This is a genomic window from Dactylosporangium siamense, from assembly GCF_016862795.1.
GTDB classification, from domain to species: domain Bacteria; phylum Actinomycetota; class Actinomycetes; order Mycobacteriales; family Micromonosporaceae; genus Dactylosporangium; species Dactylosporangium siamense.
Genome location: NZ_BONQ01000110.1, coordinates 111,640 through 165,497, shown reverse-complemented (window position 1 = coordinate 165,497; position 53,858 = coordinate 111,640). Strand labels below are relative to the sequence as shown.

Below are 53,858 nucleotides of genomic sequence, written 5' to 3'. Positions count from 1 at the left end.
CTCGACCATCCGCGTCAGGGCGTTGTAGGCACCGAGCAACACGAAACCGGAGGCCTGCGGCGCCTCGACGGCCTTCGCCGCGGTCATCGCGTCGACCGCGAACACACGCAGGTCAGGGCGGAAACCGGACGGGTCGACGAGCGGGGTGTTGGCCACGACGATGCCGCCGGGGCGCAGCCGGTCCTGGACGCCCTCGGCGAAGCGGTGGTGGGCGAAGATCGCCGACCAGGCCGACGGCAGGATCGGCAGGGCCTGCAGCGGGGCGTCGCCGACGACGACGGCCGCCTTGGACGGCCCGCCGCGCATCTCGCCGCCGTAGTCCGCGGCCAGCATCGCGTAGCGCCCCTCCCTGGTGGCGGCGAGGGCGAGGGTCTTGGCCAGCAGCTGGATGCCCTGCCCGCCCACCCCGCTGACAACGAGCTCCCGCTCCATCCGACCTCCCCTTGACGTGATTTGAATATTGAATACAAAATCTAACCGCACCGTCAAGCACGGCCGAGGAGAGCACGACATGCGGGCTTTGGTACTGCACGGCTTCGGCAAGACCACCGTGGAGGAGGTCCCGGACCCCGTCCCCGGGCCGGACGAGGTCGTCATCGACGTCGCCTGCGTCCAGCCGAGCGTCACCGAGTGCATGCTCATCGCCGGGGACCCGGTCGCCATGCACGAGGTGCTCGCCGCCCGGCTGGCGGCCGGGCCGACCCGCTTCGGCGGCCACGAGTTCGCCGGGGTGATCAGCACGCCCGGCCCCGGGTTCCCGGCCGGGACCCGGGTGACCGCCGTGGAGACGGCCGCCTGCGGCACCTGCGCCGCGTGCCGCCGGGACCGCCCGGACGCCTGCCCCTCTCCCGGGGTGCTCGGGTTCACCAGGCCCGGGGCGTTCGCCGAGCGGGTCGCGGTGCCGGCGAAGTCGGTCGTCGCCGTGCCCGACGGGATCACCGCGTCGCAGGCGGCTGGCGTCCAGCCGCTCGCCGGCGCGTTGCACGGGCACGCGATCGCCGAGGTGCGGCCCGGCGACAGCGTGCTGATCCTCGGCGCCGGGGTGATGGGGGTGCTGCACACGCAGGTCGCCCGGCACGGCGGCGCCGGTCAGATCATCGTCACCGGCCGCAGCCCCGCCAAGCGCCGGCTCGCCCGGCAGGCCGGCGCCGACCTCGTCGTCGACGCGGCGCAGGACGTCCAGGCCGCGGTCCTGGCGGCGACCGGCGGCATCGGCGCCGACGTGGTGTTCGAGACCGCGGGCGGGATGCCGGGCGCCGGGCTCGCCGGGACGTCCACATTGGACCTCGCGGCCCGCTGCGTGCGCCGCGGCGGGCGGATCGTCATGGTGGCGGTGCTGCCACGGGAGGCGCCGGCGCCGCTGGGCCTGCTGCGGGAGCGGTCCGTGGCACTGCTGCACCCACGGTCCGGCGCGGGCGGCTACTCCCCCGGCGGCGGCGCGTTCGAGCAGGCGCTGCGCCTGGTGCGCCGCGGCGACGTCGACGTGGACTGCCTGGTGAGCCACCGCCTCGAGGGGATGGACGCGCTGCCGAAGGCCCTCGACATCACCGGAAACAAGGCCGCCCACGGCGCTCTCGGCCCGGCCCAGGTCACCATCGGCGCCTGGGACCAGGCATGAGCCTGCTCATCGGCGACATCGTCACGCTTGCCGCGCTGACCGTCCCGCACCAGACGGCCGCGACCCTGGGCCCGGACGCCGTGACGTTCGCGGAGCTGGACGTCGCCGGGAACCGGACCGCGAACGCCCTGGCCGGGCTCGGGGTCGGCGCGGGTGACGTCGTGCTGTGGTGCGCCGCGCCGACGCTGCGGGTCCTGGACGTGTTCGTCGCCTGCGCGCGGCTCGGTGCGGTGTTCGCGCCGGTCAATCCCGCGCTGCCCGAGCACGAGCTCGCCGCCGTCCAGCGGTACCTGGCGCCCAGGCTCGTGCTGTCGGATCGTGCGTTCGGCGAGGCGGAAGTCGTCGCCCACCCGCTGCTGGAAAACGGATCCAGCCGGTTCGAGCGGCGGACCGTGGACGACGCCGCGCCGCACATCGTCTACCTGACCAGCGGCAGCACCGGCACCCCGAAGGGTGCGCTGGTCAGCCATCGGGCGAGCTGGTTGCGGGCGGCGCCCGGCGGGGGCACGTTCACCAGCGGGCTGCGCGGGCCCGGCGGGGTGGTGTGCACGTTTCCGCTGTACCACTACGGCGGCTGGCACTACGTGATGGAGGCCTGGCAGCACCGCACCGCCGTGCACCTGGTGCGCCGGGCCGACGCCGTCGAGATGATCGACGTGGTGCAGCGGCGGCGGCCGTCGGCGCTGTACTGCATCCCGGCGGTGTGGGAACGCCTCCTGGACCGCGAGCACCGCGCCGCCGACCTGCGCTCGTTGCTGCACGCGGACACCGGCACCTCCAGCGTCGCCCTCGACCTGGTCGAACGGATCAAGGAGCGACTGCCCGGCACGACCACGACGATCCTGTACGGCTCCACCGAGGCCGGCCGGATGGCGGCGCTGCACGACTGGGATCTCGCCCGCAAGCCCGGCAGCGTCGGGCGGGCCGCGACGCCGAACGCCCTGTGGCTGGCGCCGGACGGCGAGGTCTGCGTCGCGGGCCCGGCGCTCATGAACGGCTACCTCGGCGCCGCGCCGCTGGCCGGGGAGTACCGCTCCGGCGACCTCGGCCGCGTCGACGAGGACGGGTACCTGTTCCTGACCGGCCGCACCCGCGAGGTGATCCGCACCGGCGGCGAGTCCGTCGGGCCGGCCGAGGTGGAGCACGCGCTGCGCGACCTGCCGGGCGTCCTCGACGTCGCGGTCGTCGGCCTGCCCGACGACCGCTGGGGCGAGGTGGTCTGCGCGGTGTTCGTGGTCCCGGACGGCTGCCCGCCGCCGTCGGTGGCGCAGGTCCGGTCCCATGTGGACGGCCGGCTGGCCGGATTCAAGGTGCCGCGCCGGGTTGCCGTCGCCGCGTCGATCCCGCGGACCCCCGCGACCGGCCAGATCCAGCGCGGCCGCCTGCGCGAGCTGCTCACGAACGATTGACCATGCGGTCGCCGCGCCTTGTGCACCACTGGCCGGCGGGCCACACGGGGCGTCCGGCTCTGGCAGGATCGGCCGGATGAGAAGGCCGTGGTTGGTGCTGGTGGTCGTCGCGCTCGCCGGCGCTGCCGGGTGCGGGGACGCGCCCTCGAACGCGTCGTCGGACCCGACCGAGCAGTTCACGCAGGGTGGCGTCAGCATGGAGCCGGCGGTGAAGGCCGGGCAGGTCATCACCGTGCGGAAGCTCGCAGCGGCGTACCAGCCGAAACGCGGCGACGTCGTGCTCTTCCACGGCGACCAGGCGCACTGGGTCGGCACCTCGTCGCCGCTGTTGAAGCGGGTGGTGGCCATCGGCGGCGAGACCGTCGCGTGCTGCACCGTGGCCGGGAAGGTGACCGTCAACGGTGAACCGCTCGACGAGGCCTACGTGGCGCAGGACGCGGCGCTGGAGGTGCCGCCGAACCCGGCCTCCTGCGAGTCGCGCCGGTTCGGGCCGGTCATGGTGCCGAAGGACGCCGTGTTCCTCATGGGCGACAACCGGGGCAGGTCGAACGACTCACGGTGCGCCGGGCCGGTGCCGGTCGCGGCCGTGTTCGGGGTGATGTCCGGCAACTGAGGCCGGCGCTCGCCGCTTCTCGGCGGTTGCGGCGTTCAGCTTTTATCGGCGCCTGCGACGGCGACATCACCGCTTCTCGGCGCTCGCGATGGCGGCGTCCACGACCGACCAGGCCTGCTCCGGGGTGATCGCGCCGACGATCAGCGGGCCCTGCAGGCCACTGATCACCGCGTACAGCCCGATCGCCGACGCCTCGGTGAAGGCGCGCCGGAAGAAGGTGTGCGCGCCCGTGTACGCGGCCCGCATCACCTCGGCCGCCTGCGGCTCGGTCGCGCTGTAGGCGAGCAGCGCGAGGGTGGCCGCGGACGTCAGGCGGCGCTCGTCGTCCACTGGCAGCATCTCGTCGATGACCACCCGCAGCCCGACGGCCTCGTCAGCGGGGTCCGGCTGCCGCGCCATCCGGGCCGCCACCCGGGCGGTGAAGCGGACGTTGATGTGCTGCAGCACGAAGCGCAGCAGCTCGGCCCGGCTCGCGAAACACCGCTGCACCGCACCGGCCGACACGCCGGCCTCCGCGGCGACGACGCGGACAGTGGCGGCTTCGATCCCGCGCGTGCCGATGATCCGCACCACCGTGTCCGCGATGTGACGACGGCGGGCGTCCTGGTCTACAAGCTTCGGCACGTTTTTATGATACAGTCGTATCGGAAACGGGGAGGTGCGACATGACGGTCAAGATAGCCCGCAACGGCGACGTGGAGCTCGCCTACGAGACCTTCGGCGAGGAGGGCGGCGAGCCACTACTGCTGATCATGGGACTGGGGCACCAGATGCTGCTCTGGCCCGACCCGTTCTGCGAAGCGCTCGCCGCGGCCGGCTTCCAGGTGGCCCGATTCGACAACCGGGACTCCGGCCTGTCGACGCACTTCGGCGGCCCGCAGGACCGCGCCGGTCAGCAGAAGTGGTGGCAGGCGCTGCTCGGGCAGGGCAAGCCGCCGTACTCCTCGGTGGCGTATGTCGAGGACGCCCTCGCCGTGATGGACGCGCTCGGCTGGGGCTCCGCGCACATCGCGGGCGCCTCGATGGGCAGCGCGATCTGCCAGATGCTGGCCGTCCTGCACCCGCAGCGGGTGCGCAGCGTGACCGCCATGATGACCATGCCCGCATCGAGCAGCCTCGCCGCCCTGCGGCACATCAGGTTCGCGCCGTTGTTCAAGCTGGGCGGCCGCCGGTACACCGCCGATCGCGAGGGACAGGTCCAACGCCTCGTGGACGTCTTCCGCCTCGTCGCCTCACCCGACGGCAGCTTCGACGAGCCGTGGGCGCGGGAGGTGGCCGAGCGCTGCTACGACCGGCGGCCCTTCGACCCGGCAGCGGAGCGCCGCCAGCTGGCCGCCGGCCGCGCGACCAAGGGGACGCTCGACGTCGGCCGGATCACCGTGCCCACCCTGATCGTCTACGGGGAGAACGACCCGATCGTGCGGCCCAGCGGCCCCAAGGCACTGCTGGACAAGGTCCCGGGGTCGCGCCTGGTCACGTATCCGCGCATGGGCCACAACCTGCCGCCGCACGTCTGGGCGCCGCTGGTGGAGCAGATGTCCACCCAGGTGCGGCTCAGCACCTGACCCCTCGCGATCCATGCTCCGTCGGTGCGGTGCGGGTCAGCACCGGGCGTTGCGCGACCTCGTCTGACGCCCTTTGACGCTGCACCGATTCCTTTCGACCACGGCGGCGGTCTTCATCCCGTACCCAATGATGGACGGGAGAAATGATGAACGTGGACGACGACCCGGTTCGCCGGCACTGGACCCGCATGGATGAGCTGTTCCGGGGTGTGGTCGAGGAGACCGAACCGTGGGAGGCGCTGACCGCGGAACCGGCAGGCGTCACCCACCGGGAGGTTTCGGTGGCCGGCCGGCCGGCGCTGTGGGTGGAGCCCCCGACCAGCGACGCGGTCATGCTGTACATCCATGGCGGCGGGTTCATCAGCGGCAGCGTCTGGACCCATCGCAAGCTGGCCGGCCACCTGGCCGCCGCGAGCGGGACGAAGGCGCTGCTGGTGAGCTACCCGTACGCCCCCGAACAGGTGTACCCCGCGCAACTGGATCAGGTGACCAGCGCCTACACCTGGCTGCTCGACCAGGGCGGCGGCCCGCTGGTGCTGGCCGGCGACTCGTGCGGGGGCTGGCTCGCGCTGGCCCTGGCGGTGCGGGCCCGCGACCGTGGCCTGCCGCTGCCGGCCGCGATGCTGCTCATCTCGCCCTGGGTGGACCTGGCCCAGCGCGGCGCGAGCTACCGGTCCAACGCCGACGCCGACCCGTTCTTCCACAAGGACCTCGTGGACGGCCTCGCCGCCGGCTTCCTCGGCCCGGCGAGCGCCACCGACCCCGGCATCGACCTGCTGCGGGCCGACCTGACCGGGCTGCCGCCGATGCTCATCCAGGCGGGCGGCGACGAGGCGCTGGTCGACGACAGCCGCGCCCTGCACGCCCGGGCCGGGGCGGCGTCGCAGCTGTCGCGCCTGGAGGTGTTTCCAGGGCAGCAGCACACGTTCCAGATGGCCGCGGGTACGACCAGCGTCGCCGACCAGGCCGTCCAGAACTTCGCCACCTGGGTGCGGCCCCACCTCGCGTCCCGCCCGGCGTCGGTCCTCGCGTCTCCCCCGTTTTCCTCAGACTGACGCGCCGTGTGCCGATCGGCCGGTGTGACCTCTCCCCAGGCATCACGCAGGCCCGCCCGCTCCATCATGTTCGTCGGATTGAGCGGGCAGATCGGCTCCACGCTGGTCGTCGGAGCGCTCGGGTTCGCCATCCTGTCGTGGACCGACGCGGCGGAGATCAAGTTCTCCACCGCCGTGCTGTTCATCGCGGTGCTCACCGTGATGAACGCCGTCGCCGCGTATCTCGGGATCAAACCCCTGCTCATCTCGGCGCGGACCATCCTCGCGCACCTCGACGCCATGGTGACCGGGGACCTGACCCGGCGCCTCGGGCTTCGACGCAAGGACGAGTTCGGGCTCATCGCCGACGCGCTCGACCAGGCCACCGCGTCGATCCACGGCGTCGTGCGCACGCTGGACCACTCGGCGACGGCCCTGGCCAGCACGTCCGGCGAGCTCAACACGGTCAGCAAGGGCTTCGGCCGCAGCGCCAACGACTCCAGCAACCGGGCCCAGGGAATCGTCGCCGCCGCCGAACGGGTCTCCAGCAACATCGACACCGTCGCGACCAGCTCCAGCGAGATGGGCGCCTCGATCCGGGAGATCGCGCAGAACGCGGCCCAGGCGGTCCGGGTCGGCACCGACGCGGTCGACGCCGCGAACGCCACCGATCAGACGGTGGCGCGGCTCGGTGCCTCCTCGACCGAGATCGGCAACGTGGTCAAGGTGATCACCTCGATCGCGGAGCAGACCAACCTGCTCGCCCTCAACGCCACCATCGAGGCGGCCCGGGCCGGCGACGCGGGCAAGGGGTTCGCCGTGGTCGCCGGCGAGGTGAAGGACCTCGCCCAGGAGACGGCGAAGGCCACGGAGGACATCTCCCGCCGGGTCGAGGCGATCCAGCAGGACACCGGCAACGCGGTGGAGGCCATCGCCCGGATCAGCGACATCATCGCGAAGATCAACGAGTATCAGCAGACGATCGCCGCCGCGGTCGAGGAGCAGGCGGCGGTCACCGCCGAGATGGACCGCAGCGTCAACGCCGCGGCCGGTGGCTCGGCGGAGATCGCGCACGGCATCGCCGGGGTCGCCGACGCGGCCAGCGCCGCCCAGGGCGGCGTGACCGACGCGCTCCGGCTCAACGATGACCTCGACCGCATGTCCGCCGAGCTCCGCGCGGTCGTCGCCACCTTCCGCATCTGACACCGCCCCGTCCCGGCACCCCACCGCCCGGTCCCGGAGTGGAGCGCGTCGGGAGGCGGACGGTCGGTGTCAGTGGCTGATCAGGGTCTGGGCGACCTGGCCGTCGCCGATCGGGCGGCCGTCGAGGGTGGCGTGCACGTCGAAGAGGTAGCGGCGGCCGCGGACGTCGGCGATCACGGCGGTCACCAGGAACTGCTGTCCGGTGTGCGCCGGGCCGGTGTGCCGCACGCCGATCCAGGTGCCCAGCGACGCGGTCGCCGGGGCGAAGTGCGGGCGCAGCACGTCGGCGGCGGTGTCCTCCATCGCCGCGACGAGCGCCGGGGTGCTCAGCACCGGTTCGGCGTCCGGGACGTGGTCGGTGGTCAGGTCGGCGGTCACCGTGAACGTGCGGGTGCATGCGGCACCCGGGCCGAGGGCGGTTCGCAGCAGCCGGTGCGGTGCCGAGGAACGGGGGGCGCCGTGGCGAACCCGCAGGTCGGCGACGATGCCCGCACCGTGCAGCAACCGTAGCGTCACGACCCGCCCGCTCGCGGAACGGTCCGCCTCGATCAACCGCAGCGGGCCCGGGGCGCCGGCCGGGACGCCGTGCCAGATCAGTTGCTCGACGTGGGCGTCGGGCGGGATCGGCAGCAGGGGCAGGACCCGGAGGTCGACAGGGGTACCCGCGGGGGCTGTCCAGAGATCCGGCACGCGGCGCTCCCTAACCTTGACACGCTCGAAGGGCTGGGAACAGAATTGCACAACCAAGCGCTTGTTTGGTAGACCTCTGGGGGTACTTCGTGCACGACCTGTTCCCCGCCGGCGCCGCGCCGGCGCCCGGCAGCGTCCACGAGCGCTACGTCGCCGACCGGCTCGCGGGGGTCGGCGACGGTGAGACGCTGCCCGACACCGTCCGACGGCACGCCGCGGCGCGGCCCGACGGCATCGCGTTCGTCGCCGGCGACGACCGGCTCACCTGGGCGCAGTTCGACGCCCGCTCGACCGCCTTCGCACGGCAGCTCAAAGACGCCGGGCTCCCCCGCGGCGCCCGCGTCGGCGTCCTGCTGCCCGACGGTGTGGAGGTGCACGTCGTGTACCTCGCCGCGATGAAGGCCGGCATGATCGTCGTGGCGATCGGCCCGCGGGCGGCCCGCCTCGAGGTGCGCCACCTGCTGACCGTCGGCGGCGCCACCGCCCTCGTCAGCCACGCCGAGCACCGTGGCGAGCCGGTCAGCGCGCTGGTTGACGGCCTTGACATCGCCGTACACCTCGAAATCGGGAAAATCGAGGACGGCGTCGTCGCGGCGAAAGGCCCCGACGAGCTGGGCCGAGGTGAGATCCACCTGCTGAACTCCACGTCGGGGACGACCGGCATGCCGAAGTGCGTGGTGCACAACCAGGACCGGTGGTTCTACTACCACGAGCTCGCCGTCGAGTGCGGCGACCTGCGCGCCGACGACGTGTTCCTGACGCTGATCCCGGCGCCCTACGGCTTCGCCCAGTGGACGGCGAACTTCACCCCGACGCTGCTCGGCGCGCCGACCGTGGTCATGCCCCGCTTCAACGCCGACGAGGCGTTGCGGCTCATCGAGCGGGAGCGGGTCACCGTGGTGTGCTGCGTCAGCACCCAGTTCATCATGATGCTCAACTCGCCGGTGGCGGCCGAGGTGGACCTGTCGTCGCTGCGGGTCATGTTCACCGGTGGTGAGGCGGTGCCGTTCGAGCGGGCCGCCGAGTTCGAGCGCCGCACCGGCGCCAAGGTGCTGCAGTTCTTCGGCTCCAACGAGACCGGCGCCCTGTCCCGGACCTCGGTCACCGACACCGTCGACCAGCGGCTGCGCACCGCCGGGAAGGTCATCGACGCGATGCGGGTCCGGCTGTTCGCCGAGGACGGCACCGACGTCACCGCCGCCGGCGGGCCCGGCCAGGCCGCCTGCGCGGGCCCCGCCACCTGCCTGGGCTACTTCGCCGACCCGGCCGCCAACGAGAAGCTGTTCACCGGCGACGGCTGGATGCTCACCGGCGACATCTGCACCGTCGACGCCGACGGCTACCTGCGGGTCGTGGACCGCAAGTCCGACTTCATCATCCGCGGCGGCAAGAACATCAGCGCCGCCGCGGTCGAGGACCACGTCGGCTCGCACCCCGCGGTGGCGATGGTGGCCGCGGTGGCGGTGCCGGACCCGACGTTCGGCGAGCGGGTCTGCGCGTTCGTGGTCCTGCGCGACGCGGCGACCCTCGACCTCGACGGGCTCCGCAGGCACCTCGACGCGCGCGGGGTGTCCCGCGACAACTGGCCGGAGCGGCTGGAGCTGGTGCCCGACCTCCCTCGCGGCTCCGGCGGCAAGATCGCCAAGGCGGAGCTCCGGCAGCGCCTGCGGAGGTAGGCCGGCGATTCCTTTCGGGGGCGGCCGCGGTCTACACGGTCATGAACCAGACTGCAGTGATGACGGCGCTGACCGAGGTGTTCGAGCGCGAGCGGCGTGGGCTGCTCGCACACAGTTACCGCATGCTCGGCACGTGGGACGAGGCCGAGGACGCGGTCCAGGAGGCATACCTGCGGGCGTTCAAGGGCTGGTCGGCGTTCGAGCAGCGGTCGTCGGTGCGGGTATGGCTCTACCGCATCGTCACCAACGTCTGCCTCACCGCCCTGACGGGCCGCAGCCGGCGGGCGTTGCCGTCGGACAGCGTGACCGAACCCGGAGACTGGATCCAGCCGATCCCGTCCGCGCTCGTCGGCGCCGATCCGGAGGCCGAGGTGGTGGCCCGGGAAGGGGTGCGGCTGGCGTTCGTCGCCGGGCTGCAGCTGCTGCCGGGCCGGCAGCGCGCCGTGCTGCTGCTGCGCGAGGTCCTGGCGTTCCCCGCCGCCGAGGTCGCCACGATGCTGGACATCAGCGTGGCGGCGGTCAAGAGCGCGTTGCAGCGGGCCCGGGCCACCATCGCCGAGGCGGCGCCGGCGCCGGACCGGATCACCGAACCGGCCGATCCGCGCACGCGCGAGCTGCTGCGGTCCTACATGGCCGCCTGGGAGCACGCGGACCCGGCCGCCTTCGCCCGCGTGCTGCGCGCCGACGCGGTCCTCAGCATGGTGCCGTCCGGGGTGCGCGCCGACGGGAACACCGCGTGCCTGGCCCTGGCGACGCCGGCGATGGACGGCGGGTGGCGGATGGAGGCGACCGGCGCCAACGGTCAGCCGGCCGCCCTCGCCTGGTGGCACGGCGAGCCCTACGGCGTGGCGGTGCTCACCGTCGCCGCCGACGGGATCGCCGCCGTCACCGTCTTCGCCGACGCCGCTCTCGTGGACCGGTTCACGGCAGCAACCGGCGGGCCGGGCCCCGGGCGTCCCTGAGCACAGCGGCCCGAAACGGCCAGGAGCCCGGGCGCCTGCGTGCAGCAGCCCGGGCCACCCGGAGTTTCGGGGGGTTCACCAGGAACGGGTCAGCGCAGCGGCCGCGCGTGGGTGCCGTGCGCCAACTGCCACTGCCGGACCTCGGCGGCGGTGGACGGCAGCAGGCGGAGCCGGGAGCGGGCCGGACGCGGCGCGGAGGCCTCGTCCACGCGGGCAGATGCGTGGCGCGGCCGGCGCGTCGACGAGGGCGGTGGCGCGGAGGCGGAGAGGAAGCGCTGGGCTGCGGTGACCCTGACGTTCGGGCGGACCAGGACCGGAGGCATGCATCGACAGTAATGGCCATCCGCGGTCGCCGATCCGGTCCGGACCGGGTGAACCGGGAAATCACCCTTCTCACCCGGCGTGTCAAGGACGCCGGGCACGGACGTCCGGCGGCACGGCCCACCACTGGTCCGGCCGGTCGACGACAGGGGCGGTGAGCCCCTGCTCCTCGACCCGGGCCAGGCGCAGCAGGAACGCGGCGATACCGGCGGAGCCCTGCATCCAGCTGGTGCCCGGCGGCAGCAGCGGCGGGTCCTGCCGGTGCTCGACGAACCGCCAGAACGCCCCGGCCTCGTCGCGGAGCGCCCGCTCGACCAGGGCCTCGGCCATCACCCGGGCGCCGGCGAGCAGCGCCTCCTCCGACGGGTCGTCCTGCGCCGCGTCCTGCGCCGCGTCGAGGAGGACGTCGCCGACGCCCGCGGTGCCGCAGCAGCGCCCGTCGTTGTCCCAGAAGCCGGGGCGCAGGCGGGCGGGCAGCCCGCAGGTGAGCAGCGAGTGCAGGCAGCGGCGGCGCAGCTCGCCGACGGCGAACCCGCCGACGTGTGAGACGCCGGCGAGGGCGAGGGCCGCAAACAGCTGGGAGGTCCCCGCCGGACCGTGGCACCAGGTGTAGGTGACCGGCTCGACCTCCCGCTGCGACGGCGGCGACGTGTGCGGCACGACGAACCCGCCGCCGGCCAGGTCCGCCACGGTGACCAGGTGCTCGCCGCCGCGCCGCGCGGCGTCGACGAAGTCGGCCCGGCCCAGCGCGCGACCGGCGACGGCGAGCGCGGCGGCCACCCCGGCCGTGCCGTGCGAGAAGTTCGGTGTGCTGGAGCGGTACCCCGGCCACATCCGCCAGTCCAGGCCACCCGCGGTCGGCTCGGCGACCTTCAGCAACGCTTCGCCGCCGGTGGTCAGGATCTCGGCCGCGTGCGGACCACCGGCCCACGCGGCGAGCAGCACGATCCCGGCGGTGCCCATGACCACGTCCGACGCCGGCTCGCGTGAATCCTCCCGCAGGGTGGTCTCCCAGCCGGCGGGCGTGCGCAGCCGGGCCAGGCGCTCCAGCACGGCGACCTCGCGGCCGGGCGCGAGCAGCCGCAGCGCGGTGGCGTCACCGGCCAGGCCGTCGTACAGCGAGGGCTCGTCGCGGTCCGCGGTCGACAGCCGCTCGACGATCGCGTCGGCGAGGGCCGTCTCGCCCGGCGTCCACGGCCGGTGCCGGCGGATCTCGGCGAGGACCGGCGCCAGTCCCGCGATGCCGTCGTAGAAGGAGTCGCGGAACTTGCCGGGTCGCTGGTCGTCACCGGTGACCGTCGCGGGCAGCCACAGGCCGTCGGCGTCGTGCCGCACCTGGGCGAGGGTCCACGCCCAGGCCGCCTCCCCGAGCTCCCGGTGCGTCGCGGCATCTCCCATGCCGCCACCGTAACCGGTACGTCAGGTGGGGAACCGGCGGGCGGCGTCCGCGCGCAGGGTGGCCTTGTCGACCTTGCCGCCGGTACCGATGGGCAGCTCGGGCAGGTCGACCAGGTACTCGGGCCAGTTCTGCTTCGACACGCCGGTCGCGTCCAGGTGCAGGCGCAGGGCGTCGAGGGTGAGCGGCGCACGGGTGACGACGTAGGCGCAGACGCGTTCGCCGAGGACCGGGTCGGGCACGGCGACCACCGCGGCCTGCGCGACGTCGGGGTGCCCGCCGACCGCCTCCTCGACGACGAGGGCGCTGACGTTGTGGCCGCCGCGGATGATGAAGTCCGCGATCCGCCCGGTGATGGCCAGGTAGCCGTCGGCGTCGACGGTGGCCACGTCGCCGGTGAGCAGCCACCCGTCGGGGCGGAACAGGGCGGCGTTCGCGGCGGCGTCGTCGAGGTACCCGGGGGTGCAGCCGGGGCCCGCCGCCGCCACCTGCCCCGGGCCGCCGGGGACGTCGGCGCCGTCGGCCAGGAGCCGCAGCCGGGCGCCGGGGACCGGACGGCCGGCGGTGGTGAGCCGGGCCGGCTGCGGGTCGTCGACCGTGGTCACCGACAGCGGGCCGGCCTCGTTGGAGCCGTAGAACTGCAGGACGGCGCACCCGGTGCGGTCCTCGAACTCGCGGGCCCGGGCGACCGGGACCCGTTCCCCGCCGGTGAACATGACCCGCAGCGACGACAGGTCCGTGGTCGCGAACGCCGGGTCGTTGAGCAGCATGATGAACTGGGCGGTGACGGCGCACAGGACGGTGACCCGGTGCCGCTCGATGAGGCGCAGCGTCTCCGCGGCGTCGAACTCGGCGGCGAGGACGGTCGGGTAGCCATACATGGCGGGCACGACGTGGGCGCTCCACAGGCCGAAGCCGTAGGGGGCGGGCAGCACGCTGGCGAAGACCTCGTCCGGGCCGAACCGGCCGGCGGCGTGGGCGAGCGGGCCGAAGTACTTGCGGTTGTTCATCGTCTGCCGGACGCATTTCGGCAGGCCGGTGGTGCCGGAGGTGGAGTTGACGAAGAACAGGTCGTCCGCGCCGAGCCCGGGGCCTTCGAACCGGCCGGCCGGCAGCCCGGACAGGTCGAGCACGACGTGCCTGGGCGCGCCGCAGCGGGCGGCGATCTCGGCACCGGGCCGTCCCCGGTGCGCCGATCGGGTGGCGAGGCCCACCGCGCCCGTCTTGGCGAGAAGGTGGCGGATCTCGGCGTCGCCGGCCCGGGGTCCGATGCCGACGGTGACCAGCCCGGCCTTCTGCGCGGCCAGGTACGCGACGTGGGTGAGCGCCCCGCCGGTGAGCAGGACGGCGAGCCGGTCACCCGGCCGGAACCCCGCCTCCGCGTAGGACGCGGCCAGGCGGGACGAGAGCGCGTCGTAGTCGCCCCAGGTGAACGTGCCCTCGGGGGCGATGAACGCGACCCGGGCAGGGTCGTTGCGGGCGACCATGGTGGCGATCGTGTCCGCGGTCCAGTCACCGGTGGCGTAGTGGGCGGCGACGACATCCGGCGGGTACTCAGACACCGGCGCGCCGGCGTCCGGTCGGTGCTCAGGCACCGGCACTCCGGCGTCCGGTCGGTGCTCAGACACCGGCGCTCCGGCGTCCCGTCGGTGCTCAGACACCGGCGCCCCCGTCGAGCCGCAGCACCGCGCCGGTGGCGAAGCGTGCCTCCGCCGAGCCGAGGTAGGCGATCGCGGCGGCGACCTCGGCCGGGTCGGCGACCGGCGGGTCGAGCAGCGCCCGGGCGTGCCCGGCCAGCCGCGGGTCCTGGTCCGCCGCGGGCACCAGGTCGCGTTTCAGCGGCGTGTCCACGGATCCCGGGCAGACGCAGGCGACCCGCACCCCGTCGGGTGCGTACTCCACCGCCAGGGCCCGGGTGAGCCCGACGACCCCGGCCTTGGCGGCGGAGTACGCCGCGCTGTACCGCCAGCCGCGCACCCCCGCCAGGGAGGCGACGTTGACGACGGCTCCCCGGGTGGCGACCAGGTGCGGCAGGGCGGCGCGGCAGGCGAGGAACGTGCCGGTGAGGTTCACCGCGAGGATCCGGTCCCACTCGGCCAGGGTGACGTCGGTGGTGTGCGCGGACGCGGCGACCCCGGCGACGTTGGCGAGGAGGTCGAGCCGGCCGCCCCGGACCAGGGCGTCGGCGACGGCGGCCGCGACCTGCTCCTCGTCGCGCAGGTCGCATTCGATGCCCTGGACACCGTCGACGTGGACGGGCGCGAGGTCGAGGCCGACGACCCGGGCGCCTTCGTCGCGCAGGCGGATCGCCGTGGCCCGTCCGATGCCGGAGGCGGCACCGGTGACGAGGGCGACGCGGCCGTCGTAGCGGTGCGGCATCAGCGACCGCCGTCGCGCATGGACCTGGCGTCGTGCCCCGCCAGGGAGTCCTGACCCACTTCGGCGTTGTGCGCGTGCGCGACGTGGTGCAGCCCGAACACCGAGTCCATTCCGGCGCGCAGCCCCATCAGATCCTCGGCCTGGTTGACGGCCTTCTTCGTCAGGGCCAGGCCGAGCCGGGGCATCTGCGCGATCCGCCGCGCGATGTCCATCGTGGACGACTCCAGGTCGGCGCGGGGCACGACCCGGTTGACCATGCCGAGCTGCAGGGCCCGCTCGGCGTGCACCCGCTCGCCGAGGAACAGGAACTCCTTCGCGTGGCGGGGGCCCATCACCCACGGGTGGGCGAAGTACTCGACGCCGGGGATGCCCATCTTCACGACGGGGTCGGCGAAGAACGCGTCGTCGGCGGCGACGATGAGGTCGCAGCACCAGGCGAGCATCAGCCCGCCCGCGATGCAGGCGCCCTGGACCGCGGCGATGGTCGGTTTCGGCAGCTCCCGCCAGCGCCGGCACATGCCCAGGTAGACCTCGGACTCGCGGGCGAACCGGCTCTCCGCGCCAGGTTTGCCGACGTGGTCCCACCAGAGCCCGGCGCGGCGCGGAAACGTGGTGTCGACGTCCCGGCCGGGGGTGCCGATGTCGTGCCCGGCGGAGAAGTGCTTGCCCTCCCCCGTGAGCACGATGACCTTCACCTCATCGTCGTCGGCGGCCCGGTACAGCGCGTCGTCGAGCGCGTAGGTCATCGCCGAGTTCTGCGCGTTGCCGTACTGGGGCCGGTGCATCGTCACGATCGCCACCGGCCCGTCGGTACGGTAGCGAACGACGTCTTCGTCGGTCATCAAAGCTCCTTCGGCAGGCCGATCGTGGTGGCGAGCGCGTCGAGCCGGTCGCCGGGGGTGGCGAGGGCGGCGAGGGCCCAGGCGCGTTTGGCGTAGCGGTGCAGCTCGTATTCGACGGTGTAGCCGATCGCGCCGTGGCACTGGATCGCGGCGCGGCTCGCGGCGTGGGCGGCGTCGGCGGCGAGCACCACGGCCCCGTCGACGGCTTCGCGTGCGCCCGCGCCCTCCCGCAGTGCCCAGGCGGCGGCGAGGACGGCGGGGCGGGCGAACTCGAGGCCGAGGTACGCGTCGGCGAGCTGGTGCTTGACGGCCTGGAAGCTGCCGACGGGCGCGCCGAACTGGTGCCGCTGCTTGACGTAGCCGACGGTCAGCTCCAGCATCCGCCGCCCGAGCCCGACCAGCTCGGCGGCGTGCCCGAGGGCGGCGCGGGCGGCGGCCGCCCCGACGAGTGCCGGGTCGTCGGTGAGGACCTCACCGGCGGTGGACGCGACCGCGTCCAGGCTGATGTCCACAGTGGACGCCTTGACCCGGGCGCCGCCGGCGCGGGCGGTGCCGCCGTCGAGGTGCAGCACGAGGTCGGCGTGGCCGCCGAACGGGGTGAGGCCACCGGGCCCGGCGACCGCAACCCGCAAGGTCCCCGCGGCGGCCCGGTCGTCGCCCAGGGCGAGGAGCAGCGGCGCGGCGACGAACGCGGTCGCGGTCACCGGCGCGGCGACGGCGGCGTGGCCTACCTCCTCGAGGACCGGCACGAGGTCGGTCTCGTCCAGGCCGAGGTCGGTCATGGCGGCGAAGACCCCGATGCCGGCGAGGGCGTCCCAGTCCCCCGCCGCGAGGGGTGCCGTGACCGCGTCGCGCAGGGCGACCTGGTCCTCGGTCAACGCGAACCGCACGGTGGCTCCTTCACGCTCGGGGCAGGCCGAGGACGCGCTCGGCGACGATGTTGCGCTGGATCTCGTTGGTGCCGGCGTAGATCGGCCCGGCGAGGGAGAACTGGAAGCCGCGGGTCCACGGGGAGTCCAGGACGGCCTCGCCGCCGAGCAGCTCCAGGGCGATCTCGTGCAGCTCGATGTCCAGCCGCGACCAGAACAGCTTGTTGAGGCTGGACCGCGCGCCGGGGGCCCGGCCCTCGACGAGGTCGGTGACCTGGTTGAGGGTGAACAGCTGATACGCGCGGGCGTTGAGCCAGGCCCGGGTGACCCGCTCCCGCACGGCGGGCCGCAGCCGGTCGCCCTGGGCGGCGGCGAGCGCGATGAGCCGCTGCGCGGTGTGCAGGAACCGGCCCGGGGAGCGCAGCGTGAGGCCGCGTTCGGAGCCGGTGGTGGACATGGCCACCTGCCAGCCGCTGCCGGGTTCGCCCAGGACCGCGTCGGCGGGCACGTGGACGTTGTCGAAGAAGACCTCGGCGAAGCCCTCGTCGCCGTCGAGGCGGCCGAAGCCGCGGACCGTGACCCCGTCGGCGTCCAGCGGCACGAGGAAGTAGGTCAGGCCGCGGTGGCGGGCGGCGGCCGGGTCGGTGCGGAACAGCCCGAACAGGTGCGTGCTGAACGCGCCGCGGGTCGTCCAGGTCTTCTGCCCGTTGAGCCGCCAGCCCCCCTCAACGGCCGACGCGCGGCTGGTGATGGCGGCGAGGTCGCTGCCGGCGCCGGGCTCGGACCAGCCCTGGCACCACAGGTCCTGGGCGGCGGCCATCCGCGGCAGCAGCCGGTCCTGTTGGTCCGGCGTGCCGAACTCGAACAGCGTCGGGGCGAGCAGGAAGATGCCGTTCTGGGTGACCCGTTGCGGCGCCCCGGCGGCGTAGTACTCCTCCTCGAAGATGAGCCACTGCCACAGGGACGCGTCGCGGCCGCCGTACCGCCGCGGCCACGACACGACCGCCCAACCGGCGTCGAACAGGGCGCGCTCCCAGTGCAGGTGCTCGGCGAAGCCGTCGCGGGTGTCGCCGGACGGCAGCGGCCCGGGGACGTTGGCGCGCAGCCAGTCGCGGGCCTCGGCCCGGAACTCGGCCTCCTCCGCGGTGTCCAGTAGGCTGATCATTTACCGAAATCCATCCGGACCTGGTCGGCCACGCCGGTGAGGTTGAGCTCGAAGGTGAAGCCCTGCTCGTAGCGGTAGCTGCGTTTCGGGTCCCACGGGTCGATGCCGTTGAGCGACTCCTTCGCCGCGCGGATGACCTGCGGGTCCTTGCCGGCGATGTCGTGGGCGACGGCGAAGGCCGCGGCCCGCAGCTCCTCGCGGGGCACGACGCTGAGGACCGAGCCGAAGGCGTGCAGTTCGGCGGCGGTGGCGGTGGCCGAGGTGTACATCATGGCCCGCATCTTGTGCTGCGGCACCAGCCGGGACAGATGGGTGGCCGCACCCAGGGCGCCGCGGTCGACCTCGGGCAGCCCGAACGTGGCGTCCTCGGAGGCGACGATGACGTCGGCGTTGCCGACGAGGCCGATGCCGCCGCCGAGGCAGAAGCCGTGCACGGCGGCGATGACGGGGACGGGGCAGTCGTAGACGGCGCTGAACGCGGCCGCGCAGCCCCGGTTGACCCCGACGAGGGCGGCGTGACTCGTCGCGGCCTGCAGTTCCTTGATGTCGACGCCGGCGTTGAAGCCGCGCCCCTCGGCGCGCAGCACCACGGCGCGGACCGCGGGGTCGGCGCCGGCCGCGTCGAGGGCGGCGGCGAGGGCGAACCAGCCGGCCACCGGCAGCGCGTTCACCGGCGGGTTGGCCATGACGATCTCGGCCACGCCCAGGTCGTCCACTGTGGACTCGATCACGGTGTCTCCAAAGCGAAGGTGGCCCAGCCGTAGACGGCGACGGTGCCGTCCTGGGTGGTGCAGGTCATCTCGACGTCGAGGCTCTCGGTGTCCTGCCGCACGACGGTGCCGTCGCAGGTGACGGTGTCGCCGGGGAAGACCTGGGCGGCGAAGCGGACCCGGAAGGAGCGGATCGCGCCGGCACCGAACCGGTCGGTGGCCCAGGTCGCCAGGTAGCCCGCCTGCAGCATGCCCAGCGACAGCGGCGCGGGCAGGCCGGTGGACACGGCGAACGGCTCGTCGTGGTGGATCGGGTTGAAGTCGCCGGAGGCGCCCTGGTAGCGCACCAGGTCCGTGCGGGTCAGCGGACCGAAGGTGGAGCTCATGCCGCCACCTTCCGCTGCGCTCCAGGCGTCGGCCTGAGCCGGACCTGCGACATGATTCGCTCGCGAAGCTCGCTCATGCCGTCTCGACCCCCGTCAGGCGGGCGGTGGCGACGTGCCGGCCGGCCTCGTCGTGGAACTCGGTGACCATCACGGCGAACGCGAGGGTGCCGCTGCGGCCCTCCTTGCGGGTGACCGACTCGATCCGGGACCGTCCGGTGAGCCGGTCGCCGGCGCGCGGCGGCGGGCCGTGGAACACGAACTCCTGCTCGGCGTGCAGGCCCTTGCGCTGGTCCATCGCGACCGCGGTCCACGGGTCGGACACACCGGTCTGCCAGAAGAACGCCGTGGTGAGGAACGTCGGCGGGATCACCGGGTCGTCCGTTTCGAGGTATGCGGGGTTCGCCGAGCCGGTCGCCCGGGCGAACTCGCGGATCTTGCCGCGTTCGACGTCGAGGGTGAACGGCTCGCCGATCGCCCCGACGGCACTGTCGTCGACCATGCCGGGCTCCTAGGGGTGTTGACTGCTGACCGAGACGACCTCGCCGGTCATGTACGAGCTGTATTCGCTGGCCAGGAACACGATCACGTTGGCGATCTCCCACGGCTCGGCGGGGCGCCCGAACGCCTCCCGGGTGGACAGCTCGGCCAGGAGCTCGTCCGTGGTGACCTTCGCCAGGTGCGGATGCATCGCCAGGCTGGGCGCGACGGCGTTGACCCGCACCCCGGCGTGCGCCGCCTCGAGGGCGGAGCAGCGGGTGAGTGCCATGACCCCGGCCTTCGCCGCCGCGTAGTGCGCCTGGCCCTCCTGGGCCCGCCAACCGATGACGGAGGCGTTGTTGACGATCACGCCGGTGCCGCGCGGGATCATGTGTCGCAGCGCGGCTCTGGTGCAGCGGAAGGTGCCGGTGAGCGTGACGTCCAGGACGCTGCCCCACTGCTCGTCGGTCATGTCGACCACCGCCGCGGTGCCGCCGAGCCCGGCGTTGTTGACGAGGACGTCCAGGCCGCCGCCGAAGTGCGCCACGGCGGTGGCGAACAGGTGCTCGACCTGCGCCTGGTCGGTGACGTCGCACGGCACCCCGAGGACGCCGAGCCGGTCGGCGGCCTCGGCGAGGCGGCGCTCGTGCCGGTCGGAGACGACGACGCGGGCACCCTCCTCGACGCACCGCTCGGCGGTGGCGAACCCGATACCGGTGCCCGCGGCGGCGGTCACCAGCACGGTGCGCCCGGCGAGCAGCCCGTGGCCCTGAGTTCTGGAAGGCATGATCACGACTCTACCAAGCGCTTGCTTGGTGCGCCAGAGGCACGCCGGGCCTGGTCGAGCGGCACCGCGGTCGCCGCGGAGGTCGACAGCGCCGGCCGGTCCGGCTCGGGCGCCGGCAGCGGCTCCACCGGACGTAGTGAGCGGCTGCGCACGGCGAGCGCCTGGTAGACCCCGGTCCCGTGCGCCTTCCAGGCCAGCTCGACGTCCGTCAGGTCCCGCACGACGCGGGCCGGCACGCCGGCGGCCAGGGTCCTCGGCGGCACCTCGAACTCGGCCTTGACGAGGGAGTGCGCGCCGACGAACGCGTACTCGCCGACGAACGCGCCGTCCAGCACGACCGCGTTGATGCCGATGAGCGCGCCCTCGCCGACCCGGCAGCCGTGCAGCACCGCACCGTGCCCGACGTGCCCGTCCGGGCCCACCGTCAACACCGTGCCCGGAAACGTGTGCAGCACGCAGGAGTCCTGCACGTTGGATCCTTCCGAAAGGACGATCCGGCCGAAGTCGCCGCGCAGGCTGGCCAGGGGCCCGACGTAACAGCCGGCGCCGACGTGGACGTCGCCGATGAGCACCGCGGTCGGGTGCACGTACGCGGACGGGTGGACGACCGGGATGACGTCCTCGATGGCGTAGGCGGGCATCAGGCGAGCCGTTTCAGGGTGTCGGCGGCCTCGGCCATGATGCGGTCGATCAGCTCGGCGCAGCTGGGCACGTCGTCGATGAGGCCGGCGACCTGCCCGGTGGCCATGACGCCGGCGTCGGCCCGGCCGTCGAGCATGGCGGCGCGGATCAGCATCGGCGTGTTCGCGGCGAGGACCAGCTGGCTCAGCCGCAGCTCGTGGCTGCCGCGCATGGCCCGGCCCTCGCGCAGCATCGACAGCCACGACCGGCCGGTCATCCTCCGCAGCGTCCGCGCGCTGCGCACGGCCCGTGGCAGCCGCCGCAGCGCGCCGGTCTCGCCGAGCCCGTCGACGAACGGGGTGCGCAGGACCCGCTGGGGGACGCCGTCCAGCGCGGTGGTGACCACCGTGTCGGTGAGGGTGGCGTCCAGGTAGCGCTGCCGCACGGATTCGGAGACCGGGCTGTCGCTGGTGAGCAGGAACCGGGTGCCCATCGCGATCCCGGCGGCGCCGTAGGCGAGGGCGGCGACCAGGCCGCGCCCGTCGAAGAAGCCGCCCGCCGCGATGACGGGGATGTCGACGGCGTCGACGACCTGCGGCAGCAGCAGCGTGGTGGGGACCTGGCCGGTGTGCCCGCCGCCCTCGCCGCCCTGCACGACGACCGCGTCCACGCCCCAGGCGGCGACCTTCTCCGCGTGGCGGCGCGCGCCGACGGACGGCACGACCACCACCCCGGCGGCCTTGAGCCGCTCGATCAGTTCGGGCTTCGGCGCGAGGGCGAACGATGCCACCCGTACACCTTCCCGGATGAGGAGGTCCGCGCGCTTCGCGGCGTCCGGTGCGTCGGCGCGCAGGTTGACCCCGAACGGCGCGTCAGTCAGCTTCCGCACGTCGCTGATCGCGGTGACGAGCTCCTCGTAGGACAGGGTCGCGCTGGCGAGGATGCCGAGGCCGCCGGCGTTGGCGGTGGCGGCGGTGAGCCGGGCGTCGGAGACCCAGCCCATGCCGGTCTGCACGATCGGGTGGCGGATGCCGAACAGGTCGCAGATCGGCGTCCGCAGCGAGCTCACCCCTCCACCTCCCGGGCACGCACCGACGCCGGGTCGATGACCTCGCGGATCAGGGCGAGTTCCGCGTCGGTCGGCAGCCGCGTCTGCGGGACGTCAGCGGGCACGGTCAGCTCGAAGCCGGTCGCGGCGACGATTTCGTCGACGGTGACGCCGGGATGCACCGAGACCAGGCGCATCCGGTGGTCGGCGGTGCCGAAGTCGAAGACGCCGAGGTTGCTGACCACCCGGCGGATCTCGTGGTACCGGCCGGCGGCGGGATTCGCGGCGGCCCGGTCATAGCCGACACCGCTGACCATGTCCACCGCGGCGACGAACGAGCGGTGCCCGTGCCGCGGCACCCAGTAGCTGGTCGGGTGGTTGACGGTGTTGCCGGGCGCGCCCCGCACGCCGAGCAGCGCGCGGGTCGGCCGGGCGAAGTCGCCGATGGCCGAGATGTTGGCGTTGCCGTAGCGGTCGATCTGGCTGGGGCCCATCATGACGTGCCGGCGGCCGGTGTAGAGCAGGTCGAACACGGCCCGGAACGGGATCCAGCCCTCGATGACCGGTGGCGTGCCGCCGATCGCCCAGGTGCCCTGGGTCAGGTATGCCTCACCGTCGGACAGCAGCAGGTCCGGGGCGAACGTGGCGCGGGCCAGACGGGCGGCGATGCTCGGCACGAGGCCGATCGGGCTGGCGAGGATCTCCCCGTCGCCGCGCCACACCTCGGCGCACGCGACGACGCAGACCTCCGCGCGGGTGATGACGCTCATGCCGGGACTCCCAGGTAACGGTCGTAGAAGGCGGCCCACGCCTGCGGGTCGGCGGCGGCGGTGACGTATTCGCGCTGGAACGCCTCGTCCCGGCCGTAGTCGGGGTCGCAGGAGGTGAAGTGCGCGCCGCCGGGCGCCTCGACCACGCCGTGCACCATCCACCGCTGCAGCAGCAGCGACTGCACCGGGGCGGTCCTGGTCAGCTCCGCGGTGTCCAGGACCTGTTCGCACGACACGTACGCCTTGTCGGCCGCCGAGCAGAACAGGTCGTCGAAGTACGGGTCGGGCCCGAGGTACTGGGCGTTGCCGTGCACGTCGGCCCGGTTGAGGTGGACCAGGGCCGCGTCCAGGCGCACCGCCGGGATCGCGACGAGCTCCTCGTCGCCGTAGGGCGAGGCGACGGTCCGCAGGCCCGGGTTGACCTTCAGCACGTCGGAGCCGAGGCCGGCCCGGCTGGGCATGAACGGCAGCCGGCAGGCGGCGGCGTACAGCGCCCAGCGCAGCATGCCCTCGTCGTATTCGGTCACCTCCACCGCACCGGACTGGCGGGCGGCCCGGAAGTGCGGCTCGAGCGGGATCGTGTCCAGGGACACGAACCCGTACACCAGGCGGCGGACCTTCTTGGCAGCCAGCAACAGCCCGACATCGGGCCCGCCGTAGCTGACGATGGTCAGGTCGGTGAGGTCGGAGCGCAGGATCGCGCGCACCAGGGACATCGGCTTGCGTCTGGATCCCCAGCCGCCGATCCCGATCGTCATGCCCGAGCGCAGCTGCGCCACGACCTCGTCTTCGGTCATCTGCTTGTTCGCCATCGCCGCCTTCTTCACCGCGCAGGCCGGACCTTGCCCGGTGAACGTACCAAGCGCTTGCTTGATTACGCTACACTCGCGTCTGAGCCGTATTTCACGGCCGCGGTCCACGTACACTCCTGGTGCGAACGGGATAGACGAGGCTGCATTACGACATCGGTGAGGAAGAGCGGGATGGCGCGAGAGCCTGGGGATCGACGCGAACGGATTCTCGCCAGCGCTGCGGCGTTGTTCGCCCGCAAGGGCGTGTCGGCGACGACCGTGCGTGAGATCGCCGACGAGGCCGGGATCCTGTCCGGCAGCCTGTATCACCACTTCGAGTCCAAGGAAGCCATGGTCGACGAGATCGTGACCTCCTACCTGGAAGACCTACGGACCCGCTACAAGCGGGTGCTGGACGGCGAGAGCCACCCGCGGACCCGCCTGCACGACCTCATCGTCGCCTCGCTCGAGGTCGTCGAGGCGCACCCGCACGCCACCGAGATCTACCAGAACGACGTCAACTACCTGACCCAGATCGAACGGTTCGGATACCTGCGCACCGCCGGCAAGGAGGTGCAGCAGACCTGGCTGTCGGTCATCGAGGCCGGCATCGCCGAGGGCGTCATCCGCGACGACCTGGACCCGAAGATCCTCTACCGGCTGATGCGTGACGCCGTGTGGCTGTCGGTGCGCTGGTTCAAGCCGACCGCGGCGTATCCGATCACCCGCCTCGCGGAGGACTGCACGTCCCTGTTCCTCGACGGCCTGTCCAAGCCCGTGCAGGCGTGAGCCTCAGGCTTCCCGGAAGCTCATGATCGTGTCGAAACAGTCGCGGAGGTCCTCCGGGGTGACCCGTTCGCCGTTGTCGGGCAGGTCGGGCCGGAACGTGCGGTAGACCGGCGACATCAGGATGAGCACCCGCCCGATCAGCTCGATCGGCAGCGACACCCCCGCGTGCCGGAAGCCGATCAGCACCGGCTGATACTCGTTGACCCAGCTCCGCGACGCGCCGTGCCCGACCTCCCAGCGGCTCACCGGCACCGCCCGGAGCAGGCACTCGGCGAGGTAGTACACGATCGCGTCGATGATGGCCAGGGACTCGTCGTCCCAGTGCGCGGGGGCCTGCAGCGCGGTGCGCCCGAACCACATCGGCAGGTCCGCGTCGCGCGGGACGCTGTAGCGGTTCCGGGCGTCGGCCACGACGAAGTCGGTGGGCGCATCGGCGGGTCTCGGCTTGAAGCGGGTCACCGCCCACGACCACAGCGGCACGAGACTGTCCCGGCTGAAGTCGAGCGGGCCATCGGCCTGGTCACGCAGCCAGGCCAGGCGCGGTCCGGCCGACGACAGGTATTCGCGCAGGTACCGCTCGGCCGCCTCGTCCGCGGCCCTGTGGTCGGGTTTGCGCCGCTTCCTGGCGGGTCCGCCCGGGGCCAGCAGGTCCAGGGCCCGGTCCAGGGGCGCGTCGGTGACGTCGCCGCCGTCGAGGAACACCCTGGCGCCGGTGGTCCGGGCCAGGTCCCGCAGCACCTCCAGGACCGGCGTGCACTCGGCGCGGAAGTCACCGCCCGGACCGGCGCTGTCGCTGTCCCACACCGAGACGGCGACGCGCTGCACGCCGGCCGGGCCGCCGTAGAGGAACCACTGCGATCCGAGCCGCGCGCCGTCGTGGAACAGCTCGGCGCAGTCGTCCGGCGCGATCGGCACGGTCAGGTCCGGGACGTCGCCGAACAGCGGGGCGAGCGCGCCGGCCACCGCATCAGCCGGCAGGTCGAGGCCAGCCTCCGGCTCGCCCTGCTCGTTCAGCTTGATCACTGCGAGGGATGCACCCATATGTCCGGTGGGCCGGGGTCGCGAACGACCCCGGCCCGGCCTCCGTTCGCTACACGTCCGGCGTGTGGATCGTGAAGGGGATCTTGTTGTCGACCAGGCACTTCAGCAGGTCCTCCGACGGGCCCAGGCTGTTGTAGGCGCCGTGCGGCATGAAGTGCCAATGTACTGCGCGGATGTTCTTGCCGTGCACGGCACGACCGGCCGGCGTCAGCATCCAGGCGTCCTTCTGGCACTGGGTGACCTCGGAGCCGTAGTTCGACACACCCGCCTTCACCTCGTGGAGCGTGAACTCGCCCGGCGGGTCCTCGACCGCCACGTCGGCCTTCCGCGACCGCGAGCGCGGCGTCGGGTACCCCGTCGTGTCGACCTCGAACTGCCGGTGCCGCGTGCCGCTGAGCAGGGTGTCGTGCAGGTAGTCCTCGGCCCGCGCGCCGCTGTACTGGAACGGCACCCGCGCACCCGGGACGTGGTTCGGGTCGTACATCGCCCGCGCGATCCGGCGGATGTCGGTGCGGTCGCCACGGGCCAGCCGGACCAGTCCGGCCTTGCTGAACCGGCTCGCGTTGAGGCTGGGGCCCACCGACACGGCCGACTCACCGACCAGCGCGTCCCAGTCGGCGCCGAGGATGAGCTGGAGCGCCGTCTCCTTGACGAAGTCCGGGATCTTGTCGTAACGCGTGACGAACCTGAGCACCGCGTCGATGCGGTGCGTGAACTTCAGGACGAACCGGGCCGCCTTGCCGGGGATCGCGATCGCGTCGCCGACGTAGGGCACCACGCCGAGGATGCTCAGCCCCGCGCTGACCCAGTCGCCGTGGATGACCCCGGCGATCGTGTCCCGCAGGTCGGCCAGGCCACCGAGGATCCAGCCCACCACCGGGATCGCGCTGAGCCCGCCGGAGCAGAGGTTGCCGGCCAGCCACGCCATCGAGTCACGCGGCGAGAAGTCGCCGGCGAACATCCCGAGCAGGAAGTCGGTGACGTACGTCCACTTGCTGATCTGCTCGTCCGGGCGGCCGGGGTCGAGGCCCTGGTCCTCGACGTGGACCGACTCGTAGTCGTCGCGGAGGCCGTCGCCGTCGCTGTCCTGGTTGAGCGGGTTGATCGACCACTCGTTGACCTCGGCGCCGTCGGAGAGCCCGTCGCCGTCGGTGTCGACGTTGCTCGGGTCGGTCTCCTCCTCCGCCTCGGCGATGTCGATGAGGCCGTCGCCGTCGGTGTCGTCCAGGTTCGGCGCCGGCACGATCGGTGGCGCGCCGCCGCCCAGCGGCGGCTGCTCACGCGGGTCGGGCACGAGCGGGTTGGTGCCCCGGCTGACCTCGGCCCCGTCGCTGACGCCGTCGTGGTCGGTGTCGGCCTCCGTCGGCGCGGTGCCCAGCTCCTGCTCCCGCAGGTTGCTCAGACCGTCGCCGTCGACGTCCTCGGCGCCGTCGCCGATCCCGTCGCCGTCGCTGTCGGCGGAGTTCGCCTTGGTCCAGCCGCTCAGCTGGTAGATCTCGAACTTGTCGGTGAGCCCGTCGGAGTCGGAGTCGACCAGCAGCGGGCTCGCGCCGAACCGCAGCTCCACCACGTCGACCACACCGTCGGCGTCGTGGTCACCGTCGTAGGTGATGCCCAGGCGGGTCAGCACGTTGTACGCCGAGCCCCAGGCCTGGGCGTTGTGCACCGTGGCCGGCTCCGGGTTGGCCTTGCGCAGCATGTCGTCGGCCTTGGCCAGCGACGATCGCGCCGCATCGAGGTCGCCGAACGCCGCGGCCAGCCCCGGCGGTGCCGGAGCGGGAGGCGGGCCGGCCCGGAACGGCCCGATCGTCGCCTCCGCGTCCTGGACGGACGCGTCCGCGAGGAGCCGGATACCGGTGAGCGACAGCACGAGGCCGTCGACGTAGGCGACGAGCGCGTCGCCGGTCGGCTTGCCGCCGCCGCTGACCCGGCCCTTCAGGTAGGACTCGAGGTGCTTGAGGTTGCCGAACGCCGCGTCGGCGCTCGCGGTGTCCTTGAACCGCGCCCCGTCGAAGTAGCGCGTGTCGAGGTCGGCCAGCACCGGCGCGAGCCGGTTCCGGCCGAGGTCGTCGATGAGGTGCGGCTGCAGCCGCTTGCCCGCCTCGGCGATCGAGGCGCGGGCGTCCCGCGTGTACGTGGCGCTCGGAATCTTGGCGACCTCGACCTGCCAGTCGACCGGCTCGGCGGCCCGGGCCGGCGCCGCGAGCAGCTGAGCGGTGACGATCGCCGCGACCCCGAGGATGCAATGTCGTCGAATCGAATGCGCAAGTCTGCGCACGACGCCTCCCGTGAGTGTCGTCCCCCGGAGCCCCGTGCTTCCGGAGACGCGGCGAAGGTATCGACGCACATGCCTCAATGCAATCGACGGCCGTCGACTGGTGTGGGTCAGTTTGCCGCCATCGACCCGACGTCCGGAAACAGGTGGACGGACGGCGGATGGCGCCGCCCCACGGATGCCCGCCGGCCCGCCCGGGCGCGGCCTCGCCGGGTCGCGGATCCCCTGGTCGGCGCGTTGCGCCAGGTAACGGGGCGTTTCCGGTCTCGGATGCGTTACCACGAACCGGGACTTTTCGCAGCAGAAGCGAAGTCGGACCCGTTGCTGCTTTCGGGTCGATCGGCTTCTATGGTGAGTCAGTCAAAAGGTAAGGAATCACATGCGCAAGTTGAACCCGGTCCAGCTCGAACAGCTCCGCGCGTCGAACCGGCGGTTGCGCCTCGGGTTCCTCGTGGCCATCGGCATCGTCGTCCTCGGGATCGCGCTCATGATCATCCTGGACAGCGAGCTGCTCGGCATCGGCGGTGCCACCGTCGCGTCCTTCGTGATCGTGATCGCGCTCGGCGCCAACCAGGGCGTGATGAAGGCGCTGCAGCTCGGCCCCCACGACGCACGGGCCATCCTCGCCCAGGACCGGCAGCGCCGCCGCGGCAAACCCGGTCTGTCCCCGACGGTGCGGGCCAACCTGCTCCTCGCCGGCGGGCTGGTCAGCCTGGTGGTGTTGGTGATCGCCGCGGCCTACATCTACCAGCACGCCGGCAAGACCGTCGAGGAGGGCGCTCCGACGGACCCGTGGCTGACGACCAGCTTCATCGCCGGCTTCATCAGCCTGATCGCGACGCCGACCCTGCTGCTCCAGTCACAGGCGGCCAGGCACCCGGTCAGACGGTGAAGCGCAGCCTCGACGGCTCGCCGCGGGTCAGCCGCTCGACGTGCTCGGCCAGGTTGAGCAGCTCGCCGAGCGTCGCGCCCTGATCCAGCCGCTCCACCACGCGCGCCTCGGCGGCCATGACCTCCTTCGCCCTGGTGAGCTGCGCTACGGCTGTGGCCGGGTCGAGGACCACGATGCCGTCGTGATCGGCGATCACGATGTCACCCGGATGGACCGGCACGCCGCCGCAGCTGACGCCGTTCGAGGTCGCGGCCGGGCGGACCGTGGTGCCGGCCTTCGGGGTGACGTGCCGGCTGTACACCGGCAGCTGGCACATCGCGACGAACCGCAGGTCCCGGTAACCACCGTCGATGATGATCCCGGCCAGTCCCTTGCTCAGCGCCACCCGGGCGAAGATCTCACCGGCGAGGGCGGTCTCGCGTCGGCCGCCGTCGACCACCAGCACGTCGCCGGGTTCGGCCCGCTCGAGCGCCTGAATCACGCCGAGGAAGTCGTCCCGGCAGCGCACGGTGCGTGCCGGCCCGCACAGGACCGGGTTGGCCGACCGGCACCGCAACGCCGCCGACATGACGCGCAGGTCGTCGACGGCATCGCACAACGCGGTGGTGTCCACCTCGGCCGCCAGCCGGCGGATCACATCCGGATGCTCGCTCACTCCGCGACGATACCGCCGCGCGCGTCGCCCGCCGGCGTCGCGCTACGGTGCCTGACGACGGCCGCCTCGCGGGTGCGGCCCTGCTCCTCGTACAGCGCCAGCGCCGCGCGCCACGCCGCGGCCGCGTCCTTGGGCCGCCCCAGCTCCTCGTAGACCTCCCCGAGGTGCGTCAGCGTGTCGCCCTCCTGGTACGTGTCGCCGAGCATGCGGCGCAGCTCCAGCGCCCGGCCGTAGTGCCGCAGCGCCTCCGCGGGCCGCCCCCGGTGGCGGGCGATGTAGCCCAGGCTGTCGCGGGTGTACGCCTCCGTCTCGAGGAAGCCGTGCTCCCGGCAGAGGGCCAGGGCGCGGCGGCAGTACCCGTCGGCCGCGTCGTGCTGCGCCACCCGGGCGTGATACCAGCCGACGGCGTTGAGCGCCTCGGCCTCACGCGCGGGGTTGCTCAGCGTCGTCCGGATGCGCAGGTTCTCCTCCGCGTGGGTCAGGGCCTGCCGGTCATCGCCGACGTGCTCCCAGGCGAGGGCGAGGTTGAGCTGCGTCTGCGCCTGGCCGTCAGGGTCACCGGCCGCCGCATAGCCGGCGGCCGCCAGGTGGAGATGGTGCAGCGCCGGCTCGTGCCGGCCGAGCGGCACATACGCCCGGCCCAACAACCGGTGGTTGAGCGCGACGGCACCGCGGTTGCCGAGCGCCCCGGTCGCCGGCAGCGCGACCTCCAGCATGGCGACCCGCTCGGCGAGCAGGGCCCGCCGCCACTGGAACGTGTCGAGCGCCCAGGCGAGCCGCCATACCTCGGCGTGCCGGCCGTCCTCGGCGGCCGCCCGGTGGATGGCCAACAAGACCTGGTGCTCGGCCGCGAACCAGGGCATGGCATCCAGGGCAATGGCCGGACCGCCCGGGTTCGCGGCGATCGGGGTGCGTTGCGGCGCCAGCACCCGATCGGCGGCGACGGCCGCGTCGGCGTAGAAGGTCGCCAGTCGCCCGCGGGCGAGCCGGACGGCGCCGTCGGGCTGGTCCTCGGCGCAGCACTCGGCGGCGTACAGATGCACCAGGTCGTGCATGCGGTACCGGCCGGGAGCGTGCTCCTGGAGCAGGTACGCGGCGGTCAGCCGGCGCAGCGCCGACCGCGTCCGGCCGACGGGCTGCCCGATCAGCTCGGCCGCGGCGGGCAGCCCGATGTCCGGGCCGGGCGCCGCGCCCAGCAGCCCGAACGCCGCGGCCAGCGGCGGATCGAGGGCCCGGTATGACGCGGCGAACACCGCCCGGAGGTCGGCGTTGAGGTCACCGGCATCGAGCGCGTCCAGCCGCGCCGAACGGTCGTCGAGCTCCTCCGCCAGCGCCGCCAGCGGCAGTGCGGACTGGATCCGGGCCCGGGCCGCCACGATGCTCGTGGCCAGTGGCAGGCCCGCGCAGTGTGCGACAAGCGCCGCGGCGGCCTCCGGCTCCTGCGCCGCCCGGCCACGGCCGACGTGGTGCACCAGGAGCTCACGCCCTTCCGCGCTCGGCAACGCGTCCAGCGTCAGCGGCCGGGCACCGGCCGCCGTCACCAGCCCCGCGAGCTGCCATCGACCGGTGACCAGGACCGTGCAGGCCGCGCTGCCCGGCAGCAGCGGCTCGACCTGCGCGGACGTGCGGGCGTTGTCGAGCAGCACCAGCATCCGGCGGCCGGCGACGATGCTGCGGTACAGCGCCGACCGGCTCGCCAGGTCGGCCGGCACCTCGGACGGCGCGACGCCGAGCGCCTCCAGGAAGCCGCGCAGGGCGACGGAGGCGGGCACCGGATCATCGGTCGGATCGAAGCCACGCAGGTCGACGTACAGCTGACCGTCCGGAAACCGCGCGACGTTGCGGTGCGCCCAGTGCAGTGCGAGGGTCGTCTTGCCGATCCCGCCGGTGCCGCCGATCGTCGCGACCGCCATCGCCGCACCGGCGTCGGCGATCCGGTCGACCTCGGCCAGCTCCCGCTGCCGGCCGACGAACACCGCCGGCGGAGCCGGCAACTGCCGCGGCACCTGCATGGCCCCGCCGCTGCCGGCAAGGCCGGGATCACCGGCGAGCATCCGCTGGTGCAGGTGCTGCAGCGCCGTCCCGGGCTCGCCGCCCAGGTCCTCACGCAGCCGGGCGCGGGTCAGCCGGTAGCGCGCCAGGGCGTCCGCGGCCCGGCCGCCGCGATACAGGGCGAGCATGAGTTGACCGGCGACCCGCTCATCGAGCGGGTGTGCCTCGGCCCGGGCGAACAGGTCGCCCAGCAGGACGCCGTGCCGGCCGAGCCGGAGCAGGACGTCGCCGTGGTCCAGCTCGGCGGCGTGCCGTTCCCGGTCGGCGGCCTGCCGCTGCAGGTTGAAGTACGGCGTGTCCAGGTCGCTGAACGCAGTGCCCCGCCACAGCTCCAACGCCTCGGCGTAGAGGACCGCGGCCAGCTCGTCGGGCGCGGCGCGGGCGCGGACGCACAGCTGCCGGAACCGGTGCACGTCCACCGCGGCCGGCTCGGCCGCGAGCAGGTAGCCGCCGGCGCTCCGGCGCAGCGCCGTCCCGTCGCCGAGGACCCCGCGGAGCCGGGAGAGGTAGCTGTAGAGCGTCGGCCGCGCCCGCCGGGGCCGGGCCGGACCCCACACCCGCTCGACGAGATCGCCGGTCGGCACGACCCTGCCGACGTCGACCAGCAGTGCCGCCAGGACACCGCGCTGGCGCGCGGGACCGACGTCCAGTGGCGTGCCGTCATTGCGTGCCTCGATGGTGCCGAGCAGGCGGAACTCCAACGTCGCCTCGACCGTCCTGGTGTCGCCGATGATTCAAGGTTTTGTCAATCTTTCCCCATCCATCCTCGCGGATGGTTGGCGCATCGCCGGAACGATTCTTGGGAGGCACCATGAGGTGGGCGTCGGCAAGGGCAGCGACGGTTGTCACCGCACTGCTGGTCGCGTCGGGTGGGTTGGTCGTGCAGTCGCCGGCGGCCTCAGCGGCTCCGGCGGCTGTGCTGGCGGCGGGATGTCCGAGCGTCAGCGGTGGTGGCTCCAGCCCGACCGCGGTGCGGGTGCTCAAGTCACCCAAGGCTGCGGTGCACACCGGTCCGGCCGCCAAGTGCGCCGTCTACGACTACGCGCCGTACGGCACCGTGGTCTACAAGTGGTGCAGCTGGTTCAACGCGTCGACGGGCAACTGGTGGTCGTACACCAACTGGGGCTGGATCTACGAGGGCTACCTCGACGGGAACCTCGAAGAGCCCTGCTGAGCTTCCGCCTGGCCGTGCGCGGCTGCGCCCGGCAGGCATCGGGGGCGAACGGGTGGGCCGGCCGGTCCCGGGTCCGGCCCACCCGTTGCGGGGCAGCTGCTCACATACCGCACGAACCTGCCCGGCGCGGCGCCGCCGCCGGACCGCCATGCCAGGTTCACCTGGGCTTCGCGGTCCGCGCCTGGACGGTTCGTACGCTCCGCCCATGCATCGATCGACGTTCATGAAACTGGCGGCCGTCGCCGTCGTGGCGGCCGCCGTGCTGCCGCCCACGGGCGCGGCGGCGGCGCCCGCCTCCCAGTTCACCGTGGTCAACGGGGCGATCCGCACGGCGACCGGCACGCCGGTGCCGCCGTCGGGGACCCACGCGTCACTGTGGAGCAACAGCAGCGTCGCCACCACCACGATCGACGGCTCCGGCCGGATCCAGATCGGCGCCATCGGCGACAACTGCGAGGGATGGCCGACCGTCGAGGTGACCGTCGACGGCGCCGTCGCCGGGCGCACCACCATCGTCAGTGCCACCAGCTACGGCACCTACCCGGTCGGGGCGGCGGTCGCCGCCGGGCGGCACGTCGTGCGCATCCAGTTCGTCAACGACCGGCAGACGGCCGCCTGCGACCGCAACGTGCACATCGCGTACGCGCGGATGGAGTTCGCCACGACGGACCCGAAGTTCAGCTTCGCCGTCATGCCGGACACCCAGCAGGAGGTGCTCAACGCCACCGACACCCGCTTCCGGCAGCGCACGACCTGGCTGGTGAACAACCGCGCGGCGCTGGACCTGCGGTTCGTGACGCACTCCGGAGACGTCGTCAACTGGGACACCCCGGACCACTCGCAATACGTGATCGCCCGCGACGCGATGCGCCCGCTGGAGACCGCCGGCATCCCCTACGCGCTCGCGATCGGCAACCACGACACCCAGGCGACCGGCGTCGGCGGCTCGGCCCGCGACCCCGCACACACCCGGGAGCTGGTCCGGGACACGACCGTGTTCAACCGCTACTTCACCGCCGCGCAGTACGGCGCCGTGCGTGGGCAGTTCGAGGCCGGGAAGGTCGACAACTCCTACTCGACCTACGAGGCGGGCGGCGTGCAGTGGATGGTGATCACGCTCGAGCTGTGGCCCCGGCCCGAGGTCGTCACCTGGGCGCGGAACGTCGTCGCGGCCAACCCGCGGCACAACGTCACGGTCGTCACGCACGACTACATCGACGGCAACGGCAACATCGAGCAGACCAACGGCGGGTACGGGGCGACCAGCCCGCAGTACCTGTTCGACAACCTGATCAGTCAGTACGCGAACATCCGGTTCGTGTTCTCCGGCCACACCGGCGTCGCCGGCAACCGGGTCGACACGGGCGTGCACGGCAACAAGATCTACTCGTTCCTGCAGACGTTCCACTCCGGCACGACCAACCCGGTCCGGCTCGTCGAGGTCGACACCGCCGCCGACTCGGTCCGCACCTGGATCACCGCGCCGTTCGACAACACGTCGTTCCCCCAGTACGACCGGACCTTCACCGGCATCGGCCTGGTGCACTAGGGACTTGCTCAGGCGCGGTGCAGGCCGACGGCACTGATCGGGCCGACGGCGCCGGAGGCGAACGCCGCCGCGACCTTCTCCACCGTCCAGGAAGGGTCCTGCACGCCGTGGCCCTGCACGACCGGGTGGGCGATCATCGACAGCTCGTCGCCGTCGATGCGGATCACCTGGCCGTGCACGGCCGCGGCGGCGTCGGTGAGCAGGTAGACGACCGCCGGGGCGTTCTGCTCCGGCGGCTTGTGCACGTTCTGGCCCTGGGCGGCGGCGCCGAGATACGCCTCGAACGCGTCGGCCATGCGGGTGTGCGCGTTGGGTGAGACGGCGTTGACCCGCACGCCGGAGCCGAGGAGGTCCGCCGCCCAGCAGTAGGTGAGCGACGCGACGCCGCCCTTGCTGGCCCCGTAGGCGCCCATCGCCGCCGACCCCGCGTGCGCGCCGGAGGTCACGTTCACCACCGAGCCGGAGCCCTGCGCGAGCATCGCCCGGATGGCGTGCAGGCCGCAGTACGCGGTGCCGAGCAGGTTCACCTCGATGACCGCGCGGAACTCGTCCGGGTCCTGCGCCGCCGGGTCGGCGAGGCGGAAGATCCCGGCGTTGTTGACGAGGCCGTCGATCGCGCCGAACGCCTCGACGCAGCGGGCGACCACCTCGCCGGCCCCGTCCCAGGTGCCGATCGTGCCGGCTGCCGCGAGTGCCCGGCCGCCGGCCGAAGTGATCTCCGCCGCCACCGATGCGGCCAGGTCGGCGTCGACGTCGTTGACGAGGACCGCGGCGCCCTCGGCCGCGGCGAGGCGGGCGTAGGCGGCGCCGAGGCCCCGCCCGGCGCCGGTGACGACGACCGCCTTGCCGTCGAGGGCGCCCATCAGGCGAGCCGCTCGATCACCATGGCCATGCCCTGCCCGCCGGCGGTGCACATGGTCTCCAGGCCGAACTGGGCGTCGCGGTGGATCAGCCCGTTGAGCAGGGTGGTGGCGATGCGGGCGCCGGTCATGCCGAACGGGTGCCCGACCGCGATGGCGCCGCCGTGCACGTTGACCCGGTCCAGGGCGGCGCCCAGCTGCCGGTACGCCGGGATCACCTGCGCGGCGAACGCCTCGTTGATCTCGATCAGGTCGATGTCGCCGATGCCGAGGCCCGCGTGCGCGAGGGCGCGGCGGGAGGCCTCGACCGGGCCGAGGCCCATGATCTCGGGGCTGAGCGCGGACACGCCGGTGCTGACGATCCTGGCCAGCGGCGTCAGCCCGAGCTCCGCGGCGCGGGTGGAGCTGAGCACGACCAGCGCCGCGGCGCCGTCGTTGAGGGGGCAGCAGTTGGCGGCGGTGACGGTGCCGTCGGGACGGAAGGCGGGCTGCAGCGCGGCGACCTTCTCCAGGGTGACCCCGGCCCGCGGACCGTCGTCGGCCCGCAGCACGCTGCCGTCGGGCAGGGTGACCGGGGTGATGTCGCGGTCCCAGAAGCCGTCGGCAAGGGCCTTCTCGGCGTTGTTCTGGCTGCGGACCGCGAACTCGTCCTGCTCGGCCCGGGTGATCCCGCAGAGCTCGGCGACGTTCTCGGCGGTCTCCCCCATGGCGATGTACACGTCGGGCAGCTCGCCGCGCGCACGGGGGTCGGACCACGGCCTGGACCCGACAAGCCCGTCGAAGCGCGGGTTGCGGGTGTCCGGCATGCCGTCGGCCTTGCCCGCCGGGTAGTGCGAGACGACCTCGACACCGGCGGCGACGAACGCGTGCCCTTCGCCCGCCTTGATCGCGTGGAACGCCATCCGGATCGCCTGCAGCGACGAGGCGCAGTAGCGGTTGACGGTGGTGCCGGGGACCATGTCGAGGCCGAGGTGCATGGCGACCTGCCGGCCGAGGTTGTACCCCTGCTCGCCGGCCGGCTGGGCGCAGCCGAGCACCAGGTCGTCCAGGGTGTGCGGGTCCAGCGCGGGGATCTTGGCCAGGGCCAGGCGCACGACCTGCGCGGCGAGGTCGTCGGCGCGCACGCCCGCGAGCGAACCCTTGTAGGCGCGGCCGATCGGCGAACGCACGGCGGAGACGATGACGGCTTCGGGCATCTGCGAGGCCTCTTTCATTGAGTGACCGTCCAGCCCCCGTCGACCGGCAGCAGGACGCCGTTGATGTAGGCGGCGGACGGGGACAGCAGGAACAGCACCGCGGCCGCGACGTCCTCGGGCCGGCCGGCCCGGCGCATCGGGTTGCGGGCGATGAGGTCCCGCCCGAGGGGCGTGTCACCGAAGCCCGCCATCCGGGGCGTGTCGATGAAGCCGGGGGCGACGGCGTTGGCGCGCACCGCGGGCGCGAGCCGGGTCGCGAGGTGGCGGGTGTATCCGGCGATCGCGGCCTTGCCCGCCGAGTACCACGCGGAGTCGGTGCCGACGAGGTTCCCGGCGACGGAGGCGACGTTGACCACCGCGGCGTCGGCGGGCGGGCCGGTGCGCAGCCACGCGGCGGTGACCGCTTCCACGCTGCCGGCGGTCGCGACGAGCCCGTCGCCGAAGCCGAGGGGCGCGCCACCGCTGGCCGGCCCGGCATTGTTGACGAGGTACCGCGCCGGCCCGGTCGTCTCCAGAGCGGTCTCGATCTGGAGCGGGTCACGGACGTCGACCACGAGACCGCCGTCGGTCGGAGCCAGGTCCCACACGACCGGTCGCAGCCCCTGCGCGGCGGCGAGGCGCACGATCGCGGCACCGATGCCGCTGGCTCCGCCGGTGACGATGACGGTGTCCATCAGGCCTCTCCGCGCAGCGTCGTCTTGAGCACCTTGCCGCTGGCGTTGCGTGGTAGCGCGTCCAGGAACACGAACGAGCGGGGCACCTTGAAATTGGCGAGGCGCTCCTTGCAGTACGCGGCGAGGTCGGCCGCCGAGACCGGGCGCCGGGGCACGACGAAGGCGCGGGCGACCTCGCCGAGGCGCTCGTCGGGCACGCCGATGACCGCGACCTCGCCGACGCCGTCGTGCCGGGCCAGGACCTGCTCGATCTCGGCCGGATACGCGTTGAAGCCGCCCACGATGAACATGTCCTTGAGCCGGTCGGTGATGCGCAGGTATCCGCGCTCGTCGAGCACGCCGATGTCGCCGGTGTGCAGCCAGCCGTCGGCGTCGATCGCGTCGGCCGTCGCCGCCGGGTCCTGCCAGTAGCCGCGCATCACGTTGTAGCCGCGCACGAGCACCTCCCCGCTGTCCGGGTCGACCCGCACCTCGACGCCGTCGATCGCCGCGCCGCAGGTGGTGGACACGGTGACGGGGTCGTCGTCGGGGCGGCACATGGTCGCGGTGCCGCACGACTCGGTGAGGCCGTACGCGGTGAGCACCGTCGCCAGCTTCAGCTCGTCCCGGAGCCGCTCGATCATCACCACCGGGACCGTCGTGGCACCGGTGACGGCGACCCGCAGGCTGGACAGGTCATGGTCGCCGCGTGCGGGATGGTCCAGCATCGAGGTGTACAGCGTGGGCGGGCCGGGCAGCACGGTGATGCGTTCCTGCTCGATCAGCCGCAGCGACGCGGCGACGTCGAACACCGGCTGCGGCACGATCGTCGCGCCCCGCAGCAGGCAGGCGATGACGCCGGCCTTGTAGCCGAACGTGTTGAAGCAGGGGTTGACCAGCAGGTACCGGTCTCCGGCGCGCAGGTCGGCGAGCTCGCTCCAGGCGACGTAGACCTCGGTGCTCTGCCGGTGGGTGAGCATGGCGCCCTTGGGCCGCCCGGTGGTGCCGGAGGTGAAGAACAGATCGGACAAATCGTCTGGCTGCACGTCAACTTCCGCGGGTTTCGCGTCGCGCACGAACCCGTCCCACCGGTCGAACGTTACGATGTCCGGCATATCCGTCTTTGGCAGGGAGTCAACATAGCGGTTGCCCAGGAAGCCATCCTCGACCAGCAGCAGCCGGGCACCGCTGCGCTCCAGGATGTACGCGGCCTCCGGGCCCTTGAAGCGGGTGTTCAGCGGCACGAGGACACCGCCGGCGGTGACGACCCCGAGCGCCGCGACGATCCACCGCCACGAGTTCGGCGCCCACAGCGCGACCCGGTCGCCCTTGCCGACACCCCTGGCGGCAAGGGCTCCCGCGAACCGGGCGACCTCCTCGGCCAGCCCGGCATAGGTGAGCCGGACCGGACCGTCGACGATCGCCTCGCGGTCGCCGTGGTGCTCGGCGCCGGCGCGCACCAGGTCCGGCAGGGTCCGGGCACTCAACGGTTCCATGCCCAGCACCTTACCAACCAAGCGCTCGCTTGGTAAGGTGCTGAACATGACGGAGGCTTACCTGGTCGAAGCGGTCCGCACCCCGGTCGGCCGGCGGGGTGGCGGCCTCGCCGGCGTGCATCCCGCCGATCTCGGCGCGCACGTGCTGACCGCGCTCATGGACCGCAGCGACGTCGACCCGGCCGCCATCGACGACGTCATCTTCGGCTGCGTCGACGCGATCGGCCCGCAGGCCGGCAACATCGCCCGCACCTCGTGGCTCGCCGCCGGCCTGCCCGACGCCGTGCCCGGGGTCACCGTCGACCGCCAGTGCGGCTCCTCCCAGCAGGCGCTGCACTTCGCCGCCCAGGCAGTCATGTCCGGCACCGCCGACCTCGTCGTCGCCGGCGGCGTGCAGAACATGAGCGCCATCCCCATCTCCGCGGCGATGCTGGCCGGCCGGGCCTACGGCTTCGACGACCCGTTCCGCGGCTCCACCGGCTGGCAGCGCCGCTACGGTGACCAGGAGATCAGCCAGTTCAGAGCCGCGGAGCTCATCGCCGCCAAATGGTCCCTGAGCCGTCCGGAGATGGAGGTGTACGCCCTGAGCAGCCATCAGAAGGCCACCGCCGCTCTCGCGCAGGGCCGCTTCGCCCGCGAAACGGTGCCGCTCGGCTCCTGCACGACCGACGAGGGCCCACGCCCGACCACCACCCTGGCCGCGATGGCGGCCCTGCCGACCCTGACCCCGGGCGGCACGGTCACGGCCGCCCTGGCCAGCCAGATCTCCGACGGCGCCGCCGCCCTGCTCGTCGCCTCCGCGCAGGCGCTGCACACCCACGGCCTGCGCCCCCGCGCCCGCATCCACCACCTGAGCGTCCGCGCCGACGACCCGGTCTACATGCTGACCGGCCCGATCCCGGCGACCGCGCACGCCCTGCGCCGCAGCGGCCTCACCATCGACGACATCGACCTGATCGAGATCAACGAGGCGTTCGTGCCGGTGGTCCTCGCCTGGCAGCGCGAGACCGGCGCCGACCCGGCCCGCGTCAACATCCACGGCGGCGCGGTCGCGCTCGGCCACCCGCTCGGCGCGACCGGGGCGCGGCTGATGACCACGCTGCTGCACGCCCTGGAGGACACCGGCGGCCGCTACGGCCTGCAGACCATGTGCGAGGGCGGAGGAACGGCCAATGTCACCATCATCGAACGCCTCTGACCCCGCCGCCCTGGTCACGGGCGGCACCCGGGGCATCGGCCGGGAGATCGCCGCGCGCCTGGCCGCCGCCGGCTACCGGGTCCTCGTCTGCGGCCGCCGCGAACCCGCCGACCTCCCGCCCGGGGTGGCGTACACCGCCGCCGACGTGCGCGAGCCGACCGAGGCGGCGGCTCTGGTCAGCGCGGCCATCGACGCGTTCGGCCGCCTGGACCTGGTCGTCAACAACGCCGGCGGCTCCCCCGCAGCGCCGGCCGCGACCGTCTCGCCGAACCTGGTGACCGCCGTCGTCCGCCTCAACCTCCTCGCCCCGTTCTTCGTCGCCCAGGCCGCGAACGCAGTCATGCAGACCCAGCCCGGCGGCGGCCTGATCGTCAACATCGGCAGCGTCTCCGCGCTGCGCCCGGCCCCCGGGACCGCCGCCTACGCCGCCGCGAAGGCCGGCCTGGAGACCCTCACCCGCGCCCTGGCCCTGGAATGGGCGCCGAAGGTCCGGGTCAACACGGTCACCGCCGGCGTCGTGCGCACCGACGACAACGCCGCGCACTACGGCGACGAGGCCGCCTTGGCCGCCGTCGCCGCGACCGTCCCGATGGGCCGCATGGCGACCCCCGCCGACATCGCCGACGCGGTGCTGCTGCTGGCCTCACCGCTCGCCACGTACCTGACCGGCACGAGCCTCCTCGTCGATGGTGGCGGCCAGCTCCCCCGCTACACCGACACCGCCCGCCCCACCACCGCCTGAGCCTCTTCCCCGCCGGTGGAACGACCGTGTCCTGACCTTGCGGCGGGTCGCGCGGCGCGCCGTTGCGCAGGAGCCGCAGCCGGCCACGCTCGTCGCCACGCTGCGACAAGGCCCTGAACTGGGACTCTGTGTCCGGTGGGTTGGCAACTGAGTGCCAGGCACGTTGGTGCCAGCCCGGATCCAGTGACGTCGCCGTTGCCGTGCCGCACAGTAGTCACATCAAGGAAATGCGCCACCGGGAAATACAACAAACGGCGGCGATTTTCTGAGACCACGAATACCGACACGGGGAGAAGTCTGCCGTGAACACGACCACCACCACCGAGGGGAAATCATGAACAAGAACCGTCTCACCGCCGCGGCCCTCACCGCCGCCGTCGCCGCCACAGCCGCCACAGCCGCCGTCTTCACCATCCCCGCCCCGGCCGCCGCGGCGAACACGCTGCGCACGTCGATCGTGAGCACCGCCCAGACCGAGCTCGCCGCGACCGGCCACAACACGGAATCACCGATGGGTTCCAACTGCAACTATTACAGCGGGAAACTCGTCACCGGTTCCAACAGTTGCAGCACCAGCGGATACCGCACCGTCGCCTGGTGCGCCGACTTCTCCAAATACGTATGGAAGACCGCCGGTGTCACCAATCTCTCCGGCCTCGACTCCTGGGCCTATTCATTCCGGCAGTACGGCATCAACAATGGCACCTGGCACGCCCGCGGCAGCGGATACACACCGCAGCCCGGCGACGCCGTCGTCTACGACTGGGACGCACCGTTCAACGGCAGCAACTCAGACATCGACCACGTCGGCATCGTCAAGTCCTACACCGGTGGAGTCCTGACCACCATCGAGGGCAACACCAGCAACATCGTCAAACAACAGACCCGCACCAACGCCCTGGGCAACACCAACATCGTCGGCTTCAGCTCACCCGTCGGCGCCGCGAACAGCACCAACGAGCCACCTCCCGCCGACGTGTCCAGGCCCGCCCCCGGCACCCAGCTCGTCAACTACGGCGCCGAGTCCCTGCACTCCTTCGAACGCGGCGCCAGCGGCGCACTGCGCCACACCTGGTGGGACGGCAACGTCTGGAGCACCGAGACGCTCTTCAGCGGCGTGCAGATCACCGGCACCCCCGTCGCCACCGTCGACTCGATGAACTGGCTGCAGGTGTTTGCCCGCAGCTCCGACAACGCCCTGCACCACTACTTCTGGAACGGCTCGACCTGGCAGCACGAGGTCATGGCCGGGGTCAGCGTCGCCGGTGACCTCGCGACCACCATCGACTCGATGAACTGGCTGCAGGTGTTTGCCCGCGGCACCGACAACTCGCTGCAGCACATCTTCTGGAACGGCTCGACCTGGCAGCACGAGGCCATCGCCGGAGTCACCATCGCCGGGAACCCCACCACCACCTACGACTCGATGAACTGGCTGCAGGTCATGGCCCGCGGCACCGACAACAGCCTCCAGCACATCTTCTGGAACGGCTCGACCTGGCAGCACGAGGCCATCGCCGGAGTCACCATCGGCGGCGACCCCACCATCACCATCGACTCGATGAACTGGATCCAGGTGATGGCCCGCGGCACCGACAACTCCCTCCGGCACGTCTACTGGAACGGCACCGCCTGGGCCCACGAGGCGATCTCCGGGGTCACCGTCACCGGTGACCCGGCGATCACCGTCGACTCGATGAACTGGATCCAGGTGATGGCCCGCGGCACCAGCAACTCCCTCCAGCACATCTTCTGGAACGGCACCGCCTGGGTCCACGAGACGATGCCCGGCGTGACCATCGCCGACGACCCGACCATCGCCGTCGACGCCGCCAACTGGGTCCAGGTCATGGCCACCGGCACCGACAACACCCTCCAGCACATCTTCTGGAACGGCAGCATCTGGCAGCACGAGTCCCTCGGCTGACCCACACCCAACCCTGAGGCCCCGGTCATCCGACCGGGGCCTCGGCTGCGTGAGCCGGGTTCCGGCGGGCCGCGGGAACAGTGCCGGCGCCGCCTTCCAGGTGGCGTAGGCGGATTCGAGCCGCGCCAGCTCCTCGGCGGTGCCGATGGCGGCGCGGTGCTCCGGCCGCTCGGCGTGTGGCCACGGCGGCGACGGTGGCGACAACCCGCCAGGAGAACGACACGCCGGGACTTTCGGGCCGGCCCCGGGTTCTGAGCCGACCTCGACCGGCCGGAAGCGGAGGTTCCCGGTGCAAGACTCAGAGATCACTGCGGGAGAGCAGGCGGCGGCGCAACGTCACGGGGTCGCCGGCGAGGAGGCGGTTGGCGGTGGCGCGTTTCAGGTAGCGGTGGGCGTCGTGCTCCCAGGTGAAGCCGATCCCGCCGAGCAGCTGGATCGACGCGCGGGTCACCGTGTACGCGGCCTCGGTGGCGATGAGCTTCGCCAGCGGGGCGGCGGTGGCGAACTCGGGGGTGCCGGCGGTGTCCAGGGCGAACCACACCGACGACACCGCCTGCTCCAGCTGGACGTGCAGGTCGGCGACCCGGTGCCGCAGCGCCTGGAAGGTGGCCAGGGGCACGCCGAACTGCGTCCGGGTGCGCAGGTGCTCGACGGTGACCCGGAGAGCGGCGCGGGCGACGCCGACCGACTCGGCCGCCAGGGCGGCGTGCAACGGCACTGGCGTACGAAGCCTTCTTCGACGCGCTGCCCGACACACTCGTATCGGCCGCGGTGCCCGCTTCCGAACAGCTGACCCTCACGTTCACCACCACCCGGGTCCTCCTCCCCTGGGCGGGTTGCCCGTTCCAGGCCAACCGCGACGCGTCCGTCCATCACCCGCTTCGCCGCGCTGCTCGACCAGCTCCACGACCTGGACGGCACCGTGATCACCGCCGACGCGCTGCACTGCCAACGCGACCACGTCACCTACCTCGCCCAGCGCGGCGCCCACTGGATCTTTACCGCCAAAGGCAACCAGCCCACCGTGCACCAGCAACTCGCCGGCCTGCCCTGGCGACTCGTCCCGGTCGACCGCACCACCGACCGCGGCCACGGACGCCGAGAGATCCGCACCACGATCACGAGTCCTACGGACGGCGGGACATCCTTGACGGCCGCCATTCCGATCCGACACGCCGACCCGTCCGCTTCCCCCGCTCGGGTCAACGCTGCGGTGAAGGCAGATTCGCCAGGTGGACGTTGACGCTGACGACGGTCGTTCCCTCGATCTCGCGGCCGCTGCCACCCCGGCGTTTTCCGCATCGACTGCAGGCGTCGCGGTTCTGATGGCCGGCAGCTGCGGGCCGCCGTCACGGCCGCAGACACGTACGACTCTGCGAGCGGGCCGGCGCCTGCCTGGGGTTCGCGGGGACAGCCGCTCGCCGCCCTGTTCGTCGGCCCGGGGTCGACGACATTGCCGGTGGTCGGCAATCAGAGCGGCGTGAGGTTTGCCGACCGCTCACGATGTCGGCCGCCGGCCGGTCGCCGATGCTGGAGGTTCCTTCGGTACTACGCACGCGGGGTGGTGATCATGGCGACTGGTGTGGTGCACGGCGGGCGAACCGCTGTCCCGGTCGCCGCATGCCGCGCGTCGAGGGGACGGCTCGGACTCGCGCGCCCGTTGCGGCCGTCGTCACCGCCCGGCCCCGGCCGGCACGGCGTGACGACCGCCGTTCGCTGACCGCCGGTCCGTCTACAGCCGCACGCGGTAACCCTCGGTCGATTGACCCGTGGCCCGTGCGGCCCGGCAATCCCCCGTCCCCGTCATGGGCCGCGTCCTGGCATCCGAGAGGAGAGCCCCATGTTCACCCAGCTTTCCGGCAACGCAGCACCGCACGAGCCTTCGGCCGTCGGGCTCGACCTCGGCGGCGCGAGCACCAGGATCTGGGCATCGGGCCACGGCCTGCTGCAGGTCGGCTATCCCGGGACGCCGAGGACGCCGGGTCATGGTCCGGTCGTCCGGGGCCGGATCACCGACCCGGAGGCGATGTGGGCGTTGCTGTCGGGCCTTCGGACCGGCCGGCGGCGCCCGCTGCCCGGCGGCGCCGTGATCGTGGCGTGCCGGCCCGTGGGCAGCGACCCCCAGCTGGAGGCGGTACGCGGCCTGCTGACGGCGGCGTTCGAACCGGCACGGCTGCTGTTCATCGACACCGTACGCGCGGCCGCGATCGGTGCGGACGCGGCCTCGGCGCCGCTGCTGATCGCCGACATCGGTGCGCACCTGACCGAGGTCGCCGTGCTCGCGGACGGCGTGACCGTCGCGGCCCGGCGGCGCGATGTCGGGCTGCACGACGACACCGACGGGCCGGACCCTGACGCGGCCGTCGTCACCGCCGTCACCGACCTCGTCCGTCACGTGTGCCGGCAGGCCGGTGACCGCGAGGCCATCGCCGCGGCGGTCCGTGGTGGCCTGCTCCTCGTCGGTGGCGGTGCGGCCCGGCCGCGGCTGGCCGCCCGCATCGCCGGCGCCGCAGGCACCCCGGTGCGCCGTCCCGCCGCACCGCATCTGGCCGCGGCACGTGGCGCCGGCCTGGCCGCGCTCGCCGCACTGCGCCGCAGCGCCGTGCGGTTCTGACCGGCGCAGCACACCAGTTCCGTCACGCCGGCCCGGACCGGCGCGGCACACCGTTTCCGACACGCTGATGGGAGATCCACATGAACGTCGACACCGGCCCGAGCATCGACACGGTGCGGCAGACGCTGCAGGATCAGCTGCGACAGCACACCGCGACCCTCGCGGCCCTCGTCGCCGTCGGCGCCGACCCGAGCGCCACCGGCGAGGACCCGCACGCGATCGCCACGCGCACGGCCACGGCCCGCCGCGCGATCGAGGAGGTCACCGCCGCGCTGTCACGCATCGCCGAGGGCAGCTACGGCCGTTGCGAACGCTGCACCGGCCCGATCCCCGCCGAGCGGCTGGAGATCCTGCCACACGCCCGGCTCTGCGTGCCCTGCCAGGCCAGCGGGTGCTGACCGTCCGCCGCCGAGCGCTCCCATGAACGAAGAAAGCGAGGCCATCATGCCGCAGGCCACCAGCCCCGTCGATGCGATGCTGCACGAGCAGCTGGAGTCGCAGTTCGCGCTGCACGTGGCGGGGCTGACGGCCCTGACGAACCGCCCGCGCAGGACGGCCCAGGACGAGGCCGCGATCGAGGCGGCACGTGCGGCGGTCGCCGAGACAGCCGATGCGATCCGCCGGATCGCGACGGCCACGACGGCCCGGCCATGACAAGCGTCCTGAGCAGGCAGCGGGAGCTCGAGGTGTTGCGGGTGCTGCTGTACGAGCACCGCGACCGCTGCCGCACCCAGCTGCGCCTGCTCAACCAGCCACCGCCGGACGGCGACGGCGGCACCGAACAGCCGGCGCTGGCCGCACTCACCCGGCGTCGGCTCCGCGACCTTGAGCACGCGTTGGACTCGTTCGAACGCGGCCGCTACGGCGTGTGTACCGCATGCACGGCCGACATTCGCATCGACCACTTGCTCCGGCAGCCGGCGGCGAGCCGCTGTCCCGGCTGCGCCGACGCCGATCACCGGCACCGGATGTAGCGCGGAGCCCGCATGGAGATCGAACGGATTTCACTGCCCGGCATCGGCACGTGCCGGTCGTTCACCAGTGCCACCGGGCGCCGCGTCACCGTCATCGCGCACCACGCCGGCGGCCGCCGAGAGCTCATCCACGGCGCCGGCGAACCGGACGGCTGTTGCCGCCTCACCCTCACCCGGGAAGAGGCGATCGTCCTGGCCGGGCTGCTCGGCGTCTTCGACGTCACCGGCGACCGGGAGCCGCGCTGAACGCCCTCGCGCGTTCCGGCTGCCGACAGGTCAGGTCGTGCTCCTGCGGGTCTCGGCCGGCCAGCTGAGGAGCTTGGCGCCGAGGACCGCGGCCTGCAGGGTGAACCGGTGGGCGGGGTCGGCCGCGTCGTAGCCGGTGAGGGCCTTGACCCGGCCCAGGCGGTACGTCACGGTGCGCACCGATACGTGCAGCCGCTTCGCGGACTCGGTGGCGACCCCACCGGTGGCGAAGTAGGCGTCCAGCGTGTCCAGCAGCGGCCCGACACCGACGCGGGCCTGCAGCAGGGGGCTGAGCACGGCCGCGACCAGGTCGACGATGGCAGGCTGGTCGCGCAGCAGGACGCGGTACACGAGCAGGTCGTGCGCGGTGATGACGGGCTTGTCCACGTGCAGCCGTCCCGCCATGGTCAGGGCTTCGCGGGCCTCCTCGTAGGAGCGGGCGATGCCGTACAGGCCGGGGTGCGGGCGGCCGACCGCGACCCGCCACGGCCGTCCGTGCCGCAACCGCTCGAGCTCGCCGTGCATCAGCTCGCCCAGCTCGCTGTCGCGGCCCGCGGGCACGGTCGCGCCGGCCGCGGCGGGTTCGGCCGGAGCGAGGACGACCAGGAGGTGCTCCTTGGTGGCGACGAGCACGTCGCGGTCGCCGAGCCGGTCGAAGATGACCGCCTCGAGGGCGCTGATCGCCGCGTCCGCGTCCGGCAGCCGCCGGCTTGGCGCGGCCAGCGCCACCTGGTGTACCTGGGCAAGGTCGAGCCCGAACGGTTCCGCCCGTTCCACCACGCTGCCCAGGTCGGAGTCGCCGCGCAGCAGGTCGTCGACGAGTTCCCGGCGCAGCGCCTCCTCCCGCCTGACCAGGTCCCGCCGCGCGACCGCGTAGCCTTCGGCGAGCGTGGCGACGGCGTCGTCGATGACGTGCAACACCGCGGCCGCCGCGGCCCGCACGACCTCGCTGTCGCCGGAGCGCACCACCATGGGCAGGTCCTGCCACAACCTGCGGGCCGCAGACAGGTACAGCTGCACCACCCGTCCGGCGGAGATGCCCTGCTCGGCGGCCTGCCGGCCGAGCAGCGCCACCGCGTCGAGCTCGGCGCGTTCGGGCCGGCGGCCGCTGACCGCCGCGTCGGCGAGCATCGGCAGGTAGTCGCCGAGCAGCTGCACCGGCACGCTCCCGGCGTCCCGAGCGGCCGCGGTGGCCACCTCGTCCAGCCACACCTGCTGCGCCGGCGGTGCCGTGGCCGTGCCGGTCGACTCCCGCCGACTGCGGTCGGCCACACCCCACCTCCCACTGACGTCCAGCCGCCGGGTCATCCTGGTCGGCTGTCCGCGAGAACACCGGCCGCTGACTGCCGGCCAGCGGCAGTTTAGCCCCGGGTGTGGTTTGCGTATCGCGGGTGATGGCCGACATCGCCGAACCGGGTGGGACCCGGGTCACTCCACCCGACCTCACCGCCGACGATCCGGCACTCGTCACCCGACCACGGTGTCCGGTGCACCAGGGCCGCCCGGAGTCCGGTGCAGAGCTCCTCCAGTTGAGTCACGCTCCGTGGACGCCGACCGTCATGACGAACGATGGTTCCCCACGCACTCATATCGCCGAAGAGGCCGAGGTCGCCGCACACGCCGAATGGGTCGATGTCATGGGACCCTCCTTCCCGCGCTGCTTGCGGTGCAGGCCTGAGGCCAGTTCGACCTCGAACATCGGCTCGGGGTCGGTCAGGGCGAAGTGCAGGCCGAGCACGGGTGGCGGCCCGAGACGCACCACCGCGCCGACGCCGCCGCCCGCTACGGACGCACCGACGCCGGCTCGCCGGCGTCGGCTTCATCACCGCGACCCGGACGGGCAGCGAGGTGACGGTGTCAGGCGCTGCTGGGTGATTGAGCGGAAACGAGGCCCGGCTGGGGCGCTTCCGGCCCGCCGTCCGCGTCACCCGCCGACTCGCGGATGCCGAAGCGCCGGTACACCCGCAGCAATGGCGACGGCAGCCACCAGTTGGCCCGGCCGAGCAGCCGCATCGTCGCCGGGACCAGCAGCGCCCGGACGATCGTCGCGTCGACGACCAGGGCGATGATCATGCCGACGCCGATCATCTTGATGAACGAGATGCCGCGGGTGGCGAAGCCGCCGACCACGACGATGAGCAGCAGCGCGGCCGAGGTGATGATGGCGCCGGTGCGCTGCAGGCCGGTCGCGACCGCGGTGGTGTTGTCGCCGGTGCGGTCCCATTCCTCGCGGACCCGGGACAGCAGGAACACCTCGTAGTCGGTCGACAGGCCGAAGAGGACGGCCAGGACGAGCACCAGCTGGCTGGCCTCGAGGTCGCCGGTCGGGGTGAAGCCGAGCAGGTCGCTGAGGTGCCCGTCCTGGAAGATCCAGACGATCGCGCCGAAGGACGCGCCGATCGACACCAGGTTCATGAGCACGGCCTTGACCGGCAGGACGAGCGAGCCGAAGGCCAGGAACAGCAGCACCATCGTGCCCGCCGCGGCGACGAGCGCCATGTACGGCAGCCGGCCGCCCAGACTTTCGAGGCGGTCCTCGACGTCCGCGGCCTCTCCGCCGACCAGCACCTGCGCGCCCGCCGGGGCCGGCAGCGCGCGGACGTCCAGGACCAGGTCCCGGTTCAGCGGCCCGGCGTAGGCGACCGTGACGACCGACGACGCACCCTTCGTCGCGGTGACCGTCGCCTGGGTCACCCCGCCGAGACGGCCGATGTCGCCGGCGAACGCGTCCGCGGCCGCCCGGTCCGCGCCACTGACCAGCACCGTGAGCGTGTCACCGCCACCGCCCGGGAACTCGGCGGCGAGCCGCTCGGACACCACGCGGCTGGAGGTGCCCGGCGGCAGGACGCGTTCGTCGGCGGCGCCGAACTCCGCCCGCAGGAACGGCGACGCCAGGACGGCGAGCACGAGCACGACGGCGGCGAGCACCGGGACCGGCCGGCGCATGACGGCGTGCGCGATGCGGGCCCACGCCCCGCCGGTCGTGCTCTGCTTGCCGTTTCGGCAGCGGTACGCGCAGCGCGTTGATCCGGGTGCCGAGCAGCGCGAGCACCGCGGGCAGGACCGTCAGCGCGACGAGCATGCCGACGAGGCCGACCTGGACACCCTGATCGTCTACTTCGCCGGGCACGGCCGGACCGGGCGCCGTGGGGAGCTGTACCTCAGCCTTCCCGACACCCATCCCGACGAGCTCGAGGTCAGCGCACTGGCGTACGACCTGGTGCGGCGTGCTCGACAACAGCCCGGCGAACAATCGGGTCGTCATCCTCGACTGCTGCTTCAGCGGCAGCGCCATCGCCACCATGGGCGACGACCTCGCCGACCACCTCGGCATCGCGGGCACCTGCGTCCTCACCGCGACCCATCCGAACGCCTTTGCGATTGCCCCGCCCGGCGCGCGGCACACCGCCTTCACCGGTGAACTCATCGACCTGCTGCGCACCGGCGTCCCGGGCGGGGCGGAGCTGCTCACGATCACCACGGTCTTCAACCGGCTGGCGCTGTCGGCCCGCACCAAGGGTCTGCCCGCACCGAACCAGCGGGGCACCGGCACCATCGGGGACCTGGCCCTCGCCCGCAACGCCGCGTATGCGCCGCCCGAACGTGCCCCGGAGACCTGGGTGGGCCTGCTCCAGGAGGCCGTCACCAATCGGCCGGGCGATGACCCCGCCGTCGACCTGACTCCCCCACCGGTCCCGCAGTCCCCGCCGCTCCGGCGACCATCGCCCAAACCCGTGCGGCGGCGGCCCTCCCCGAACAAACCGCACCTCACGATCGGCACGCTCGGCCACATCGACCACGGCAAGACGACGCTGACCTCGGCCATCACCAAGGTCCTGCATGACCGGCTCCCGGGCGTCACCGCGTGCACGCCGTTCGACGAGCTCGACAGCGATCCGGAGGAGATCGCACGCGGGATCACGATCCACACCGCGGAGGTCGAATACGAGAGCGACTACCGGTATTACACGCATCTCGACTTCGCTGGCAACCCCCGCTACGTCCGCGGGAATACCGGAGACGTGGCCCGGCTCGACTGCGGGATCCTGACGGTGGCCGCGACCGACGGTCCCATGCCGCAGACGGAGGAGTACGTCCGCATCGCCCGCGAGGTCGGCGTGCCGCACTTCGTCGTGGCGCTCAACCATGGACGCGCGCTGTCGGCGACCTCATGGGCGCGGTGGAGTACTCGGTCCCGGTCCGCCACCAGTGAATGGCGCTACAGGTCGGCGCGGGAGAGCAGGAGGCGGCGCAACGTCACGGGGTCGCCGGCGAGGAGGCGGTTGGCGGTGGCGCGTTTCAGGTAGCGGTGGGCGTCGTGCTCCCAGGTGAAGCCGATCCCGCCGAGCAGCTGGATCGACGCGCGGGTCACCGTGTACGCGGCCTCGGTGGCGATGAGCTTCGCCAGCGGGGCGGCGGTGGCGAACTCGGGGGTGCCGGCGGTGTCCAGGGCGAACCACACCGACGACACCGCCTGCTCCAGCTGGACGTGCAGGTCGGCGACCCGGTGCCGCAGCGCCTGGAAGGTGGCCAGGGGCACGCCGAACTGCGTCCGGGTGCGCAGGTGCTCGACGGTGACCCGGAGAGCGGCGCGGGCGACGCCGACCGACTCGGCCGCCAGGGCGGCGTGCAGCAGATCGTGGGCGTGCGAGGGGTTGCGGGACACGAGCCGGCCGGGTGCCTGCCACAGCACGAGGGTGCCCTGGCCGCGGGTCTGGTCCAGGGTCGGCTGAGGGCGCACGTCGGGGTCGGTGACGGCGAACAGCGCGGTCCCGTCCGACACCATGACGACGCCGGCCGACGCGGCGTCCAGGACGTGCGTGAACGAGCCGTCGAGAACAAACGTGTCGCCGGAGGGGCGGGCGGTGCAGGTGCCGTCGAGGGCGACGGTGCCGATCAGGTCGCCGGCGGCGAGCGCGGGCAGCAGGTCCGCGGCGGCGGGCAGGGACGGGTCGACGGCGAGGGCTGCGACGGTGGTGGACAGCAGCGGCGCGGTGAGCAGCGCGGCGCCGGCCTCCTCCAGGACGATGCCGACCTCGACGAGGGACGCGCCGAAACCGCCGTGTTCCTCGCCGATCGCGAGGGCGGTGAGCCCGAGCTCGCCGGTGAGCCGGGCCCAGTCGACGCCGGCCCCGGCGCCGGTGGTGAAGAAGTCGGCGACGCTGGCGCGCAGCGCGTCCTGTTCGGGGGTCATCGCTGCACCCGGCCGAGGACGCGGTCGGCGACGATGTTGCGCTGGATCTCGTCGGAGCCGCCGTAGATGGTGTCGGCGCGGGTGAACAGGAACAGCAGCTGGGCGTCGGTCAGGTCGTACGGCGCCGCCGAGGCGACGGTGGACGCGGCCCCGCCGACGTCCATGGCGAGCTCGCCGAGGCGCTGGTGCCAGCCGGCCCACAGCAGCTTCGCCACCGAGGCGCCGGTCGGGTCCGGTGACGTGGCCGACAGCGCCCGCAGCGCGTGGTGGCGCAGGCCCTGCAGCCCGGCCCAGGCGTCGGCGATGCGGTCCGCGACGACGGGATCGTCGAAGGTGCCGTTGGCGCGGGCGATGGCGACGACGGCGGCGAGCTCCCGGGCGAAGCCGAGCTGCTGGCCGAGGGTGGCGACGCCGCGCTCGTAGGACAGGGTGCTGGTGGCGACCCGCCAGCCGTCGCCGGGCGCGCCGACGACCAGGTCGGCGTCGGTGACCGCCTCGTCGAAGAAGACCTCGTTGAACTCCGAGGTCCCGGTCAGCTGCACGATGGGCCGCACGGTGACACCGGGTTGAGAAAGAGGCACCAGCAGGTAGGACAGGCCGGCCTTGCGGGTGGACGCGGGGTCGGTGCGGGCGAGCACGAAACACCAGTCGGCGACGTGCGCCAGGGACGTCCAGACCTTCTGCCCGCTCACCAGCCAGCGACCGTCGGCAAGGGTCGCGCGGGTGCGGACGCCCGCCAGGTCGGAGCCGGCACCGGGCTCGGAGTACCCCTGGCACCACAGCTCCGACGCACTGGCGATCGGCGGCAGGAAGCGGCGGCGCTGCGCGTCGGTGCCGTGTTCGATGAGGGTCGGGGCGAGGAGGTACTCGCCGATGTGGCTGAGCCGGCCGGGGCCGCCGGCGCGGGCGTACTCCTCGAAGAACACCACCTGTTCGGCGATGGTCGCGCCGCGGCCGTAGGGTGCGGGCCAGCCGAGGCCGATCCAGCCGGCGGCGCCGAGGACCCGCTCCCATTTCGCCCGCAGCTCGAGGTGCTCGTGTTCGCGGCCGGGGCCGCCGGTGCCGACGAGCGGGGCGAACTCGCCGGTCAGGTGCTCGCGCAGCCAGGCCCGGATGTCGGCGGCGCGCAGCGAAACCTCAGGCGCCATAGACGGCCGCCGGAGCAGGTGCGCGCGACAGCAGGTCACGGACGACCGGGCCGAGCTCGTCGGGGTGCCAGCGACGGCCGGCGTCGCGGGTCTCTCCGTGCTGCCAGCCGCCGGCAACGCTGACGCTGCCGCCGGAGACTTCGAAGACGCGGCCGGTGACGTCGCCGCTGTCGGCGCCGGCGAGCCAGACGACCAGCGGCGACACGTTCTCCGGCGCCATCGCGTCGAAGTCGGCACCAGACAAAGGGGCGCGCATGGCGTCGGCGAACACGACCTCGGTCATCGCGGTGCGGGCGCTGGGCGCGATGGCGTTGACGGTGACGCCGTAGCGGGCCAGTTCCGCGGCGGCGACCTGGGTGAGGGCGGCGATCCCGGCCTTGGCGGCGCTGTAGCTCGCCTGCCCGACGCTGCCCATGAGCCCGGCACCGGAGGTGGTGTTGACGACCCTGGCGGCGACGGCCTCGCCGGCCTTGGACCGGGCCCGCCAGTGCGCGGCGGCGTGCCGCAGCGGGGCGGCGGTGCCCTTGAGGTTGACCCGCATGACGGCGTCCCACTCGTCCTCGGCGAGGTTGACGACCATCCGGTCGCGGGCCAGGCCGGCGTTGTTGACGAGGGCGTCGAGCCGGCCGTGTTCGGCGACGGCCGTGCCGATGAGGGCGGCGGCGAAGTCCCAGTCGGCGATGTCGCCGGGGACCGCCACCGCGCCGGTGAGCGCGGCCACCTCCGCGAGGGCCCCGGCGTCCAGGTCGTTGAGGACCAGTCGGGCGCCGGCCGAAGCGAACGCCAGGGCGTGGGCGCGGCCGAGGCCTTGCGCGGCGCCGGTGATCACTACAGATCTCATACTCGCAGGACCTCTCGCTGATACCGGCGGACCTTGTCGCGCACACCCACCGGATCGTTCGGGTCGGCGCGGATGACGACCCGGGCGACGCCCAGGGAGCGCAGTGTCTCGAGGTCGCCGACGTTGCCCGGGGCCCGCATGGTGATCTCGATGTCGTCGATGCTGCGACCGGCGGCGGCGCACTCGGCGCGCAAAGCCCCCAGCAAAACGGCGAACCGGTCGCCGGTGACGCCGAGGGGGTACCAGCCGCTGCCGAAGCGGGCGGCGCGGCGGACCGCGGCCATGGAGTGCCCACCGACGACGATCGGCACGCCGCCGGGCCGGGTGGGCCGGGGGCGGCTGTGCACGTCCCGGAACGAGACGAACCGGCCGGTGTAGGCGGCGGGCGCCTGGGTCCACAGGGCGTGCATGGCGGCGAGGTGCTCGTCGGCGCGGGCGCCGCGCTCCTCGAACGGCACGCCGACTGCGTCGTACTCCTCGCGCAGCCAGCCGACGCCGATCCCGGCCAGGAGCCGCCCGCCGCTGAGCACGTCCACGGTCGCGAGCCGTTTCGCAAGGTCGACGGGGTGGTGCTCGGGCAGGATGAGCATGGCGGTGCCGAGGCGCAGCGTCGTGGTGCAGGCGGCGGCGAACGTGAGCCAGTGCAGCGGGTCGGGGACGTCGTCACCGGCGCCGAGGCTCATCCGGCCGCCCGGGTCGTACGGGTAGACCGAGGTGTAGTCGTCGGGGACCACGACGTGTTCGACGGCCCAGACGGACTCGCAGCCGAGGTCTTCGAGCAGCCGGACGAAGCGGGCGGTGGTGGCGGGATCGGCGGCGCCGGTGCCGCCGAGGACGGGCATGACCCCGAGTTTCAGCTCCACGACAGCTACTCTACCAAACGCTTGCTTGGTAACGTAAGCGCATGGACTTCAGGTTCCGCAAGGGCGTCGCGGTCGTCACCGGCGCCTCGGGCGGCATCGGCACCGCCGTCGCCCGCCTGCTCGCCGCCCGGGGCAGCCGCGTGCTGC

55 protein-coding genes and 1 pseudogene (2 of these 56 only partly in view) are annotated in these 53,858 nt (G+C 73.0%); 23 read left to right on the top strand and 33 right to left on the bottom strand.

The window, feature by feature from the left end; all coding sequences use genetic code 11:
* On the bottom strand, positions 1-432 hold the 5' portion of the coding sequence (locus Dsi01nite_RS35405; protein WP_203850705.1) for a 2-oxoacid:ferredoxin oxidoreductase subunit gamma family protein. 117 nt of this gene lie to the left of the window's left edge; the window shows 432 of its 549 coding nt (coding positions 1-432); its start codon is at positions 430-432; its stop codon lies off the left edge, out of view.
* Positions 433-511: 79 nt separating this feature from the next.
* Between Dsi01nite_RS35405 and Dsi01nite_RS35400 the strand changes: the two genes are divergently transcribed.
* The 3 genes from Dsi01nite_RS35400 (at position 512) to lepB (ending at position 3,640) form a co-directional block, all read left to right on the top strand.
* Positions 512-1,618 (top strand): zinc-dependent alcohol dehydrogenase, encoded by a 1,107-nt coding sequence (locus Dsi01nite_RS35400; protein ID WP_203850704.1) that lies wholly within the window; start codon positions 512-514, stop codon positions 1,616-1,618.
* Positions 1,615-3,027, top strand: coding sequence for a class I adenylate-forming enzyme family protein (locus tag Dsi01nite_RS35395; RefSeq protein ID WP_203850703.1), 1,413 nt, complete (start codon positions 1,615-1,617; stop codon positions 3,025-3,027). The genes Dsi01nite_RS35400 and Dsi01nite_RS35395 overlap by 4 nt, the downstream gene beginning before the upstream one ends.
* Before the next feature lie 76 nt (positions 3,028-3,103).
* The gene (lepB, locus tag Dsi01nite_RS35390) at positions 3,104-3,640 is read left to right on the top strand and encodes a signal peptidase I (RefSeq protein WP_203850702.1); all 537 of its coding nucleotides are present in this window, start codon (positions 3,104-3,106) and stop codon (positions 3,638-3,640) included.
* A gap of 66 nt (positions 3,641-3,706) precedes the next feature.
* Here the strand turns inward: lepB and Dsi01nite_RS35385 are convergent, their stop codons facing one another.
* Positions 3,707-4,264 carry a TetR/AcrR family transcriptional regulator gene (locus Dsi01nite_RS35385; RefSeq protein WP_203850701.1) on the bottom strand — a complete coding sequence of 186 codons (558 nt, stop codon included), beginning with the start codon at positions 4,262-4,264 and terminating at the stop codon, positions 3,707-3,709.
* 41 nt (positions 4,265-4,305) lie between these two features.
* On the opposite strand from Dsi01nite_RS35385, the gene Dsi01nite_RS35380 reads away from it, so the two are divergent.
* The 3 genes from Dsi01nite_RS35380 (at position 4,306) to Dsi01nite_RS35370 (ending at position 7,442) form a co-directional block, all read left to right on the top strand.
* Positions 4,306-5,205: an alpha/beta fold hydrolase gene (locus Dsi01nite_RS35380; protein ID WP_203850700.1), complete on the top strand. Its 900-nt coding sequence runs from the start codon at positions 4,306-4,308 to the stop codon at positions 5,203-5,205.
* Positions 5,206-5,348: 143 nt separating this feature from the next.
* On the top strand, positions 5,349-6,260 hold the full coding sequence (locus tag Dsi01nite_RS35375; protein ID WP_203850699.1) for an alpha/beta hydrolase: 912 nt from the start codon (positions 5,349-5,351) through the stop codon (positions 6,258-6,260).
* A gap of 78 nt (positions 6,261-6,338) precedes the next feature.
* Entirely contained in the window at positions 6,339-7,442 is a 1,104-nt protein-coding gene (locus tag Dsi01nite_RS35370; RefSeq protein ID WP_239136400.1) for a methyl-accepting chemotaxis protein, read from the top strand.
* Between the two features lie 69 nt (positions 7,443-7,511).
* On the opposite strand, the gene Dsi01nite_RS35365 is transcribed toward Dsi01nite_RS35370, so the two are convergent.
* Positions 7,512-8,132 (bottom strand): thioesterase family protein, encoded by a 621-nt coding sequence (locus Dsi01nite_RS35365; protein ID WP_203850697.1) that lies wholly within the window; start codon positions 8,130-8,132, stop codon positions 7,512-7,514.
* Positions 8,133-8,197: 65 nt separating this feature from the next.
* Here Dsi01nite_RS35365 and Dsi01nite_RS35360 point away from each other — a divergent pair, with 65 nt between their 5' ends.
* Positions 8,198-9,808: a class I adenylate-forming enzyme family protein gene (locus Dsi01nite_RS35360; protein ID WP_203850696.1), complete on the top strand. Its 1,611-nt coding sequence runs from the start codon at positions 8,198-8,200 to the stop codon at positions 9,806-9,808.
* A gap of 41 nt (positions 9,809-9,849) precedes the next feature.
* On the top strand, positions 9,850-10,770 hold the full coding sequence (locus tag Dsi01nite_RS35355; protein WP_203850695.1) for an RNA polymerase subunit sigma-70: 921 nt from the start codon (positions 9,850-9,852) through the stop codon (positions 10,768-10,770).
* An 89-nt stretch (positions 10,771-10,859) separates the two neighbouring features.
* On the opposite strand, the gene Dsi01nite_RS35350 is transcribed toward Dsi01nite_RS35355, so the two are convergent.
* The 15 genes from Dsi01nite_RS35350 to Dsi01nite_RS35280 form a co-directional block, all read right to left on the bottom strand.
* Positions 10,860-11,093, bottom strand: a complete 234-nt coding sequence (locus Dsi01nite_RS35350) for a hypothetical protein (protein WP_203850694.1) — start codon at positions 11,091-11,093, stop codon at positions 10,860-10,862.
* Between the two features lie 82 nt (positions 11,094-11,175).
* A complete protein-coding gene (locus tag Dsi01nite_RS35345; RefSeq protein WP_203850693.1) occupies positions 11,176-12,489 on the bottom strand; it encodes a lanthionine synthetase LanC family protein in 1,314 nt (437 codons plus the stop codon).
* 21 nt (positions 12,490-12,510) lie between these two features.
* Positions 12,511-14,082 carry a class I adenylate-forming enzyme family protein gene (locus Dsi01nite_RS35340; protein WP_203850692.1) on the bottom strand — a complete coding sequence of 524 codons (1,572 nt, stop codon included), beginning with the start codon at positions 14,080-14,082 and terminating at the stop codon, positions 12,511-12,513.
* 58 nt (positions 14,083-14,140) lie between these two features.
* Positions 14,141-14,866, bottom strand: coding sequence for an SDR family NAD(P)-dependent oxidoreductase (locus Dsi01nite_RS35335; protein ID WP_203850691.1), 726 nt, complete (start codon positions 14,864-14,866; stop codon positions 14,141-14,143).
* On the bottom strand, positions 14,866-15,708 hold the full coding sequence (locus Dsi01nite_RS35330; protein ID WP_203850690.1) for an enoyl-CoA hydratase: 843 nt from the start codon (positions 15,706-15,708) through the stop codon (positions 14,866-14,868). Before Dsi01nite_RS35330 ends, Dsi01nite_RS35335 begins: the two co-directional genes overlap by 1 nt.
* A complete protein-coding gene (locus Dsi01nite_RS35325) occupies positions 15,708-16,598 on the bottom strand; it encodes an acyl-CoA dehydrogenase family protein (protein ID WP_203850689.1) in 891 nt (296 codons plus the stop codon). Before Dsi01nite_RS35325 ends, Dsi01nite_RS35330 begins: the two co-directional genes overlap by 1 nt.
* A 10-nt stretch (positions 16,599-16,608) precedes the next feature.
* Complete coding sequence (locus Dsi01nite_RS35320; protein ID WP_203850688.1) at positions 16,609-17,742, bottom strand: acyl-CoA dehydrogenase family protein; 1,134 nt, start codon at positions 17,740-17,742, stop codon at positions 16,609-16,611.
* Positions 17,739-18,473, bottom strand: coding sequence for an enoyl-CoA hydratase family protein (locus Dsi01nite_RS35315; RefSeq protein ID WP_203850687.1), 735 nt, complete (start codon positions 18,471-18,473; stop codon positions 17,739-17,741). The genes Dsi01nite_RS35320 and Dsi01nite_RS35315 overlap by 4 nt, the downstream gene beginning before the upstream one ends.
* The gene (locus Dsi01nite_RS35310; RefSeq protein WP_203850686.1) at positions 18,470-18,838 is read right to left on the bottom strand and encodes a MaoC/PaaZ C-terminal domain-containing protein; all 369 of its coding nucleotides are present in this window, start codon (positions 18,836-18,838) and stop codon (positions 18,470-18,472) included. The genes Dsi01nite_RS35315 and Dsi01nite_RS35310 overlap by 4 nt, the downstream gene beginning before the upstream one ends.
* Positions 18,839-18,911: 73 nt before the next feature.
* Entirely contained in the window at positions 18,912-19,337 is a 426-nt protein-coding gene (locus tag Dsi01nite_RS35305; protein WP_203850685.1) for an FAS1-like dehydratase domain-containing protein, read from the bottom strand.
* Between the two features lie 9 nt (positions 19,338-19,346).
* Complete coding sequence (locus Dsi01nite_RS35300; protein ID WP_203850684.1) at positions 19,347-20,102, bottom strand: SDR family oxidoreductase; 756 nt, start codon at positions 20,100-20,102, stop codon at positions 19,347-19,349.
* Positions 20,103-20,104: 2 nt separating this feature from the next.
* Complete coding sequence (locus Dsi01nite_RS35295) at positions 20,105-20,743, bottom strand: acyltransferase (RefSeq protein WP_203850683.1); 639 nt, start codon at positions 20,741-20,743, stop codon at positions 20,105-20,107.
* Complete coding sequence (locus Dsi01nite_RS35290; RefSeq protein WP_275423438.1) at positions 20,743-21,792, bottom strand: NAD(P)H-dependent flavin oxidoreductase; 1,050 nt, start codon at positions 21,790-21,792, stop codon at positions 20,743-20,745. Before Dsi01nite_RS35290 ends, Dsi01nite_RS35295 begins: the two co-directional genes overlap by 1 nt.
* Positions 21,789-22,541 carry a CoA-transferase subunit beta gene (locus Dsi01nite_RS35285; RefSeq protein ID WP_203850682.1) on the bottom strand — a complete coding sequence of 251 codons (753 nt, stop codon included), beginning with the start codon at positions 22,539-22,541 and terminating at the stop codon, positions 21,789-21,791. Before Dsi01nite_RS35285 ends, Dsi01nite_RS35290 begins: the two co-directional genes overlap by 4 nt.
* Positions 22,538-23,353 (bottom strand): CoA transferase subunit A, encoded by an 816-nt coding sequence (locus tag Dsi01nite_RS35280; RefSeq protein ID WP_203850681.1) that lies wholly within the window; start codon positions 23,351-23,353, stop codon positions 22,538-22,540. Before Dsi01nite_RS35280 ends, Dsi01nite_RS35285 begins: the two co-directional genes overlap by 4 nt.
* Positions 23,354-23,524: 171 nt before the next feature.
* Between Dsi01nite_RS35280 and Dsi01nite_RS35275 the strand changes: the two genes are divergently transcribed.
* Entirely contained in the window at positions 23,525-24,121 is a 597-nt protein-coding gene (locus tag Dsi01nite_RS35275) for a TetR/AcrR family transcriptional regulator (RefSeq protein ID WP_203850680.1), read from the top strand.
* 3 nt (positions 24,122-24,124) lie between these two features.
* Here the strand turns inward: Dsi01nite_RS35275 and Dsi01nite_RS35270 are convergent, their stop codons facing one another.
* Both Dsi01nite_RS35270 and Dsi01nite_RS35265 read right to left on the bottom strand, forming a co-directional pair.
* Positions 24,125-25,144 carry a hypothetical protein gene (locus Dsi01nite_RS35270; RefSeq protein ID WP_203850679.1) on the bottom strand — a complete coding sequence of 340 codons (1,020 nt, stop codon included), beginning with the start codon at positions 25,142-25,144 and terminating at the stop codon, positions 24,125-24,127.
* Between the two features lie 67 nt (positions 25,145-25,211).
* Entirely contained in the window at positions 25,212-27,440 is a 2,229-nt protein-coding gene (locus tag Dsi01nite_RS35265; protein ID WP_203850678.1) for a hypothetical protein, read from the bottom strand.
* Positions 27,441-27,816: 376 nt separating this feature from the next.
* On the opposite strand from Dsi01nite_RS35265, the gene Dsi01nite_RS35260 reads away from it, so the two are divergent.
* Positions 27,817-28,329: a hypothetical protein gene (locus Dsi01nite_RS35260; protein ID WP_203850677.1), complete on the top strand. Its 513-nt coding sequence runs from the start codon at positions 27,817-27,819 to the stop codon at positions 28,327-28,329.
* Here the strand turns inward: Dsi01nite_RS35260 and Dsi01nite_RS35255 are convergent.
* Together Dsi01nite_RS35255 and Dsi01nite_RS35250 are read right to left on the bottom strand one after the other, a co-directional pair.
* Positions 28,319-28,984, bottom strand: a complete 666-nt coding sequence (locus Dsi01nite_RS35255) for an RraA family protein (protein ID WP_239136398.1) — start codon at positions 28,982-28,984, stop codon at positions 28,319-28,321. The genes Dsi01nite_RS35260 and Dsi01nite_RS35255 overlap by 11 nt on opposite strands.
* A complete protein-coding gene (locus tag Dsi01nite_RS35250; RefSeq protein ID WP_203850676.1) occupies positions 28,981-31,737 on the bottom strand; it encodes an AfsR/SARP family transcriptional regulator in 2,757 nt (918 codons plus the stop codon). Before Dsi01nite_RS35250 ends, Dsi01nite_RS35255 begins: the two co-directional genes overlap by 4 nt.
* A 110-nt stretch (positions 31,738-31,847) precedes the next feature.
* On the opposite strand from Dsi01nite_RS35250, the gene Dsi01nite_RS35245 reads away from it, so the two are divergent.
* A complete protein-coding gene (locus Dsi01nite_RS35245; protein WP_203850675.1) occupies positions 31,848-32,210 on the top strand; it encodes a hypothetical protein in 363 nt (120 codons plus the stop codon).
* Positions 32,211-32,415: 205 nt separating this feature from the next.
* Positions 32,416-33,759, top strand: coding sequence for a carbohydrate-binding domain-containing protein (locus tag Dsi01nite_RS35240; protein WP_203850674.1), 1,344 nt, complete (start codon positions 32,416-32,418; stop codon positions 33,757-33,759).
* 8 nt (positions 33,760-33,767) lie between these two features.
* Here the strand turns inward: Dsi01nite_RS35240 and Dsi01nite_RS35235 are convergent, their stop codons facing one another.
* Genes Dsi01nite_RS35235 through Dsi01nite_RS35220 form a run of 4 tightly spaced genes read right to left on the bottom strand, consistent with a single transcriptional unit; the run spans position 33,768 to position 37,964 of the window.
* Positions 33,768-34,622: an SDR family NAD(P)-dependent oxidoreductase gene (locus tag Dsi01nite_RS35235; protein WP_203850673.1), complete on the bottom strand. Its 855-nt coding sequence runs from the start codon at positions 34,620-34,622 to the stop codon at positions 33,768-33,770.
* Positions 34,622-35,815, bottom strand: coding sequence for an acetyl-CoA C-acetyltransferase (locus Dsi01nite_RS35230; protein ID WP_203850757.1), 1,194 nt, complete (start codon positions 35,813-35,815; stop codon positions 34,622-34,624). The genes Dsi01nite_RS35235 and Dsi01nite_RS35230 overlap by 1 nt, the downstream gene beginning before the upstream one ends.
* A gap of 14 nt (positions 35,816-35,829) precedes the next feature.
* The gene (locus tag Dsi01nite_RS35225) at positions 35,830-36,489 is read right to left on the bottom strand and encodes an SDR family NAD(P)-dependent oxidoreductase (RefSeq protein ID WP_203850672.1); all 660 of its coding nucleotides are present in this window, start codon (positions 36,487-36,489) and stop codon (positions 35,830-35,832) included.
* Positions 36,489-37,964, bottom strand: coding sequence for a FadD3 family acyl-CoA ligase (locus Dsi01nite_RS35220; RefSeq protein WP_203850671.1), 1,476 nt, complete (start codon positions 37,962-37,964; stop codon positions 36,489-36,491). Before Dsi01nite_RS35220 ends, Dsi01nite_RS35225 begins: the two co-directional genes overlap by 1 nt.
* A gap of 46 nt (positions 37,965-38,010) precedes the next feature.
* Between Dsi01nite_RS35220 and Dsi01nite_RS35215 the strand changes: the two genes are divergently transcribed.
* From Dsi01nite_RS35215 to Dsi01nite_RS35205, 3 genes are all read left to right on the top strand, one after another.
* On the top strand, positions 38,011-39,162 hold the full coding sequence (locus Dsi01nite_RS35215) for an acetyl-CoA C-acetyltransferase (protein ID WP_203850670.1): 1,152 nt from the start codon (positions 38,011-38,013) through the stop codon (positions 39,160-39,162).
* The gene (locus tag Dsi01nite_RS35210; protein ID WP_203850669.1) at positions 39,137-39,904 is read left to right on the top strand and encodes an SDR family oxidoreductase; all 768 of its coding nucleotides are present in this window, start codon (positions 39,137-39,139) and stop codon (positions 39,902-39,904) included. Before Dsi01nite_RS35215 ends, Dsi01nite_RS35210 begins: the two co-directional genes overlap by 26 nt.
* Before the next feature lie 334 nt (positions 39,905-40,238).
* On the top strand, positions 40,239-41,831 hold the full coding sequence (locus Dsi01nite_RS35205) for a DUF8189 domain-containing protein (RefSeq protein ID WP_203850668.1): 1,593 nt from the start codon (positions 40,239-40,241) through the stop codon (positions 41,829-41,831).
* A 298-nt stretch (positions 41,832-42,129) separates the two neighbouring features.
* Here the strand turns inward: Dsi01nite_RS35205 and Dsi01nite_RS35200 are convergent, their stop codons facing one another.
* Positions 42,130-42,543, bottom strand: a complete 414-nt coding sequence (locus Dsi01nite_RS35200) for an acyl-CoA dehydrogenase family protein (RefSeq protein ID WP_203850667.1) — start codon at positions 42,541-42,543, stop codon at positions 42,130-42,132.
* Positions 42,544-42,753: 210 nt separating this feature from the next.
* On the opposite strand from Dsi01nite_RS35200, the gene Dsi01nite_RS58975 reads away from it, so the two are divergent.
* The 6 genes from Dsi01nite_RS58975 (at position 42,754) to Dsi01nite_RS35170 (ending at position 45,665) form a co-directional block, all read left to right on the top strand.
* A complete protein-coding gene (locus tag Dsi01nite_RS58975; protein ID WP_373318892.1) occupies positions 42,754-43,074 on the top strand; it encodes a hypothetical protein in 321 nt (106 codons plus the stop codon).
* Between the two features lie 597 nt (positions 43,075-43,671).
* A complete protein-coding gene (locus tag Dsi01nite_RS35190) occupies positions 43,672-44,445 on the top strand; it encodes a rod shape-determining protein (protein ID WP_203850666.1) in 774 nt (257 codons plus the stop codon).
* A gap of 80 nt (positions 44,446-44,525) precedes the next feature.
* Complete coding sequence (locus Dsi01nite_RS35185) at positions 44,526-44,843, top strand: TraR/DksA family transcriptional regulator (RefSeq protein WP_203850665.1); 318 nt, start codon at positions 44,526-44,528, stop codon at positions 44,841-44,843.
* Positions 44,844-44,865: 22 nt separating this feature from the next.
* Positions 44,866-45,099 (top strand): hypothetical protein, encoded by a 234-nt coding sequence (locus tag Dsi01nite_RS35180; protein ID WP_203850664.1) that lies wholly within the window; start codon positions 44,866-44,868, stop codon positions 45,097-45,099.
* Positions 45,096-45,419 (top strand): hypothetical protein, encoded by a 324-nt coding sequence (locus tag Dsi01nite_RS35175; protein WP_203850663.1) that lies wholly within the window; start codon positions 45,096-45,098, stop codon positions 45,417-45,419. The genes Dsi01nite_RS35180 and Dsi01nite_RS35175 overlap by 4 nt, the downstream gene beginning before the upstream one ends.
* Positions 45,420-45,431: 12 nt before the next feature.
* Entirely contained in the window at positions 45,432-45,665 is a 234-nt protein-coding gene (locus Dsi01nite_RS35170; protein WP_203850662.1) for a cation:proton antiporter regulatory subunit, read from the top strand.
* A gap of 30 nt (positions 45,666-45,695) precedes the next feature.
* Here Dsi01nite_RS35170 and Dsi01nite_RS35165 read toward each other — a convergent pair whose 3' ends face one another.
* Positions 45,696-46,937, bottom strand: a complete 1,242-nt coding sequence (locus Dsi01nite_RS35165; protein WP_239136397.1) for a PucR family transcriptional regulator — start codon at positions 46,935-46,937, stop codon at positions 45,696-45,698.
* A gap of 585 nt (positions 46,938-47,522) precedes the next feature.
* The gene (locus tag Dsi01nite_RS35160; protein ID WP_203850660.1) at positions 47,523-48,611 is read right to left on the bottom strand and encodes an MMPL family transporter; all 1,089 of its coding nucleotides are present in this window, start codon (positions 48,609-48,611) and stop codon (positions 47,523-47,525) included.
* A gap of 788 nt (positions 48,612-49,399) precedes the next feature.
* Between Dsi01nite_RS35160 and Dsi01nite_RS57635 the strand changes: the two are divergent.
* Positions 49,400-49,810 (top strand): annotated as a pseudogene (locus tag Dsi01nite_RS57635) (GTP-binding protein); the annotation flags it as partial.
* Between the two features lie 74 nt (positions 49,811-49,884).
* Here the strand turns inward: Dsi01nite_RS57635 and Dsi01nite_RS35150 are convergent.
* From Dsi01nite_RS35150 to Dsi01nite_RS35135, 4 genes are read right to left on the bottom strand one after another with little or no spacing between them, the layout of a single operon-like run.
* A complete protein-coding gene (locus Dsi01nite_RS35150) occupies positions 49,885-50,859 on the bottom strand; it encodes an acyl-CoA dehydrogenase family protein (RefSeq protein WP_203850659.1) in 975 nt (324 codons plus the stop codon).
* Positions 50,856-52,007: an acyl-CoA dehydrogenase family protein gene (locus Dsi01nite_RS35145; protein WP_203850658.1), complete on the bottom strand. Its 1,152-nt coding sequence runs from the start codon at positions 52,005-52,007 to the stop codon at positions 50,856-50,858. The genes Dsi01nite_RS35150 and Dsi01nite_RS35145 overlap by 4 nt, the downstream gene beginning before the upstream one ends.
* Positions 51,997-52,848 (bottom strand): SDR family oxidoreductase, encoded by an 852-nt coding sequence (locus Dsi01nite_RS35140; RefSeq protein WP_203850657.1) that lies wholly within the window; start codon positions 52,846-52,848, stop codon positions 51,997-51,999. Before Dsi01nite_RS35140 ends, Dsi01nite_RS35145 begins: the two co-directional genes overlap by 11 nt.
* Positions 52,845-53,711: an LLM class F420-dependent oxidoreductase gene (locus Dsi01nite_RS35135; protein WP_203850656.1), complete on the bottom strand. Its 867-nt coding sequence runs from the start codon at positions 53,709-53,711 to the stop codon at positions 52,845-52,847. The genes Dsi01nite_RS35140 and Dsi01nite_RS35135 overlap by 4 nt, the downstream gene beginning before the upstream one ends.
* 41 nt (positions 53,712-53,752) lie before the next feature.
* Between Dsi01nite_RS35135 and Dsi01nite_RS35130 the strand changes: the two genes are divergently transcribed.
* On the top strand, positions 53,753-53,858 hold the start of the coding sequence (locus tag Dsi01nite_RS35130) for an SDR family NAD(P)-dependent oxidoreductase (protein WP_203850655.1). Its footprint extends 638 nt past the window's final position; the window shows 106 of its 744 coding nt (coding positions 1-106); its start codon is at positions 53,753-53,755; its stop codon lies off the right edge, out of view.

What these genes read in the sequence shown, in the direction of transcription:
- Dsi01nite_RS35400 (WP_203850704.1), top strand. Translation starts at nt 512, where the DNA reads ATGCGGGCTTTGGTACTGCACGGCTTCGGCAAGACCACCGTGGAGGAG.
- Dsi01nite_RS35395 (WP_203850703.1), top strand. Translation starts at nt 1,615, where the DNA reads ATGAGCCTGCTCATCGGCGACATCGTCACGCTTGCCGCGCTGACCGTC.
- lepB (WP_203850702.1), top strand. Translation starts at nt 3,104, where the DNA reads ATGAGAAGGCCGTGGTTGGTGCTGGTGGTCGTCGCGCTCGCCGGCGCT.
- Dsi01nite_RS35380 (WP_203850700.1), top strand. Translation starts at nt 4,306, where the DNA reads ATGACGGTCAAGATAGCCCGCAACGGCGACGTGGAGCTCGCCTACGAG.
- Dsi01nite_RS35375 (WP_203850699.1), top strand. Translation starts at nt 5,349, where the DNA reads ATGATGAACGTGGACGACGACCCGGTTCGCCGGCACTGGACCCGCATG.
- Dsi01nite_RS35355 (WP_203850695.1), top strand. Translation starts at nt 9,850, where the DNA reads ATGAACCAGACTGCAGTGATGACGGCGCTGACCGAGGTGTTCGAGCGC.
- Dsi01nite_RS35350 (WP_203850694.1), bottom strand. Translation starts at nt 11,093, where the DNA reads ATGCCTCCGGTCCTGGTCCGCCCGAACGTCAGGGTCACCGCAGCCCAG.
- Dsi01nite_RS35345 (WP_203850693.1), bottom strand. Translation starts at nt 12,489, where the DNA reads ATGGGAGATGCCGCGACGCACCGGGAGCTCGGGGAGGCGGCCTGGGCG.
- Dsi01nite_RS35335 (WP_203850691.1), bottom strand. Translation starts at nt 14,866, where the DNA reads ATGCCGCACCGCTACGACGGCCGCGTCGCCCTCGTCACCGGTGCCGCC.
- Dsi01nite_RS35330 (WP_203850690.1), bottom strand. Translation starts at nt 15,708, where the DNA reads ATGACCGACGAAGACGTCGTTCGCTACCGTACCGACGGGCCGGTGGCG.
- Dsi01nite_RS35320 (WP_203850688.1), bottom strand. Translation starts at nt 17,742, where the DNA reads ATGATCAGCCTACTGGACACCGCGGAGGAGGCCGAGTTCCGGGCCGAG.
- Dsi01nite_RS35310 (WP_203850686.1), bottom strand. Translation starts at nt 18,838, where the DNA reads ATGAGCTCCACCTTCGGTCCGCTGACCCGCACGGACCTGGTGCGCTAC.
- Dsi01nite_RS35305 (WP_203850685.1), bottom strand. Translation starts at nt 19,337, where the DNA reads ATGGTCGACGACAGTGCCGTCGGGGCGATCGGCGAGCCGTTCACCCTC.
- Dsi01nite_RS35300 (WP_203850684.1), bottom strand. Translation starts at nt 20,102, where the DNA reads ATGCCTTCCAGAACTCAGGGCCACGGGCTGCTCGCCGGGCGCACCGTG.
- Dsi01nite_RS35295 (WP_203850683.1), bottom strand. Translation starts at nt 20,743, where the DNA reads ATGCCCGCCTACGCCATCGAGGACGTCATCCCGGTCGTCCACCCGTCC.
- Dsi01nite_RS35285 (WP_203850682.1), bottom strand. Translation starts at nt 22,541, where the DNA reads ATGAGCGTCATCACCCGCGCGGAGGTCTGCGTCGTCGCGTGCGCCGAG.
- Dsi01nite_RS35280 (WP_203850681.1), bottom strand. Translation starts at nt 23,353, where the DNA reads ATGGCGAACAAGCAGATGACCGAAGACGAGGTCGTGGCGCAGCTGCGC.
- Dsi01nite_RS35275 (WP_203850680.1), top strand. Translation starts at nt 23,525, where the DNA reads ATGGCGCGAGAGCCTGGGGATCGACGCGAACGGATTCTCGCCAGCGCT.
- Dsi01nite_RS35260 (WP_203850677.1), top strand. Translation starts at nt 27,817, where the DNA reads ATGCGCAAGTTGAACCCGGTCCAGCTCGAACAGCTCCGCGCGTCGAAC.
- Dsi01nite_RS35245 (WP_203850675.1), top strand. Translation starts at nt 31,848, where the DNA reads ATGAGGTGGGCGTCGGCAAGGGCAGCGACGGTTGTCACCGCACTGCTG.
- Dsi01nite_RS35240 (WP_203850674.1), top strand. Translation starts at nt 32,416, where the DNA reads ATGCATCGATCGACGTTCATGAAACTGGCGGCCGTCGCCGTCGTGGCG.
- Dsi01nite_RS35235 (WP_203850673.1), bottom strand. Translation starts at nt 34,622, where the DNA reads ATGGGCGCCCTCGACGGCAAGGCGGTCGTCGTCACCGGCGCCGGGCGG.
- Dsi01nite_RS35230 (WP_203850757.1), bottom strand. Translation starts at nt 35,815, where the DNA reads ATGCCCGAAGCCGTCATCGTCTCCGCCGTGCGTTCGCCGATCGGCCGC.
- Dsi01nite_RS35225 (WP_203850672.1), bottom strand. Translation starts at nt 36,489, where the DNA reads ATGGACACCGTCATCGTCACCGGCGGAGCCAGCGGCATCGGTGCCGCG.
- Dsi01nite_RS35220 (WP_203850671.1), bottom strand. Translation starts at nt 37,964, where the DNA reads ATGGAACCGTTGAGTGCCCGGACCCTGCCGGACCTGGTGCGCGCCGGC.
- Dsi01nite_RS35215 (WP_203850670.1), top strand. Translation starts at nt 38,011, where the DNA reads ATGACGGAGGCTTACCTGGTCGAAGCGGTCCGCACCCCGGTCGGCCGG.
- Dsi01nite_RS35210 (WP_203850669.1), top strand. Translation starts at nt 39,137, where the DNA reads ATGTCACCATCATCGAACGCCTCTGACCCCGCCGCCCTGGTCACGGGC.
- Dsi01nite_RS35205 (WP_203850668.1), top strand. Translation starts at nt 40,239, where the DNA reads ATGAACAAGAACCGTCTCACCGCCGCGGCCCTCACCGCCGCCGTCGCC.
- Dsi01nite_RS35190 (WP_203850666.1), top strand. Translation starts at nt 43,672, where the DNA reads ATGTTCACCCAGCTTTCCGGCAACGCAGCACCGCACGAGCCTTCGGCC.
- Dsi01nite_RS35185 (WP_203850665.1), top strand. Translation starts at nt 44,526, where the DNA reads ATGAACGTCGACACCGGCCCGAGCATCGACACGGTGCGGCAGACGCTG.
- Dsi01nite_RS35180 (WP_203850664.1), top strand. Translation starts at nt 44,866, where the DNA reads ATGAACGAAGAAAGCGAGGCCATCATGCCGCAGGCCACCAGCCCCGTC.
- Dsi01nite_RS35175 (WP_203850663.1), top strand. Translation starts at nt 45,096, where the DNA reads ATGACAAGCGTCCTGAGCAGGCAGCGGGAGCTCGAGGTGTTGCGGGTG.
- Dsi01nite_RS35170 (WP_203850662.1), top strand. Translation starts at nt 45,432, where the DNA reads ATGGAGATCGAACGGATTTCACTGCCCGGCATCGGCACGTGCCGGTCG.
- Dsi01nite_RS35160 (WP_203850660.1), bottom strand. Translation starts at nt 48,611, where the DNA reads ATGCGCCGGCCGGTCCCGGTGCTCGCCGCCGTCGTGCTCGTGCTCGCC.
- Dsi01nite_RS35150 (WP_203850659.1), bottom strand. Translation starts at nt 50,859, where the DNA reads ATGACCCCCGAACAGGACGCGCTGCGCGCCAGCGTCGCCGACTTCTTC.
- Dsi01nite_RS35145 (WP_203850658.1), bottom strand. Translation starts at nt 52,007, where the DNA reads ATGGCGCCTGAGGTTTCGCTGCGCGCCGCCGACATCCGGGCCTGGCTG.
- Dsi01nite_RS35140 (WP_203850657.1), bottom strand. Translation starts at nt 52,848, where the DNA reads ATGAGATCTGTAGTGATCACCGGCGCCGCGCAAGGCCTCGGCCGCGCC.